The sequence below is a fragment of the Geomonas sp. RF6 genome, from assembly GCF_021044625.1.
Classification (GTDB): Bacteria; Desulfobacterota; Desulfuromonadia; order Geobacterales; family Geobacteraceae; genus RF6.
This window is the reverse complement of record NZ_CP087999.1, coordinates 3050344-3108014: the sequence shown is the minus strand read 5'-3', so window position 1 is coordinate 3108014 and position 57671 is coordinate 3050344. Positions and strand designations below refer to the sequence as shown.

Genomic DNA, 57671 nt, shown 5'->3' with positions numbered 1-57671 from the left:
TTCAACGTCGTTTCCAGCTTGAAGCGAGCACGGGTATCGGAGCATGTGCAGGCATAGAAAAAGGGCCGCCTCTTTCGAAAGAGGCGGCCCTTTTAAGTTGAAGCAGAGGAAAAACCTGGATTAAGCCTTGGCCACGGAAACCTTCAGGTTCGCGGAAACTTCCGGGTGGATCTTCACAACTGCGGTGAAGTCACCTACCTGCTTGATCGGCTCGTCGAGCACGATGCGCTTCCTGTCCACCTCGACGCCCTGAGCCTTCAGCTGCTCTGCGAGCTCGATGTTGGTCACCGCGCCGAAGAGCCTGCCATCCTCACCAGCCTGATGCGCCACGGAGATGGTGATCGCCTCGATCTTCGCTGCGAGCTGCTTCGCGCCTTCGAGAACGCGGTTCTTCTTGTACTCGAGGTGACGCTTCGCGTGAGCCAGTGCCTTCGCGTTCTTCTCGGTCGCCTCGATGGCGAAGCCCTTCGGAAGCAGGTAGTTCCTGGCGTACCCCGGAGCAACCTTCACGATGTCGCCGATGTGACCGAGATTCTCAACGTTTTCCTTCAGAATTACTTGCATGTCATGCCTCCTAGCCTGAGATTTACAGGTTTTCCTTGTTTTTGGGGGTCCTGAAGTCCCCCCAAAGGTCGAATACCCCCAGCGCCACTACGGCGAGGGCGAGAAATGGCTGCAGCACGATGATCAGGCATGCCATCAGCCTGATGAAGGTCGGTACTGCGAACCGGGTGAAATAATGGACGATGACCGCGAGCCCCTGCACCGCGTAAAGGGCGCAGAGTACGATCAGCACGTTCAGTGCGGCAAGATGTACCAGCGGCTGCGGGACCAGCGTTCCGAAGCCGGCGAGGATCAGGAGCCAGACCAGCGGCTCCGGATTACGGTACTTGCGAAACTCCCCCAGGTGCACCGGCCTCGGCAGACGCGTGACATACTTCGCTACCACCAGGAGATTCAGCGCAGCGAGTGCCCCGAGGGTGACGGTAAGGAGCGAGGGATAGATGTTCAGGATCACTCCCGCTGCCTGCTGAAGCGTCTGCTGCAGCGCGGTCAACTCTTCTCCCTTTATCCCCATCTGCTGGTACAGGAGAACGCTCTGCTTGATGCTCCCCTCGATCCCCTTCAGGACCTTCGCGTGCAGGTCCGTTCCGGTGAGCGCGCCGTACAGGAGCGCCGCCCCCAGGAGGGCGACGAGATCGATCGCCGCGGTGTACACTACGGAGCGGGCACCACCCTTGCCGCGGATCAGAAATTCCGGGAGTGCCAGGGTGATGATCCCGCCCTGCAGCAGGTAGATAGCCGCTGCGGCAACGTCGCCGGTGCCGGCCAAGAGCGCGGCGGTTATGGCCACCACGCTCGATCCCACGACTCTCCCGCTTTTCAGGGCAAAGTAGATGCCCGGGGCGGCGACAAAGATGCCGGGGATCATCCCCAAAAGCGGCACCGATACAAACACAAAAAAGAGCGCCACCGTAGCGGCGCTCCCTTTCATGACATCCAGTATCCGCCCTTGAGTCTGAGGGTTCAAGACTGAGCCCACGCTCTACGCGCTGGCGTGGCTCCCCGCGATGGGAAGCAGCGCGATGTTGCGCGCCCTCTTGATTGCCTCGGTGATCTCCCTCTGGTGCTTCGAGCAGTTGCCGGAGATGCGACGCGGAATGATCTTGCCGCGCTCGGAAACGAAGTAACGAAGCGTGCGGGGATCTTTGTAGTCGATGGAAACCTGCTTGTCTGCGCAGAAACGGCAGACTTTACGACGCTGGAACGGTCTTTTCTTCCTCGGGCCGCCGCTGCTAGTTCTCGGTGCTCTTTCTTCGCTCATCTTTACTATACCTCCGCCGTAGTAGTCGCTTCTGCCGGGGCCTCGGTAGCTGCTGCAGCCCCTTCCTCACCAGCCTCCTCGGCAGCCTTCACCGGGGCAGCCGCGGCAACAGCCGTGTCCTGCTCGAGCTTCACGCTCTGGTACCTGATGACCTTGTCATCGAGGCGCAGACGGCGCTCAAGCTCGGCGATGAGTGCGGAATCGCCGTCGAAGCGCAGGTAAAAGTAGCGACCGCGCGGGTTCTTGTTGATCGGGTAAGCCAGCTTCCTGGTGCCCCAGTCCTCAAGGCGCTTGAAATCGCCGTTCATGTTGGCGATTACGTCCTGAACCTTGGCGGAAAGAGCCTTGATCTCTTCTTCGCCTAAGTCCGGCTGGACGATGTAAATCGTCTCGTACATCCTCATAGTGTTGCCTCCTCACGGTTATTGAGCCCCGGTCCGACCCGGAGCAAGGAGATACGGCGCGCACGCCGCTCTTTGGAAACTGTACTCTTTACTATACTATCTTCTGCTTGGCAAGGAAAAACAGGATCCAGCGGCTGATTGACGTCCCCTGCCCCGCATTCCGTACCCTATACGTTGAATCTGAAGTGCATAACGTCGCCGTCGTTCACCACGTATTCTTTCCCCTCGAGACGCATGAGCCCTCTTTCCTTGGCGCCCGACTCACCGCCGGAGGCTATGAAGTCTTCGTAGGCGATGACTTCGGCACGGATGAACCCCTTCTCGAAATCGGAGTGGATGACACCGGCGGCGCCAGGAGCCTTCGTTCCCTTGGTGATGGTCCAGGCGCGCACTTCCTTCACACCGGCGGTGAAGTAGGTGATGAGGCCGAGAAGCTCGTAGCCGGAACGGATCAGCTGATCGAGACCGCTCTCGGGAAGCCCCATCTCCTCCAGAAATGCCTGCTTCTCCTCCCCTTCCAGCTCGGAGATTTCCGCCTCGATGCTGCCGCAGATCGTGACGACGCCATTTCCTTCCTTCGCGGCGAGCTGGCGCACTTCATCGACGTAGGGGTGTTTCCCCTCAAGATCATCCTCCGCCACGTTCGCCACGTACAGCACGGGCTTCGCGGTCATGAGGCACATCTCGCGGAGAGTCACGCGCTCATCCTCGTTCTCCGGGAGAGCCCGGGGAGAGAGGCCCTTTTCGAGGCTCGACTTCACCTTCAGGCAGAACTCGATATCTTCCTTCGCCTTCTTGTCGCCGCTGCGCGCCTGCTTCTCCATGCGCTGGATACGCTTTTCCACCGTCTCCAGATCGGCAAGGGAAAGCTCGGTCTGGATGACTTCAATGTCGCGCACCGGGGAGACGCTGCCGCTTACGTGCACCACGTTCTCGTTCTCGAAGCAGCGCACGACATGCAGGATGGCGTCCACGGAGCGGATGTGCCCGAGGAACTTGTTGCCGAGCCCCTCCCCCTGGCTCGCACCGGCAACGAGCCCCGCGATGTCGAGGAATTCCACCGTCGTCGGGAGAATCCGCTCCGGGTGCACGATCTCGGCGAGCTTGTCCAGGCGCGGGTCGGGCACGGAGACGATTCCCACGTTCGGGTCGATGGTGCAGAAGGGGTAGTTGGCAGACTCGGCGCCGGCGGAGGTAAGTGCGTTGAAGATGGTCGATTTCCCCACATTGGGGAGCCCTACGATACCGCAATTGAAGCCCATAAAGACTTTTCCTTTTTGTGCAGCAGATTTATGTTTTGTTCAGCAGAGCTCAGGCAGCAGCGGGAGCCGAGGACAGGCACCGACACCGACAAAGCCGGCACCCGCCCCTCCCCTTTCAAGGGGGAGGTCAGGAGGGGGATGGGGTTCGTCCCGACCCGCAGTGGAGGCAGACAAGGCTACCCCAGCTGTTTCCCGTTATAGAGGCTCATCGCCTTTTGCACCCCTTCGGTCACCAGGAGCTCCAGGGCGTCGATCGTGCCGTCGAGGACTGTGGTGAGCGAATCCATCTCGCTCTTCGCGAAGTTCTGGAGCACATAGCTCACCACCTCGCCGCGCTCCGGGCGGCCGATCCCCACACGCACCCTGAAGTACGCCGGGCTACCCAGCTCCTGCGCAAGGGAGCGCAGGCCGTTGTGGCCGCCATGGCCACCCCCTTCCTTCAGCTTGATGGTACCGAACGGGATATCGAGATCGTCGTGGATTACGATGAGATCGGAGAGGGAGAGCTTGTAGAAACGGAGCGCCTCCGCCACGGACCGGCCTGACAGATTCATGAAGGTCTGCGGCTTCAGGAGGTACACGCGGTTGCCGCGCCATTCCCCGTCCCCGACAAGCCCGGAGAAGGCTTTCCTGGTGATGGAGACGTTGATGAGGCGAGCCAGCCGGTCTAAAACCATGAAACCCGCGTTGTGGCGGGTCCATGTGTACTGGGGCCCGGGATTCCCGAGCCCCACGATGAGTTTTGCTGCCATGTATGATCCGTGTTATGCGGCAGGTGTCGCTTCCGGTGATTCAACTTCTTCCGCTGCTTTCCTGCCCAGAATGCTGACCACGGAGGCGCTGGGGTCATCAAGGATAACCACCCCCGACGGAGCGACCACATCCCCCACATGGAGGGAGTGCCCCAGGGCCACCTCAGTGATGTCGACGTCGATATGCTCGGGAATCTCGGCCGGCAGGCACTCGACCTCCAGCTCGTGCATGGAGAAGTCCACGAGCCCCCCTTCCTTTGCCCCGATTGCCGTGCCAACCAGGTTGACCGGCACCTTTACCTTCACCTTCTCCGCCATGTTGACCTTGTGCAGATCGACATGAAGGGGGATCCCCTTAAAGCGGTCACGAAGGATCTCACTTACGATGACCGGGGCGCCTTCCAGACCGGCCGCGCCTTTCAGGGAGAAGATGTGATTCGCTCCCCCCGCCTGGGCTATTGCCTGGGTCAACTCCTTCGTGTTCAGGGACACCGGTACCGACGTCATTCCCCTGCCAAACACAACTGCGGGAACCCTGCCGGCAGCCCTCAGCCGGCGACAGACACCCTTGCCCAATTCCTCCCTCAACTCCACTTGCAGTGCCAATTCACTCATACATCCTCCGATGTCCGACGAATTTGTACTTCTGCAGCATTGAAACGGGCAGGAGATCAGGAGGGGACTAACCCGGCTTCGTCTCTCCCGCCACGGCGGAAAACGAGGCTATGCGAAATCAGTATACAGTTTTTACACGAAAAGCGAGCTAACGGACTCGTCTTCGTGGATGCGGCGGATCGCCTCGGCAAGGAGATCGGCGACCGAGAGGACGCGCAGCTTCTCGGTGCTCGCCCCCTTCTCCCCGACGGGGACCGTGTCGGTGATTACCACCTTCTCGATAACGGAGGCGTTGATCCTGTCGATCGCCGGTCCGGAGAGGACGCCGTGGGTCGCGGCGGCGTAGATGTTGCTCGCACCGTGGTCCTTCAGCGCCTGGGCGGCCTGGGTCAGGGTACCTGCGGTGTCGATCATGTCGTCAAGGATGATGGCCGATTTCCCTTTCACGTCCCCGATGAGGTGCATGACTTCTGCGACATTAGGGCCGGTGCGGCGCTTGTCGATGACGGCGAGTGTGCAGCCGAGGCGCTTGGCGAAGGCCCTGGCGCGCTCGGTGCCCCCTGCATCCGGGGAAACCATGACAAGGTTCTCCAGCTCGTCGGCAAAGCGTGTCTTCAGGTGCGCGAGGAGAACCGGGGCGGCATAGAGGTTGTCCACCGGAATGTTGAAGAAGCCCTGGATCTGACCCGCATGGAGGTCGATGGTGACCACCCTGCTTGCACCGGCGGCGGTGAGGAGGTCGGCGACGAGCTTCGAGGTGATCGGGGTGCGCGGGGCGGCCTTTCTGTCCTGGCGGGCATAGCCGTAGTACGGGATGACCGCGGTGATGGTGGCGGCGGAGGCCCTCTTCAGGGCGTCCATCATGATGAGGAGCTCCATCAGGTGGTTGTTTGTGGGGGCGCAGGTCGACTGGACGATGTAGACGTCCCTGCCGCGCACATTCTCGCCGATCTCCACAGAGATCTCGCCGTCGGAGAAGGTCTTCACCTTTGCCTTGCCCAACGGTACCTTCAGACATTCACAGATCTTTTCCGCCAGAATAGGATTGGAGTTGCCGCTAAACACCCTGATCTTGTTTTCCATCACTTGCGCCGCCCTCTTAGCTTTTTGATGGGCTCCCCGGCTCAAGCCGGACCCTGGTAGACCATGTCTCAAAGGGGTAGTTAATACAATAGACACGCGGTGAAGTCAACGGAAAACAAGAGGATAGATCGCCGCTGCCCCCCCGTACGTCACGCAGTAAAGGGGATTTCTCCGGGGAACACGGCACGGACCGCCGCTGCAGAGAGTGTATGCACGGATACCTTCTCTCCTGCCTTTGGAGACGGAAGATCATGCATTGACAGAGCGGCAGCCGCATGCTCATTGGGGCGAGCAGCGTTTACGGTATCCAACGACGGTTTTAACGTTTACTTACTTCCTTATCCCTGCCTGTGTGGTAATAAAATTAACACTGTGTTAACTTTTCTTACTACTCCACTTCTTAATATCTTGTTATAACAATGCGGTCTTTATATTATTATTGACAATCACATTGACAACTCTATACTCGTGCTGTGTCATCCCAATACTTGGATATCCAGAAACTCAATGTCTCTTGAGCAGCTGAATGTACTGTACGACTCGCTGGAAGCTTATGCCGCTCCGGCATGAGCAAAGGCAATAGTGGCTCCCTTTCTTGTATTGATTCCACCCCGGAGGCCTCTCACCGTGCCTTGCCGTTGGATGCGGCTTCGCAAAGGAGTGCAGAACGATATGAGCATAAAGCTGCTGTTGGTTGACGATCACGCCGTGGTGCGGGAAGGGATCAAGTCCCTCGTCGAGGCCAGCGACGACATAGAGATCGTTGGAGAAGCAGGAAACGGCGAAGAAGCCATTTTGAAAGCCGCAGAGGCCAATCCCGACGTCGTCGTTATGGATGTGAACCTGCCGGAGATGAATGGCATAGCCGCCACGCAGCGCATACTCTCGCACTCCCCCTATACCAGCGTCCTCGTCCTTTCCACATCCCGCGACAAGGCGTGCGTCATGGCCGCGCTCAAAGCCGGAGCGATCGGCTTCCTCGGGAAGGACTGCCACCCGCGGGAACTCGTCGAGGGAATCCGCGCCGTCGCAGCGGGACGCTCCTATTTCTGCGGCCGCATCAAGGACCTTCTCCTCAAGGACTACACAAAAAGAATCTCCACCGACTCGCCCGACCCCGTACTCCCCCTTTCGGAGAGGGAGCAGGTAGTCCTGCAGCATATAGCCAGCGGCCGCAGCACGAAGGAAACCGCCTTCAGCCTCCATGTCTCGGTAAAGACGGTAGAGACCCACCGACGGCGCATCATGCAGAAACTCGGCGCCCACAACACTGCCGAACTCGTCCGCCACGCCATCCGCGAGGGGCTCGTCTCGACCTGGTGAAGCTGCAGTCCCCTGCCATCTTTCTCCCCCCGTACGTTTCCTGGGTTCATCCGGGAATTCCAGGGCACCTCGACTATCTCCACGAAGCGCTGGATGAGAAACTGGGGTTCCCCCTTTGCGAAGGTCCATCCGGGAGTTCCCGGGGAGCGTCGGTACATTGCCACGAAGCAATGCAGACGGCCTAACGTTCCCCCCTTTGCGAAGGGGGGGCAGGGGGGATTTGATCTTCAAGTCTCATCCAGAACCGCAGCCCGTTTAACAGTACATCTCGGTCCTCGAACCGCGCTGCTGCGGCACTCTAAAGATCAACGACATAGGCCCCACCAGATTTCTGGGAAAGTGGAATCAAGGAAAGTGCTTGAGATCACAGCAGTTGCGCACTTTGCAGGAGGGTCCCGGCCAAGTCAAATCCCCCCTGTCCCCAGCGTTGTCCGGTTAGGTTCTTGCTCTCTGAAATCTTTGATATTGCTGTACTTTTTGCTTGACATCTGTTGAAGGGTGGCGCGCGCCGCGTTCGTAACTACGTAATTCGGGAGTGGTTACGACATGCGTCCCTTCAGCAGACAAAAGCCTCAGAATCCTTATGAATTTAATAGACTTCTCGACCCAGTAAAGAGATCATGCACCCCTGTTTCTCCACTTACATCGAGAGGTTACCGACCGTTGCAACTGTCATTCGACGATCAGCTAAAGGCCCTTGTCTACTACCATCTCCAGGAATTCTCTTCTGGAAGAGAACTGATCCAGGCCCTGGAACAGGACAATTTCGCCAAGGAATGTGTTGCGCCACCTAAAGGCGTTAAAAAATCCGCCTTTTTTGAGGCTATCAACACACGTGGACTCGAACAACTCACTGAAATCTTTGGAGCACTGGCGAAAGAGGCTCGCAAAGTCATTCCCGCCCAACACGCAGAACTTGGCAACCTTGTTGGCATCGATGGATCTGTCATCGACGCTTTGATGTCCATGGATTGGGCGCAGTACTCAAGCACTCACAATAAAGCCAAAGCCCACGTAGGCCTTGATCTGAACCGTGGTGTGCCGACGAGTGTGGTCGTGACTGACGCTAACCAGGTGGAGCGGCAGTATGTAGACCGTATCCTCCAGCCTGGCGAAACTGCTGTCCTTGATCGAGGGTACCAATGCAACGCCGACTTCGATCAGTGGCAAGAAGACGGCAAACTCTTTATCTGCCGCATCCAGCAGAGAGCCAGAAAGAAGGTCGTCCGTCAAAATCCTCTTCCGCACAGTGACATCGTCTTTTATGACGCCATCGTTATTCTGGGCAAGAAGGGGCTCACTGAAGGGCAGAAAGAGCTCCGAGTAGTTGGCTATCGCGTTGACCGAAAGGAATACTGGGTTGCGACAAACCGCTATGACCTTACCGCTGAACAGGTGGCCGAAGCATACAAACTACGTTGGAACATAGAGACCTTCTTTGGCTGGTGGAAACGATACCTCAACGTCTACCACTTAATCGCCAGAAGCCAGTATGGCATGATGGTGCAGGTCCTCAGTGGACTTATCACTTACCTTCTCCTGGCCATTTACTGCCAAGAACAGCATAACGAGCGGGTGAGCATCAATCGTGTCAGAGAGCTAAGAAACAAAATCGCTAGTGAAGCTGCTGGAATGGCAGCTGAAGCCTCTAGACTGCGAAAAAATGAGGCCAAAAAAAACCGAAAAAAGCAGAAACGACGCAAAGCAAAAACCTAACCGGACAACGCTGCCCTGTCCCCCCTTGGCAAAGGGTCTTCCGGGAATTCTGGGGAACGCGCTACAAAGAATCCGGGTGACCCCACGCTGGAGCGTAGGCATCTTGCCTGCGATGGCGGCGCAGCCGCCACAGACCGCGCGGCTGGCGCGGCGGTACAGGCTGGGAAGCCTGTGCTCCAGCGCGGCGCCACTAGTATCCCCTCACGTCAACGGAAGCGCCCGGGCCGAATTCCCGGAATTCCCGGATGAACCTTCGCAAAGGGGGGGACGCGAGGCCTCGTGCGGCCCTTCATTGGAACATTCTGCGGCTTCCCCGCAATCCGCGATAAACCTTATCTTGTCACGCCACCGCAAAAAGAGAGGGCCCATCCTCTTTGGGACAGGCCCCCTCATGTGCTTGCGGTCGGATCCTGCTATACCGCTCTCAACCTTTTCGCCTTCACAAAATCGCCGCGCCGTATCTGATCGCGCAGTTCCATGTATTCACCGTGAATGGCCTCAGCTCGGTGCCGCCACTCAGCAGCCTCCTGCTGCGCCTTGTCTCGCTGTTCCGTAAGATCGCGTATCTGTTTCTGCTGACTCAGGACCAGTAGGTCTTCCATATCGACCTCCTGTACTCGCCCTCTTGCCGGGTCGGTCATGGTTGACGTTGCACCGAAAGTGATCCCTCCTGTGCTTAAAGATAAAGTTTACACCACTGCAAGCGACGTTAGCAGTGGGCAATCCAAACGGGATATGGTGCCCCCACACTCGAGCCAGCGGCTCCAATGTACTTCAATGTAGGCCGGGATAAGCCGCAGGCTTTCCCGGCAGCTCCGCCGGCCCCATGCATGCTGCAAACACACGATCCGCTCCCTTTGTCAGCCAATTCGGTGAAATAAAAACCACCTCAACTTTCCTCCAAAATTACGTTAATACAAAAAGTTATCAGGTGGGTGCCGATCAAAAATGAGGTACTATTTTAATGTAGAGGATGTAATTTTATCATCCGCCTGGCGGCGTCCGGATCCCTGACAGTGCCTCACCGGAGGACGTGAATGGCATGCAGCCTCTCATATCCCCGTGTCACACCCTCTGAAAGAAGGTGGTATTCACTCCACCGGCATGGGGACACCTCGTCCCGGCAAATCGATTCCCTTCCTACCCGCCCTCCTGAAGAAGCTCCCACAGCCGCGCGTTTCCGCACACCGAATACTCCGCCACTTCCCGCACGACCGGGAATTCTCCGATCAGCGTCACCATTCCGGAGGCGGTTCACCAGCCACTTTTGGCGACTGGGCTGACTCTCCCCCGGCGAGGGGGAGCGACATAGGCATAGGAGCACGCTATGGGTGGAATTTTTATAAGTTACCGGCGCGGCGACAGCGCTGGGTATGCCGGCCGACTCGCGGACCATCTGAGGGACCACTTCGGATGCGACCGGGTCTTCATGGACATCGACACGATAGAGATCGGCGAGGACTTCGTAGAGGCGCTCAATAAGGCGGTTAGTTCCTGCACGGTCCTCATCGCGGTCATCGGCCCGGCTTGGCTTGCGATGACCGATGCAGCGGGGCGGAGAAGGCTCGAAGAGCCGAACGATTACACGAGACTCGAAATCAGCGCGGCGCTCGAGCGGAAGATCAGGGTCGTTCCGGTCCTTGTGCAGGACGCAGTGATGCCGAAGGAAGATGATCTGCCAGACGGCCTGAAAACCCTCACCCGGCGCCAGGCCCTTCGGCTCAACAACGAAAGCTGGGACTACGATGTGAACAGGCTGTGCGAGGTGCTGGAAAGGGATCTGGGGATCGCCCCATCCCCCCTTGCCAGAAGACAGAGAAAGCCTGAACCGCGTCGGCCGCACCACGACGAGGGGACCAGGAGGGGGTATCTGATCGCCGGCACACTGCTCCTTGCGGCGATCGTCACCGCGGTCGTCCTGTACAGCGGGCAGATGGGGAGGAAAACTCAGCCGGAAGTAGCCACCGGCCCTACGAGTGCCGCTGGGGGGCCGACCGCGGAAGTGTCAGACAAGGTACCCGGGACAACGCCAGCGTCACAGAGTAAGAAAGAGGCGAAGAGGCCAAAGTCAGCGGCCAAAGGAAAGGAGGAGCCACAGCCGGCACCATCTGGGCAATCAGCCGCCGCAAAAGGGAGTGAGCCGGAAAAGGCTGCGACACCAGCAGCGGCTCCCGCTCCCGCACCGGCGGCACCGCAGCCGGCGGAGCAGAAGCCATCTGCCGGCGCCCCAGCGGCGAACGTCGCGCAAGCGCCCCCCACTCCGGCGAATCCCGAGCAGCCGACGGGCTCCACGAAACCCGCGGAAAAAGCAGACGAGAAGACAACGACGGCCATGGCTACGCCTCCAGCAAAGGCGCCCGAACCCGCGCCAGCAAAGCCGGCTTCTCCGCAGCTCTACACGATAAACACGACCCAGGACCGCAGCACCGTCATCCTCGTAGGCGCTGACGGAAAAGAGAAGGAGCACATCTCCCTCGACCCGGATCGCGTCCAGAAGGTGTACAAGGCCTCCGACGGCAAATGGGGAGTTGTCGTCTTCAAGGTGCGAAACGAGGACAAATACGGGGTGATCCCGATCGACCTGACGCACGGAAAGCGCCAGGAACCGGTGACCGTCCCATCCCTTCCAGAGGGAGTCACCTTCGGGAGCAACGAAGCCGTCATCAGCTTCGCCGCCGGAAAAAGTCAGCGGATCTCACTGCCATAGGTGGAGGGAACCACGCAACAGCGGAGGTGAAACATGAGCGCGAAAAGAGTTACAGGCACGGCTTTCAGGTCGCTAGCGGTGGTAGTCGGCATGGTGACACTCGTCGCCCTGGCCTATCCGGGGTCGGGCATGGCGTTTTCTTTTTCAAAAGCCGGTGACCAGGAAGAGTCCGCAGCATCGAAGCTCACAAAGCTGAAGATAAAACCGGGGCCTAAGATGACCGTCGCCATCTACGAGTTTCGCAGCGGCGTCCCCGACGTCTCCTCGCGTGCTGCGACAGACATGTTCGTCACCGCCCTTGTGAATTCCGGAGCTTTCGCGGTTGTGGAAAGGGAGCGGCTCGAAGCGGGAGTGGTGCGGGAAAAGGAACTGCAAAGTAGTGAAGAAGCCACCGGCAACGCCGGCACCAGCAAGCTGACGGGGGCGGATTACATCTGTGAAGGTGTCATTTCCGAATACAGCGGCAGTGAAGAACAGGGAGAAGTCGGCCTGTCGATGGGCGGAATGGAGACAAGTCGTTCCAAGGAAGCAAAGAGCATCGGCCTGGACGTGCGGATCATCAACGCGAGCACCGGAAAGATAATCGACTCCGTACCGGTGAGAAAGGAGATAAAGGCATCAGGAAGCAGCACATCGGGGATCGGCAACATGCTGAGGATGCTGACCGACAGCAACGTCGATGCCGACCTCACGTACAAGAAAGCCCAGAGTGAAGGCATAGACAGGGCCCTGCGGGAATGTATCGATGAGGCCGTGTACCAGCTGGTGAAACGGTACATGGCGGAGTGAAGGAGGGGGGCGTCAATGCCACAGGCTACCAGCAGTGAAAAATCACACAGTGATATTTAGCCTTGACAGAGACCACTACAGGAGTTAATTTACGGGCCATCCAGACACACATGATAAACCGACAATACTAAACCATCCGCAAGGATGGGACGGAAAGCCTAAGGGTCTCACTGAGACAGCCGGGTCGCCGAAATATCATACCTGATATTGGGCCCCGGCTTTTTTATTTTCCCGTGGCGCCGTGCACTGCTGATGTATTGTCGGAGAGTTATATGCCTGAATTCCAGTGGGACATGACCTATGTGCTGGGGATCGAAGAACTGGACGTACAGAACAAGCTGCTCAGAGACCTGGTGAAGAAGTATTTTGATGATTTCAAGAGAAGCGACATCACCGTGCCGTCACTCAAAAGCACCCTCCGTGTCCTCCTTGCTCATGTCGGATTCCAGTTTGACTTTGAAGAACTGTGCATGAAGCAGACTCAGTACGTCAACTCGGAGGAGCACAAGAAAGAGCACGAGCATTTCAGGACCATGGTGTATGAGTTACTGGGTCTCCCTGAGGAAAGAGTAAAGCAGGCTTTGGACCAAACGATGCGTCTGAACAACTGGGTTCAGTACCACATGCTGAAAAGTGATGCCAGGTTCGCCCAGTACATCCTTTCCTCCAACAGGCAATCCGACAGAATCTTCCAGTGCGACTCCACAGTACGGCAGCTGATCCAAAAGTATCTTCGGGAGTAAGCACTATTAATCATGGCGCAATCCCCAGTCTCCATGCGCGTAAATATTTTTACCGGGGGCACTACAGACCATTGCGTCTTCATGCCTGGCAATACCGGAGGGATGACCTCCCGGTAATGCTGCTGACCAGCTGTCATGAAATCATCGTTGACGTTGATATACAATCTATCTCCTTCGTTTCCGACGCACCGTTTTCAATCGAGCTCCAACAACACGCTCCTACAATATCATTCATCCTGTAACAAGCCCTGCCCTATCCGGAAGCTTCTTCTCTACCGGTTTCGACATCCGTTGCGATCGCTTTAACACCTGGTAACATCTCACGGATTTCCCACTCCTCGCCCTGCAACCCGGGAAGAAACCATGTCACAGTCACGTTACCCCTTCAATACGTTCTCCCTGCCGTGGGCCGTGCCTTCAACAACGCCAGGCCCTCTGGGAGTTAAGGTCATCTGCGGGGTCAGGCCTTGCATTTGGGGATTTGACAATGACGGAGAGGGGGCCGCCCTTTTGCATATCCCCTACTCTCATACCGTTGAGCTCCCATAGACACCCCCGGATACTCTTCCCACAATCATCTGCTGCGGCTCCACGACGTTACAGCCCCCCACCTCCGTCATCGCAAATCTTTGTCACTGCTCATTTTTGGACGAATTTTTTCTCCGATGGCACCAACCTCCAAGATGCCTCTTGCCAATATGCAGCGGCAACATGTATGCTGCCGCGCAACTGGTGTTTCGCACAATTAAACAGCGAATACCTGCAATGAATCTTTGAGAGGTTGGTCTGGGATGAAGAAATCGGAAAGTGTGAAACACCGGGACGTTTTTACATCGGGATTTGGCGTTCTCGCCGCGACACTCGGGTCGGCGGTGGGGCTTGGCAACATCTGGAAGTTCCCGGCGCTCGCCGGCCTGAACGGCGGCGCCGCCTTTCTCATCATCTATCTCGTTTCGACACTGATGACGGGGCTGCCGGTGATGATAGCAGAGCTCATGCTCGGCCGCCGCTCCCGCTCGGACGCACTTACCACCTTCCGGGTCCTGCACCCGCAGCGGGAGACATGGGGGCTCATCGGCGCCGTCGGCGTCCTCTCCGCCTTCCTGATCCTCGCCTTCTACACAGAAGTGGCCGGCTGGGTCTTTGCCTATGTCTTCAAGTCCGCCACCGGAGCGGTGCTCTCCAGCGACCCCAAGGTCACCTCCGCCGCCTTCCAGAGCCTCATCGCAGACCCGTTCCAGTCCGTCTTCTGGCAGTGCCTGGTGATCCTGTTCGTCGGCTTCATCATCGTACTCGGCGTGTCCAAGGGGATCGAGAAGACCACGAAGCGGCTCATGCCCGTCCTTTTCCTCATCCTCCTGATGATCGGGATCCGGAGCCTCACCCTTTCCGGCGCAACACAGGGCTTGAGCTTCCTCTTCACCCCCGATTTCTCCAAGGTCACCGGCTCCGTCGTCCTCACTGCAATGGGGCTCGCATTCTTCAAGCTCTCCGTCGGGATGGGGACGATGATCACCTACGGGAGTTACTTTACCCACGACCAGAACGTCCCGATGACGGCACTGCGCGTAATGCTCGCCGATCTCACCGTCTCCATCCTGGCAGGTATCGCCATCTTCCCCGCGGTCTTCACCTACGGCTTCAAGCCGGAAGCCGGGCCCGCGCTTCTTTTCATCACCATCCCCGCAGTCTTCTCGCAGATGCCCTTCGGCAACGTCTTCGTCGTTCTCTTTTTTGTCCTGGGAGCAATCGCCTCGACAGGAGCGATGCTCTCCATCATGGAAGTTCCGGTCGCCTACCTGCACCACCGCCTCGGCTGGTCGCGGTTGAAGTCGACCGCGGTGACCGCCACGCTCCTGGCGCTCATCGGTTCCACCGCAGCCCTCTCCAACAGCACGCTCGCTGGATTCAAGATCCTTGGCATGACGATGTTCGACCTCTACGACTTCCTGACATCGAATCTTCTCATGCCGCTCGGGGGACTCTTCCTGTGCCTCTTTGCCGGATGGGTCTGGGGGGAGAAACAGGTACGCAGTGCCCTCACGAACGACGGGACTCTCGCCAACCGCCGTGTGGTGAGCTTCTTCCTCTTCCAGGTCAAATACGTCGCGCCGGCCATCATCACGATCATTCTCCTGCGCGGGCTCAAGCTCATCTAAGTGAAAGAGGCTGGTCTGCTAAGAGCAGAAAAAGGCTTTTGCCTCACAGACGAAAAGAGGGTTAGCAGTGTGGTTGCTAACCCTCTTTGGCCGGACAATGAATTGAGAGGTAGGGGGTAAGTCCAAAATCAAGGGCGTCCCCCTCCCCAGCCTCCCCCCGCAGTTCTCCGACCTCGTCCGACCTCGATGGACATCCTCCTCGTCCTTTTCCCCTTCCCCATTCGGCGAATCCCCAAATGCAAAGCCTGACCCCGCTGAGTCTGACCCCGCCTCACGTGACCTACATCACGTTGACACAGGCGGCGTCGCCGGGGGGGCGTACCACTGCTCCTTCGGAACCGTTGCCGGGCAGGCAGGGTCGAGCATGTAGTGGGGGGACATGATCTGCACCCCAAACTCGTTGAAGAGGTCCTGGATGTTCTGGTGCAGGTGTGAATAAATCACCGGCATCTCCTCCGGGACATCGGTATAGGCATTGAGCTCGTAGCGGATGTAGAAATCATCCAGCCCCGTCTGCAGTACGAAAGGGAGAGGTTCCCTCAGCACCCCTGGAGTCCGCTCGGCCGCCTGCAGCAGCAAGGCATGTACCTGGCGCCAGGGCGTCGTGTACCCGATGGTGACGGAGGTGTGGAGGATCAGGCCATGCAGACGCGCCAGAGAGGTGTAATTTATCACGTGGCTGTTGAGGAGGACCGCGTTGGGAAAGACTACCTCCTCGTTCTTGAAGGTGCGCAGATGGGTGACCAAAAGCCGCGTCCTGGTGACCTCGCCGATCAGTTCCCCCACTTTGATCCAGTCTCCCTGCAGGTAGGCACGCCGGTAGGTCATGTCGAGACCCGCGACGACGTTTGAGACTGTCGAAGTGGAGCCGAGGGAGAGAAGCACCCCGATAAAGATTGAAATGCCCTTGAAGGCTGGGGATTGCGAGCCGGGGAAGTAGGGGAAGGCGACGACCGCCACGAAGGCGATGAAGAGAAATCTGGCGATCTTGTATGTCGGTTTCGCCCATTCACGATAGAAGCCGGCGAAGGTTATGTTTCCCCGCTCCACCTCTATCGCAATAACCTTCATGAACTTGAGAGCGTACTTGCTGACTACGGCGAGGACGATGAGAAAGATCAGGTTGGGGATATACTCCACAACTTTCAGCTGCATCGTCTTTACCGGGACGAGGACGTACTGGAGGATGCCATTGCTGAAGGGTCGGCTCCACGGAAGCGCGTCGAGGACGAAGGTGGTGTAAATATAGAGGAGTACCAGAACCAACACGAGCCGGATGGCACGCATCACGGTGCCAAAGAGCGCCCTCACCTCCTCCAGGTTGAGCAACTCGAACTTCTGGAGCCGGATAGGTCGGAACATTTGCGCTGCTGAAAGGGTCACAAGCCAGCGAAACAGCATACGGACCAACAAAAGTGCTACCAGCAGGGCGGCGGTGGCGATGCCGCACATGATGATGCCGTGCGCTATCGCCTTCGGTGCGCGTTCCTGCCGATAGCGGTCGATCGCGGCCCGGATCCTGGCGGCATGCTGGGAGGCGAGCTGCTGACGCGTTACCCCCGCGGTACGGGCATCCGTGTCGTAGACAGACATGATGAAACGCTGCCCCGCCACCACTTCCGTCGAGATATCGGTCTCCTCCGTGGTAATGGTATCGATGCGCAGGGAGTAATCTTGAGCGGCCTTTGCTATACGCTCGCTGATTTTCGCTGCCCGCTCGTCCGCGGAATACCTGTGGTAGGCCGGGATGGAAAAGATGGCAACCCTTTCCAGCATGACAGGAGCCGTCTTCACCGCGCCCTGCTCGGAGCCCTTTGCAGGGAGTGCCGCGCTCTCTGCAAAGAGGTGGCATGACAGGCTCAGCACCGCTATCAGAGTTGACATAAGGAGCAGCGTGCGTGTCATCCAATGCCTCCGCAACTTCGGCGATGGACTCAGTGATACTTTTTATCACCTATTTAACAGTGATTTTACTACAGCAGTGAATGACGCGCTCAAAAGCGCCTCTCTTTCTGTGTCGTGGGGCTCAGTCTGTGTCTGTGGAGTCAGGCTTTGCATTTGGGGATTTGGTGATGAGATCTTCGGGGAGAGAGAGGCCCGCCATAAAAAAGGCTTTTCTAAACGACCCATTTCCTCAATATCGATCAAGGTCGCATAGACGATTCTGGATGCCTTTTCTACATAACATTTACCGCGACCGCACAAAGGGTGAAGAGATTGCCAGGACAGTCGGATGGAGAGGTGAGGGATAGATCCCACAGATCAAAGGGGTCCCTCTCCGCAAAGGCAGCAGGTACCGCATTTCCCTTCAGTACGTCATGCTGGCAGCATTGAGGATCCCCGCGGCCATCGATGCGACGCCCAGGAGGACGGCGGGGGCGGGGTCGTTGGCGGCTATCCCCCTGCAGAGATCGGAAAAGCAAATACGCAGCGCCAGAAAGACCGCTATCTGGATTACCAGCGCGATCAGCGACCACACGACCATGTCGAGCAGTGAAACGCTGTGGGCTATGGCACTGGCGACAGGGATGACGAAACAAAGGAGCGCTCCGCTGAAGCTTAGCGCCGGTGCCACCTTCCCCTCGCGGATCAGTCGCAGCTCCGGGTATGGCGTGACTCTCAGGTACACCACTGAGAAGGCCAGCACCAGTATCACTGCGGAGAGGAAGTGCAGCAGGAAGTCGTTTGCTCCTCCCAACGATTCTGCCAAGGTTACCGAGTTCATATCGAATCCTCCACGAAATAGTGCGGAATGAACCTACTGCCGTTGGTGGTGATTTCGCTGCAGTCCTCACGAATCCCGATACCGGCGGGGTCGCCACCTATGACCCACGACCCGATCACCGGAAAGTTCCCGTCGAAGTCCGGAAGCGGCGCGTAGCGCTGAAAGATGTACCCTTCCCTGCCGTAGGTCCCGGACGTGCTCACCACGCCCCCTCCCCGGATTATCTCCACGTTTCCCCCCTCGCGCGACAGGAGCGGCTTGCGCACATGATCTCCCTGGAGGGGCGTCTCATCGAAGGTCGCCTCGAGGAGGTTTGGGTGCCCCTCGAAGAGCTGCCAGAGAATGGGGAGTATCCCCTTGTTGCTGAGTACCATCTTCCACGCCGGCTCGATCACGCGCAGATTGGCCTCAGCGAGACAGGGACCGAATTCCTCCCGAACCATCCACTCCCATGGGTACAGCTTGAAGAGGGTGCGGATCGGCTCCTCGTCCAGGCCGACGAACTGCCGCGTCACCTGGTTCCACCCGATCTCCTCCATGAAGAGGCGGTGGGTTTCAAAACCGCCCTGCACCGCGGTGTCGCGCAGGTACTCCACGTTTCCCAGGTCCTCCATGCTGCCAGCGGCGCAGGCGAAGTGGATGGGGTCGCGCAGCACGTACGGCCAGCTCCGCCAAAAGGAGATGAGCTTTTCATGGATGGAGTTGAACTGATCCGCCTGCGGGTGGGTGTCCTGGAGCCAGAACCACTGCACCACGCTTGCCTCCAACAGCGAGGTGGGGGTATCCGCGTTGTACTCGAGGAGTTTTGGGGGGCCGCTGCCATCCCAACTGAGATCGAAGCGTCCGTAGAGGGAGGGCTCGTCCATCTCCCATGAGGCGATGAGCTTCGGAACGAAGGCTTGCGGGATCGCCAGCCGGGAGAAGAGATTGCGACGGATGACCTCCTCCACCGCCTGGATGCAGAGGGACTGCAGCTCTGCCGTGGCCAGGTCCAGGGTGTCGATTTCGCTCCGGGTGAATTCGTAGCAGGCGGATTCGTCCCAGTAGATCTCATCGTCGATGGTGTGGTAGAGCATTCCCACCGACTCCACCCGCTCCCGCCACTCTGCACGTGGCTCGACCGCAAGCCGCCTCATCAGCCCCCCCCGAAGGATGCGTGGAATCGACCGAGTGACCCGAATCCGCCGCGGCTAATCGTTTGCACACCGACCGCACGTGTCGCTCTGCCGCCCCCACTCTGGTAGCGCGGCCGGTAGTAGCGCACGCCGCCGTGGCTGCCAGAAGTCGGGGCCTCCTCGCAGTTGTCTTCGCCCCAGTCATCCGTGCAGTCTTTGCGGGTGGCGTAGAGGAAGTGGCGGCTTTCCCCGTAGCTCATCACCGCCAGCGTCCCCATGAGAACGAGGGACACCTGAAGCGAGCGCCTCGGCAACACGGTACGCACAGGGCCACTGGCTGCGGCGGCCGGTTCTCCGCGCGCTACCTTATCCCACGTCGAAAGCCGCGGGTAAAAATCCCAGAAGTAGAGCACGCCGACCAACAGGAAGACGTAAAAGTCGAGCATGTTGGCGAACATGAGGAGGAGCACGAGGCCAAGCGCAGCGACCGCAGTTGAGGTGACTGCGCAGCGGAATGCCTTGTCACCAAGCTGTTTCAGCCGATTGGTGACAGTGTCCCTTCCGGCACTCTCAACGCCATTTGTGGGAGCCCAGGCGCGCAAAAGGAGGTATGCGAGTATCGCGAGGACGATGCATGCGAAGCGGGGGAGATCAGCTGAAAAGGTTGGTGCCAGGCCGGTAAAGGCGTTTTCAGAGATCCCGGCGGTAAAGATAGCGACGACACCGAAGAGAATGAAGAGCCCCGCCATCATCAGGTAGGACGAAGCCGCCTCTTCAAAGTAGGTGATGGCTAAAGCGTGGGGGGATTTAGCTCCGTGCTTTCGAAGATGAATGCTGGCCGCATAGCGCTCTATTTCAGAAGCTTCCACCTCGTGAATGAGGAAACCCCGCACCGTTACCGATTCGCGAAGGTTCTTCGCGGTCCCAGGACATAAACGGATCTTTTGCTCACTGGCGGTGGCTATCAAGGCATCAGCCGGGATTTCCTTTCGCCCTAAGAGACCCTTTTTGACAACGCGATCAGGAGCAAAGGTGAACTCACGGGTAAACAGGCAATCGCCGACATACCAGGCGCCGTAGGCGAGGAATATCACCCCTATAACTTCGAATGCTGCGAGATCCCCGACGAAAAAAGGAATAACGGACGAAAAGAGGACCAAGGAGAAAAGGACCACCAGCACCTTTTTCCACGGATCATACACCACCGTAAAAGACGCTCCCTCCGGCTCCACAGGCTCGTCTCTCTGCTCCAGTCTTATCTTTTCCGGCTCTTTTTTCTCAAAACCCATCAATAATCCTTTAGTGGAGCACCTGTCGCATCGGTTCAAGATGAAGGAGGATTTCAGCTATATTATTTTCGGATCGTTCACAGCAATCCATGGTGAATTCATAATTCCCAGCGAGAGATAGTCCCGGAGCTGAGTAGTCTCTCTGGCAGAGACATAAGCTCCGACGGTAACGTGATCAGCGGAGACCACCCAGAGGTCCAGCAACAACCCCATGGGGGGGGGCACTCGGCTGTCCACGTCATCCTGTGGGAGAGCCCCGGGGGGATAGTACCTTTCCTCTATACTGTATCTGGTTACGGATACAGTCTGGCCCGCATAGGGAGCCAAATCATAACCAGCCTCTTTACACAGTGCCTCTTTCACACTCCACTCCGCATCCGTAAAGTGCAGGGGCAACGTGAGGGAAGTGGTATCTGGTTGTCCTTCTACCATCAGGCTGTATTTCTGAATAACGTCCGTTCCCACGGGTTGAGAAGAAGGCGCACCTGAGCTGCCGCCGCAGCCACTGATCAAGGCAAAGAACAACAAGCATGTCAGCACATATATCGTGTTTTTCATCCAATCTCCCGTACACAACTTTATTTCGAACTGTCGTCGGACGTAGCACGCTAGCTGCAGCGGTATGTCAGTACATATGCCGCTGAAGAATGTTTAGAGAGAGGTCCACAAGGCTATGGACCAGGCGCAGAACTTTAAATTAAACCCACAATCTGCACAAGCGAAAACAGGCAGGGCGGATAGAGTAGAGAGCAGGTGTTACCCTGTCCTCCCTCATCAAACCGGAGGTGCAGTTTTCCCGCATCCGGCTTTCCGATGTTCTTCACCGCAAGGCATGCGCTTTCGTCCAACCAGCTGACTGGGCACTTTGATCAGGCCGTACTTCTCATTCCTGGGTGAATTCAAGTTGTAAATGCACCACCGAATGATGCACGCAGAACTTCCGCAGGAGTCCGGTAGCCGAGGCACTTTCGTGGTCGATCGTTGACCTGTTTCACGACCTGCTGAATTTCTTCCTCTGATAGGGTCCTGAAGTCGAACCCCTTCGGAAAGTAGTGCCGCAAGATGCCGTTTGTGTTCTCATTGGTGCCACGCTGCCAAGACGCATAAGGATCCGCGAAATACACGGTAAGCCCTGTCTTAGTTTCCAGATCTTTGAATTCCGCAAACTCACTACCGTTATCAACGGTTACTGTCTGGCAGAGGATCTCGGGCAGAGGGCTGAAGCACCTCGCGCTATGATCCGTCATGGTTGCGGCCCTTCTGTCTGCGAGTCTTGCGGCAAGTAAAAAGCGGCTCTTGCGCTCAACGTACGTGGCAAGGTTTCCTGCGCCTTTCGCACCGTGCAGCGTGTCGCCTTCCCAGTCCCCAAATCGTTCTCTGGTACCAACTACTGCCGGCCTCTCCTTAATTGAGACTCGACCCGGAATGAACCGCCGTCCTGCGCAGTAGCGCGTTTGCCTACGGCGATTCCGCCTCCGACGGCGAAGATGCTTGTGAAGCTCGCCACCTTCTCTGGCGTCTAGGTAAATCCAGCGGTAGATGGTTTCATGACTGATGCGCATCGCCCGGTCCATTGGGAAATCCATTTTGAGCCTGGCGGCAATGGCTTCAGGTGGCCAATCCAGCATCAATTTCTCTTCAACGTAAGCGACCAGATCGGCGTTGTCCTGCCGCCGGAAAGACCTGGGCTGGTGACGACGTTTAAGCGCAGTGCCATGCGTGAAGGTGTACCAGTAAACTCCATCGGGGTATGTCGGGCCGTTGCGCGCAATCTCGCGCATGATGCTTGTGTGATGGCGTCCAAGCCTACGGCCGATTTCGCGAAGGCTAAATTTCGCCACCTTCAAATGGCTGATGACATATCGCTCATTTTCTGTAAGATGCGTGTGGGACATGGCGGGCTCCTCCTGGGGTATGTGTTGGTCGCGCTTCACACACTACCAGATTTGCCTGTCATGTCCTGCTTTTACATCAACTGGTGCAATTAAGAATAGAATCCACCCTGCTACTGCAGGATCTGCGGGGTCAGGCTTTGTATTTGGGGATTTGGTGATGGGATCGCGCGTCCGGGACAGGCATTGACGTGCACCAAAACCTGCATCCGAAACGACAGGAGGGATAGCACCTCATGCTGCTAACACTCCAGGGGGAAGGTGGCTTGTTCGGGGACGAGGAGATCAGACTGCAGACGTTGAAGTCATTTCACACTCTATTCTGAATTCTGCACCGCCCGGGATGTTCCGCACCAGGAGCTTTCCACCCATATCGTTCTCAACGATGGACTTGCAGATGAACAGGCCGATCCCGGTGCCACGTTCAGGGCCCTTGGTCGTGAAGTAAGGCTCGAAGATCTTGTTCAGGATCTTTTCGGGAATGCCGCCGGCATTGTCGGAAATGGTGATGACGCCCCTGCCATTTTCTGTATCGGTGGTGATGATGATCTTCCCGGAGGTTGCCACCCGCTCGACGAATGCGTCTCGGGCGTTAAGCAGGATGTTCAGTAGCACCTGGCCGAACTGGTTGGGGTACCCCACAATGACCGGATCGACCCGAACCTGTACTTCGATGACGATATTAAAGCTTTTGAAATAATCCTCCGTCAGCTTCATCACCCTGGAGATAACGTCGCTGGTGCGAAATTTCACCTTCTCCTTGTCGGGCTTCAGGTAGTTCCGGAAGTCATCGATGGTTTCAGACATGTGCTTGATGATTTCCATCGACTTTTGCGTCGATTTGTTCAAAGCGTCGGCAGTCAGTTCGCCCGCATCATGCAGCATAGGCAAGGACTGAACGGTCAAGCCGAGGGCATTGAGAGGCTGACGCCACTGGTGGGCGATGTTGTTGATCATCTCGCCCATGGCCGCCTGCCGGCTCTGCTGCGCCAGCAACAACTCCTTTCTCCGCAACTCCTCCGTCCGTTCCTGAACCAGCCTCTCAAGTTCGTCGTGTGACCGCTGCAGGTCCTGTTTCTGTTTCTGTACCGTCCGGCGGTGACGGTGCATCCCCTCCGCAATCAGGCCGATGCCAAACCCGCTGAGCACAAAAAGGGCAAGTCGCGCGACCTCCTGCTCGACAACCACCGATTCGGCAGGAAGGATGACGAAACCAAAGGCAACCCCGAGGAAGGTGACGAGCAATGCTGGCCCCATGCCACCGAACGCTGCGGCAACGACGATCCCCAGGTAGAAGGTTATGTATGGGGGTTTGACCCCCAATAGAGGGATGAGTGCCACGCGCAAACCGATCGCGCCGGCTGCAGCAAGAAGCCCGATGCCATAGCGGCGGATAAAAGAGGTTTCCTCTTGCGGAATTTGCAGACTAACCACAACCCTTCCTCCTGTGGTCTGCAGCAGCAAATGCACTGGGCGGGAGGCGAAGCCGGCTCAATCAACTGATCAGCTTCTCCTGAGGCCACGGCTGACTCTGGTACGGTTGACGTAACCAGAAGCCCCCGGCGCCCGTGTTCGAGCAGTTCCAGCCTCGATGAAATTATACCTGATGGCTTCTCATGCAAGAAACTGTGGGGTCAGGCTTTGCATTTGGGGATTTGACGCAAGAACTGTGGGCTCAGGCTTCGCATTTGAGGGTTTGACGATAAGACCTGCGGATCTTCGATGCCGGAGGGGTTCAACCTGAGTCACGCTGCCGCGTCCGCACCCCCTGCTCCCGAAGCAGGTGCACTTACGGACATAACTTTCACAGGCGATGCAATGTTTTTGACATTCGCGGAAAAAAGATGGAGCATTAGGCCCCGCGCCCACCGTGGTGCGCCCGAATAAGAGCGGAAGGAAGCGCATGAAAGCCAAAACCCTCAAATCTGACCTCTTACTCCTCCTCATCGCAGCGATCTGGGGCGGCGGGTTCGTCGCACAGCGAAAGGGACTCGACTTCCTCGGCCCCTTTACCTACAACGGGGTACGCTTTGCACTGGGCAGCCTCTCCTTGCTACCCCTGGTGTACCTGAAACGTCGCCAGCAGGCTCCCTACCACGGCGCCCTGCCGCGGGGTGGCCCGCGCGCACACCTGTATGGCGGGCTCACGGCTGGGGCCGCGCTCTTCCTGGGGGCGTCACTGCAGCAGGTCGGCATCGCCTACACTACCGCCGGAAACGCTGGATTTATCACCGGCCTCTATGTCGTTTTGGTACCGCTGCTGGGCTGCCTCTGGGGACAGCGGCCGAGTACTGGCACCTGGCTAGGTGCTATCCTGGCGGCCGTCGGCCTCTTCTTTCTGAGTGTCACCGACCGGTTCACCATGGGATTTGGCGATCTGCTGGAATTGGCCGGCGCCTTTTTCTGGGCCGGGCACGTGCTCCTGATCGGCTGGCTCTCCCCGCGACTGGACGCCTTCAAGCTCTCTGCACTGCAATTTGCCGTCTGTTCGGTGCTGAGCCTGATCACGGCGTTCATCTTCGAGCCGGTAACCGTGACGGCCATCTGCGCCGCATGGCGTCCCATCCTCTACGGTGGTCTGATCTCCGTGGGCTTTGCCTACACCATGCAGGTGGTCGCGCAGCGAGACGCCCATCCCGCGCATACCGCCGTCATCCTGAGTGCCGAGGGAGTGTTCGCCGCCATCTGGGGGTGGTGCTTCCTCGGGGAGATACTGGGCCCCCGCGGCTTCCTCGGTTGCACCCTCATGCTCGCCGGCATGCTCTGCTCCGAGCTGTGGCCTCTGGTGCTCCAGGTGAAAAGCAGGGTCCGCACTGCGTGATGTCGCAAACCGGATCGGGAGCAGAAAGAGGACAGGCTACTTTCTGAAAAGTAGCCTGTCCTCTTCTCTTCCCCGCGAATCTAGTGTTCGTGTCCCGGGAGTCCCCTTGCGCCTGCAGTTGGACATTAGGCGATCCGGCCTCACGGAGTAACTGGAAAATCTGGCGTTAGGCCCGATCAAACTCATCACCCTAATGCACCAGAACAGGAGCGCCATGAACAAGCATCTAGTTTATGTAGACCAAAATATAGTGGGGTTACTTGTTGAGCGAAAACTTCACATGCCGAGATTCCCAGAGATTTGTTGGGTATATTCGAAGGAGCACTTTGCTGAGATTCGAAGATCTTCTGATCCCAAACAATACCTGTCTGCACTAGAAGACATGGATGCAAAGTTACTTGACCTCGAGCTGAATGCTCGATTGAAAATATCTGGGACTGCCAAATTAATGCAAGACGGAAGTCCTTTGCATCATTATAATTCTTATATTGAATCTACCAGTGGATTTGGAGACTACCAAAATCTCTTCGACCCATTCGTGGCATGGGTGAACGGCGGCAGCGACGAAGGTCCATTCAGAGAACTTCCTGCTACACTTGCCGCAGCGTTTTTTAATCTGACTAAAGATTTACCATCTCAGCAGGGGTTCATTGCTAGATTAGACTCTATCACTACAGGATTCGCTGCAATGATTGAAGAGATGTTGAAAACAGGCAACGACATCATAAAAACTAGGAAAGCATTCGGTGACGGCAAAGGGGCTATTGGTTCAATCAGTGGTCAAAATCAGCTACTGAAGATTTGGGAGATCGTTCGCCCATCATGCCCAGGGATGAGCCTCGATCAATTCTTTGGATTTGATCCTATTGAGAAGGAAGGATACGATGAGTGGCCAATTTATCTTGGCATAATAGGTTGTTGTTCTGTAATGGATATACTTGGATTTCAGGCAGAAAGGAAATGTCGAAAGCTACAAAAAGTCCCTAATGTCATGAGTGATGCGAAACATATCGCAAACGGCGCTTTTTGTACTGCTATCTTGTCGCAAGACAAAAGATTGATTTGTCGGGCAAGGGCAATCTATGAATATAAGGGGATAGCAAGTGTACCTCTGCTAATCGGCGACGGAGAAAATGTCGGCAGGTAAGGGTGGCAGAACGCACAAAATGTACAACAGGCCTGGGGGATGAAGAGGGACGCCCATAAGTTCATAAGCTTTCTAAAGGGGAAAGAGAAGGAAAGGGCGTATACGAGAAGTTGTATCGCTTTCCAGACGCAGAAGTGGGGGATAACTGGCGGCTACAGCGAGATCGAGGCAGTTGCCCCCGTAATGATCGCGCGTCAGAATCTGCATCATCTCACAAAAGCGAAGAGGGTTAGCACCGTTCAGTGCTAACCCTCTTTTATTACTGGCTGGGGCGCCAGGATTCGAACCTGGGAATGCCGGAATCAAAATTTTCATTGGGACAATTTTTGCCAGCAATTTGCGAGCATAACCACTTGATCACAGCACATCTCATTTTACCCCGGATGATCGTGCAAGGGCAAAAATGGTGGCTTTTTGGGTGGCACTGCTCCAAATTTGCTCCAAAAACGTGGGATACAGTATCTGCTTGGGCGATAAAAGCCCTGCTTCCGTTGAACGATCTGTGGCCATACCTTTCGTGTCGCATTGGCACCCGAGTAAAGCTTTTTGCGTCACGAAAGTTGCTTTTAGCGTCACGAAGGGCTATATAACGTCACAAATACCATTTTCGTGACGCAAAGGGCAGCCATCGTGCCGAAGCAACTTTCCGAGCAAGAATTACGGCAGATAGAGAATGTCGTCGCCGCAGCACCTCATGGGGTGACGATCTCCGACCTGGAGGCGGCCCTTGCTGCCGGGGGACTGAAGAGGGACGCCCAGGACTGAAGAGGGACGCCCATAAGTTCATAAGTTTTCTAAAGGGGAAAGAGAAGGAAAGCGCGTATATAAGAAGTTGTATCGCTTTCCAGAAGCAGAAGTGAGGGATAATTGGCGGCTACAGCGAGATCGAGGCAGTTGCCCCCGTAATGATCGCGCGTCAGAATCTGCATCATCTCACAAAAGCGAAGAGGGTTAGCACCTTGTGGTGCTAACCCTCTTTTATTACTGGCTGGGGCGCCAGGATTCGAACCTGGGAATGCCGGAATCAAAATCCGGTGCCTTACCGCTTGGCGACGCCCCAATAATATTCTTTTATAACGTTTCTACGGCTACTGACAACCAGCCATGACGCTTGCCTATTTCGGCGGCGGCGGCTTTGGCAGTTTTTTCTTCTTCAAAAAGGGCGAAGACTGTTGAGCCGCTGCCGGACATCAACGACCCTGCAGCACCTACCGTCAGGAGCTCTTCCTTCAGCGCCGGCAATGCCGGGTACCGCTCGAAACTCACCTGCTCCAGATCGTTCGACAGTATCGCGCAAACATCGCCTACTCCGCCGTACAGCCGGGGAATATTAGCAGCGACCTTCTCACCTGTCAATCTCAAACTTTGATAGACCCAGCCGGTGGAGATGTGTATCCCGGGATTGACGAGCACGACCCACAGCTTCGGCATCCCTTCGAGCGCGGTCAGCCGGTCGCCGATACCTTCGGCTATGGCGGTCTTCTTGAAGATGAAAAACGGCACGTCGGCGCCGAGCTTGACGCCGATCTCGCGTAGCCGCTCCTCGGAGAGGGAAAGATCCAGGAGCTCGTTTACTCCCATCAGCACGGTCGCGGCGTCGGAGCTGCCCCCTCCGAGGCCGGCGCCGATCGGGATCTTCTTGGTGATGGAGATGTCGATCCCGCCTTTCCAGGGGGAAAGCGCCAGCAGCGCGTTCGCGGCGCGCCACGCGATGTTCCCCTCTCCGTCCGGTGCGCCGGGGGTGTTGCAGACTACGCGGATTCCGGGCGTCTCGGTCAGCGCTATTTCCACGTCGTCGCAAAGGTTCACCCTCTGCATCACCATACGGAGGTCGTGGTAGCCGTCCTCACGGCGGCGCAGCACGTCGAGACGGTAGTTCACCTTTGCAGGCGCTTTCAGTTGGAGCTTCTTTTTTGCTTTCTGCGTCATCCTTCTTATCCTTTGGCTTTTTATCTGGCGGGTACTCCAGCCTTCAGAACTGCGGGAGTTTTGGGGCAACTCAGAGTGAAGCCCCGTTGGGTGAATGGCCTAGCAAAGGCAAATCCCCCCTGTCCCCCCTTCGCAAAGGGGGGAACGTAAGGCCACCCCCCACTCCGTCAAGGGGACACATACCCGGAATTTCCGGAAAACCATTCACGAACAGGGCCGCAGCGGCTACCCCACTTCTGCCTGCTCGGTGAGCGCGACTCGCAACACTTCGGCCGGCTTTCGCTTTTGCGTCGCCAGCACGCGTCGCGTGGCTTTTTGCAACCGCCGCACTGATTCGAGCCCCGCGCGCAGACGCTGCTGCTCGGCGGGCGTCAGCTCCGCCGGATCCACATACGGCGGCTGCAGTGCGATTTCCTTGCGGATCTTCAGAGTTCCGAAGAGATCGTGGGCATCGGAAAGGGCGCGGGCGAGATCCTCTTCCAGCGCCCCGATTGCCTCCAAGGCCTCGATCCGCCCTGCCGTCGGGGCGGCCTCGAGCCCGTGCTGGACCGCGAGGAAGCGCACGAGGGAGACCAGAGGGCGCATGGCGTGAGCTGTGAGATCGACGCACCCGGCATGGACGCCGCTCCGCTCCAGCCGCACGTTTCCGGCTATGGTGAGAGCGAGGTCGGCACCGATCGCCCGCTGCGCCATCGACTGATATGCTTCTGTTCCGCGCGCTCTCTCCAGCGTCGCCTGGGCCTGGCGCAGCGCCTGCTCCCCTACCCCATGGTCCCCCGCTATGAAGCGCAGATCCGCGAGAAGCTCCAGTCGCCGGGAGGGCTCGTCGGAAGCGATTCCATCGTCCCCCGCCACCCAGCATTCCCAATCCCCGTACGAGCCGCGCCACAGGACCTTCCCGAGGAAGTCGGCGGCGTTGCGCCCGATGAGGCTGCACTGCTGCAAAATGGCTAGGATGCGGTAGGCAAACTGGTTGAAATAGTCGGCGGGATCTCCGTTCCATATCAGGAAGTAGCGGGACGCGTCCTCGAGAGTCTGCTCGCGCCGTCCCGCCATGCCGGAGGCTAGGAGCGCGTAGGGCGCCGGGGGGCGGCCCAGGTCGTTCAGCTCCAGCCCCTCTTCCGCGAGAAGAAGGGTCCTGCGGATCAGCCTCTCGCGCCACACGTTGCAGAAACTGTAAAAGCCGGAGACGGAGCCGCGCCTGACGAAGTAGGCGGAAACGAGCCGCTCGAAGCTGTTCATGAGAGGGGGGAGCTGGTCGACGAACTGCGAGAAGCTGAGCTCGGAGAGGAGCCTCCCGAGAGAGGCCGCAGCCCCTTCCTCGAACGTCACCTCTTCGGCGACCCACTCCTTCAGATGCTGGATCAATTCCAGCGTCTGCGTCGGGTCGAGCCGGCGGGTGCGCTCGTAGAGACTCTTTTTCAGCACCGCCAGAAGCTCGGTTTCAGGGGGAACTCCCCCCGGGACGGCAGCCACAATAACACCCCGATTTCATTTCGCCAACGGGCACTCGCCCGTCAGCCGCTTTCACTCTCGGCTTACTCGACCTTCATGATCTCCCGAAGGAGGGAGGTGGCATAGGAGCCGCGCGGCAGGGCGAAGCTCAGCACGAGATTCTCCCCTTCCCCCTGCACCACGGTCTCCGAAACGGGCACCCTGAGCGCCCTCCGTTCGCCGTCCATCCGCAGCGCGCCGGGAAGCGCGAAGGATTCCCGCGTCACCCCGTGCGCCTCCAGCACCCCCTGTTCCAGCTCCAGCTGTTCTCCGGAGGGCTCCATCATGGTGCAGCCGAACATCGGTCCGGTGGGGGAAATTTCGAAGGAGTCGGCACGGGTCTGTTCCACTTCGGCGTCTTGCACGATGAAGCAGGCTCCATTTTCATGCTTGAAGGCAATGTCGCCGGGCAGGATGCGATCGAGCGTGTCGAGACGCCCATCGAGCACCTTGTCGAAGAGAAAGGACTGGAACGCGGAGAGGTAAAGCCTTTTCATGCGCGGCTGGACGGCGTTGAAGGCCTGCTGCCACGCATCGGGCCTCTTCAGGAGGCGGTCGATCAGGTCGCGCTCGACGCGGAAGTGCGGCGGAAAGAGAGAAAGCGCCTCGGCGAGCTCGCCCCGATGGTATGCCTCGATCGCCAGCCGCCACCTCTCGTCCGCCACCGCTTTTGGATCGCCGATGACGGTATCGACGGCGGCGCGATAGTCGCCGCGCAGCATGCAGGCGCCGATCAGGTGGGTGTTTCCCTGGACGCCGTAGCGCTGCACGCCGAAACGGTTGGGCAGGCCGCGCCTCCGGACGATCTCCAGCGTTTCCTCGGCAAGGGCGGGGGCGTTACCGGCAACGGACCGGACGCGGACCGTGAAGCGGTTCCCCTTCAGGTGGCCGAGCCTCAGCTTGTTTCCGTGCATGGCGGCGGAAAGGACAGCGACTCCGGGTATCTGCAGGGCGCGCACTGCGTCGGGAGAGACTCTCGGGATGGAGATGGTCTGCCGGGTCAGCCCCTGCGCGTCCTTCATTCCCGCGTACCCCATGTCACGCTCCTGGACTCCGAGAGCGCGCGAGATGCGCCGGAGCGCCTCGAGCGTGGCGATGCCGCGCTTCTCGATCACCGCGTAGCAGTGCTCACCTTGACCGCTCGGAAGATAGGCCGGGATCTCCTCGACGACGAAGTCCTCCGGTGTCTCCTTGATGACCCCGCCGGTGCCCGGTATTCCCGCCGTCAGATACTTCGATTCGTGTTGCACTCCCTACCCCCTTGGAAACCGGGGGCATAATAACCGCTCGTGGGGAGTCTTTCAACTGGAAAGAGGCGGTGTTTGTGCGGCCGAGGTGGCATCAAAGGCAAATCCCCCCTGTCCCCCCTTCGCAAAGGGGGGAACGTGAGGGTCTCGCCTGCGCCTTTGATAGGACACACATCATGGTTTCCAGAATCCATGAAGAGCCTTTCCTTTGCGGATTTTCCCTTTGCGCCCTTTGCGCCTTTGCGGTGGATGTAGCTTTTGCCTTTCATGATAAAAACTGATAGGAAGACGTAGAACCGCTGCTATACTGGCTTTGCAGGAAATGAGATGTCTCAGAGGGGTACCGCCATGGACCAGAACTTCACCGAAGAAAACGACCTCGCATGTGAAATGGCGCAAAACAGGAAGTGGCTGAGGGAGCAGATCACCCCGCACTTTTTCGTCGCTATGCAGGACGAGCCCCAGGCCTTGCTCCTTTTGGAACGGGAGCTTTGCTCCCTGCGCTACAACCGCCAGCTGATCCTCGCTGACCGCGAAAAGATGCTCATCCTCGCCCGGGTCAACGTGCCGGGCTCACTGTACGACACGCTGAGCCACTGGCACGACCGCGAGATTTCCTACGCCATGTTCACCCATTCCGAGGGGCCCATACCGGGGATGGCGCAGGAGCTGGAGATCCAGCGATTCGAATTCGACAGGAAGGGGAACGAAGAAGTCCTCAAATGGCGGGAGGCAAAGATACCGCGAGACCTCGCGGAACGGCATGCGAAACAGCTGAAGGAAACGTACCCGGACTTCGAAATGAAGGAGTTCGAACGGCTCCTCGCCATCCTTTGGGTGAACAACGAGCGATACGTGAGGTACTCCTCTCCTCTCAGGGTCGCGCAGGTGCTCCAGCTGCTGCAAAAAGTGGTTCGTAGCGGAGGGCTCTACGTCGACGTCGAGCCGGCGAAGAGCAGCAACGAATCGCGGATCCACTTCGCGGTGGCGAACCCGCCGCAGACGGACTTTCTCCTGCAGATCATGGAGGTCTTCCACCGGCTGGGGATCGGGGTGAACCGGGCCTACTGTCTTACGGTCTCAAACGGCTTCCACCCCTATTTCCTCGGCACCTTCTACGTGGCGCGGCATTCGGCGGAACCGCTGGACCGCGGCTCCGACATGTTCAGCAGACTGCAGGAGGAGCTCTACAACACGCAGATCATCTCCACCAGGGGGCAGGGCTACCACAGCTTTTTGACCACAGGGATCATGAGCGGCGGGGAAGCATCCCTCATCGACACCTTCATCGCCTTTTGCCACACGAACCTCGCCCACACAGACCCGGACCGCTTCGGGCTCGACCACGTGCAGAGCGCCTTCTTCTCCCACCCGGAGATCGCGCTCGAACTGGTGAAGCTCTTCAAGGCCCGCTTCGATCCGCAACTGGTGGACCGCGACGGCGTCTATCGCGCCACATTGGAGGAGACGCGGCTGGCGGTGGAGGGGTACAACACGGGGCATCGCTACCTCGACGAGGTGCGGCGCACCATCTACCGCTGCTGCCTCATCTTTATCAAGCACACCCTGAAGACGAACTTCTTCGTCCTCAACAAGCAGGCGCTCGCCTTCCGGCTCGACCCGGGTTATCTCGTGGAACTCGGCGACGAATTCACCGCGGACCTCCCCCAGGCGATCCCCTTCCGGGTAACCTTCTTCTTCAGCCGCTACGGCTTTGGCTATCACATCGGCTTCTCCGACATCGCCCGCGGCGGCTGGCGCACGGTCATCGCGCGCAACGCCGACGACTTCACCACCAACGCCAATACCATCTTCCGGGAAAATTTCGTGCTCGCGCACACCCAGCACCTGAAGAACAAGGACATCTACGAGGGGGGCTCGAAACTCGTCCTCATCCTCGATGCCTCCGACCTGAAGCGCAGCGGTGAGCGGGAGATGGAGTACCCGCGACTGTACAAATTGCAGTACGGCGTCGCCAACGCCTTCCTCGATGTCTTCATCACCAAAAACGGCGTGGCGCGCGACCCGGCAGTCGTCGACTACTACCGGCAGGACGAGCCGATCGAGCTCGGTCCCGACGAGAACCTGCACGACACCATGATCGAGAATATCGCGCAGCTCTCCCGCAAGCGCGGCTACATCCTGGGGATCGGCATCATCTCCAGCAAGCAGGTGGGGATCAACCACAAGGAGTACGGCGTCACCTCGACAGGGGTGGTAAAGTTCGCCGAGATCACCATGGCGGAGGTGGGGATCGACATCTATCGCGACCCCTTCACGGTGAAGTTCACCGGGGGGACAAACGGCGACGTGGCGGGAAACGCAATCCGGATCCTTCTCGACAGAGCGCCCGAGGTGAAGATACGCCTCATACTCGACGGCACCGCCGCAGTCTACGACCCGTTCGGCGCGGATCGGGAGGAGCTCTCACGCATCGTGCTGAAGCAGGACCTGGACGGCTTCAATCCGCAGGCGCTGCACCTTGGCGGCTTCATGATCTTCCGCTCCGGGAGCCGCCGGGAAGGAGTGCGCGATCTCTTTCGCAAGGTCACCCGCACCCCGGCCGGGCTGGAAGAGGAATGGATGTCCACCGACGAATTCTCCCGCGCCTATGAGGAGCTCCCCTTCACCGTGGAGGCCGATCTTTTCATTCCCGCCGGGGGGCGGCCGGAGACGATCGACAAGGACAACTGGGAGCGCTACTTCCTCTCGGAGGGGATCCCGTCCGCCCGTGTCATTGTGGAGGGAGCGAACTCGTTCATCACGCCGGAGGCCCGCCTGCAGCTGCAGAAGCGAGGCGTCATCATCATGCGCGACGCCTCCGCCAACAAGTGCGGCGTTATTTCCTCCTCCTACGAGATCATCGCGAACCTGCTGCTGAGCGAGAAGGAATTTTTGGCGGAGAAGGAGCGCTATGTGCGCGACGTGCTGGAGATTTTGGAGAAGCGGGCGGCGGAGGAGGCGCGGCTCATCCTGCGCAGGCGGCGGGAACAGCCCGGCGGGACGTGCTGTACCGAGTTCTCCGACGAGCTCAGCACGGAGATGAACGAGCTGTACGCCATGATCTTCCACTTTTTCCAGGACCACCCGGAGCTCTGCCTGCAGCCCCTCTACCGCCGGGCAATCCTGTCGCACCTCCCGAGGATGCTGCGCGAGGAGCGCAAGTACCGGCAGAGGCTCACGCGTTTGCCGCAGAAGTACCTCTTCGCCATCCTTGCCGCGGAAATAGGTTCGTCGATGGTGTACCGCGGCGACCGCGAGGAAGACTTCGGCGCCACCATCAAGGGGCACTTGGTGAACTACTTCCCGGCGGAGATGTGAAGGGATGCATGGGGCGGTGCGGGCGCAGGTGCCGGAGTTTTCGAAACAAATCCCCCCTGTCCCCCCTTCGCAAAGGGGGGGACGTGATGCCTCGCCTACTCCTGTGAGGGGACGTAAACCGTGGGTTCGCTGGAATGGATGTGGACATGCCGGGAACGCCTTTGGCTTATCCCGGCCTACATTTATGCGACGTCAATGTAGGCCGGAATAAGCGCAGCGTTTCCGGCATAAAAGCCGGCCTTAACCTTTTCCGGTGAACCTGCATACGCCGTTGAAAAGATGGAGCCCCTGTGAAATCAGCAGCTCGACATGGCGTCCCGGTCGCCGTCATCTGCCTCATGATCCTCGTCATCATCTGCACCACCGGAGGGTGCATGACCATCATGCCCGGCCGCTCCCATAAAGGCCCTCTACCCCCGCTGACAGAGGAGGAGACGGAACTGGCAAAGCGGCTGCGACAGCATGTCACGGTGCTGGCGAAGGATATCGGCGAGCGCAACACCACGCACTACAAGGAGTTGCAGCATGCCGCGGCCTATATCGAAAAGGAACTGGGGGCTCAAGGGTACGCTGTCAGAAAAGAGCCGTACCGTATCGGCGAGCGGGAGATGGTGAACATCGAGGCCGAGTTGAAGGGAACATCCCACGCCGAGGAAATCGTCGTCGTCGGAGCTCACTACGATTCGGTCGCGGGAGCTCCGGGGGCCAACGACAACGCCTCAGGCGTAGCCGCGGTTCTCGAACTGGCGAGGCTCCTGCGCGACCAGAAACCTGCACGCACCGTCCGGCTGGTGGCGTTTGTGAACGAGGAGCCGCCGTGGTTTCTGAGCGAAGAGATGGGGAGCCGCGTGTACACCCGAGGCGCCCGAAAGCGCGGGGACAAGATCGCGGGGATGCTCTCCCTGGAGACGATCGGCTACTACTCCGACGCGCATGGCAGCCAGCAGTATCCTGCCCCCTTCAGCAGCTTTTATCCCGATACCGGAAATTTCATCGGGATGGTGAGTAACCTTCCGTCCTGCAACCTGCTGCGCCGGGTCATCCGCACCTTCCGGAAAACGACGCCCTTTCCCTCCGAAGGTCTAGCGGCCCCTGATGTCGTTCCGGGTATCGGCTGGTCCGATCACTGGTCCTTCTGGCAGGAAGGGTATCCTGCAGTGATGATCACCGACACGGCTCCCTTCCGATACCCCTACTACCACGACGCGCAGGATACGCCGGACAAGCTCGACTACGAGAGGATGGCGCGGGTAACCGCCGGTGTCCACCGCGTGGTACAGGAGCTCTCCGGAGAGTAGCGTCCGGAAGTGATCCAATCCCTCTGCTCAACCTCCTTATTCAAACCCCGCAATAACTTCTTTCTCCCGTCTCCTTTCATGAAATAACGGCTGTACAAAGATCCTTCCAAACAGCTGCCGTGCACAAAAACGCGCACCCTTATCCCCGCCTACAGAGAGCAGCACCTGCCTTTTTACTCAGTATTTCCAGCACCTTACCTTGAGCGAAAGTAATATGGCATGATCCCCGCACTGCAGGTATGCAAAGGTCCTGTTTCAATCACAGAAGTAGAGGGATTGCTATCTCGATCAGATTAAGAGCCGGGAGGAGACGACCATGAAAGGGAAAAGAGTTGCAACCTATCTCGCCTGCCTGGCGGTGCTATCAGTTGGGTCGGCCGCGCTCGGGTCCGTGCAGGAGCCCCAGCAGCCTCTCAATCCAAAGAGCATCCCGAAGTATGTGGACCAGCTACCTGCGCCGGGAAAACTGTTCGGGCCCGCCCAGAGCATCACCATGTCGGAGTTCACCCAGCAGGTCCTGCCGGCGGGTTTCCCTGCTACCATGGTGTGGGGGTATAACGGCAGCTATCCGGGCCCGACCATCGAGGCGGTGCGCGGCGTGCCGACGACGGTGACCTACTACAACAACCTGGTCGATCCCGTCCTGCAGAGGCACATGACCATCGACCAGACGCTGCACTGGGCCGACCCGCTCGGCCTCCAGTGCATGATGAGCGCCGACCGGGATGACTGCTTCAGCCCGTACGCGGGACCGGTCCCGACCGTCGTGCACCTGCATGGCGGCGAGGTCCCCTCCCGCTTCGACGGCGGCCCGCAGGGGTGGTTCACCCCAAATCTCGCCCAGGTCGGCGCAACCTTTCCCGGCACGGTCTATACCTACCCGAACGGCCAGGAGGCCACCACCCTCTGGTACCATGACCACGCGCTCGGCACCACCCGCACCAACGTCTACGGCGGGCTCGCCGCATTCTACCTGCTGCGCGACCCGGTCAACGAGCCGGCGAACCTTCCGAGCGGCCCGTACGAGCGCGAGATCGCCATACAGGATCGCCAGTTCGACACCGCGGGGCAGCTCCTCTTCCCGGACGGCTCCCCCGCCGGCCTCAACGGCCCCCCGACCAATCCCGAGGATCATCCGTACTGGAACCCTGAGTTCTTCGGGGACGTCATCGTCGTGAACGGGAAGACCTGGCCCTTCCTGAACGTGGAGCCGCGCCGCTACCGCCTGCGCCTGCTGAACGGCTCCAATGCCCGCTTCTACACCCTTTCGTGGTCCGCGCAGAAAGGGAAAGCACCGGTCTTCTGGCAGATCGGCACCGACGGCGGGCTGCTGGACACCCCGGTGAAGCTCGCGGCATTGACCCTCGCGCCGGGGGAGAGGGCCGACGTCATCGTCGACTTCAGCGGGATGGCAGCAGGGAGCGAGCTCATCCTGCAAAACAGCGCGAAGGCCCCCTTCCCGGCCGGCACAGTGCCCGATCCGGCAACACTCGGGCAGATCATGAAGGTCGTGGTGGCACTCCCGCTGAGCGGTATGGATACCAGTCTCGATCCCTCGGCTGTAACGGCTCTGCGTCCCACGCCGATCGTGCGGCTGGCGCCAACGGTGACGGCTTCGACTCCGGTGCGGCGCCTCACGCTGAACGAGGTGATGGGGATGGGCGGGCCGATGGAGGTGCTCCTCAACAACAGCCACTTCATGGATCCGGTGTCTGAAAAGCCGAGGGTGGGGTCGACAGAGGTTTGGGAGATCATCAACACCACCGGCGACACGCACCCGATCCACCTGCACCTGGTCCAGTACCAGCTGCTGAGCCGCCAGAAGTACCAGGCTGGGAAATACCTGAAGGATTACGAGCGGGCATTCCCTGGCGGAGCGTTCATCCCTGCGGCCGGCCCCCCTCCCGGTGGCAACCCTGACCCCGCACCGTACCTGGTCGGGAAACCTTCTCCGCCTGATCTGAATGAAGCAGGGTGGAAAGACACGGTACGGATGAACCCGGGCGAGGTGACCCGCATCGCGGTGCGCTTTGCACCGACCGACACACCGGCGGGGGCGGCGGGACCGGGGTACCCCTTCGACGCCACGGAGGGACCGGGATATGTATGGCACTGCCACATCCTGGACCACGAGGACAACGACATGATGCGGCCTTTCCAGGTAGTGCCGTAGTTTAGGTAAGAAGCGCATATAAAAAAAGCCGGCGGCACCAAAGTGCCGCCGGCCTCACCGAGAACAGTAGATCCTCCATGGGGGGTGCGGAAACGCATCCCCATTTTTTTGTTCAGCCCGCTCACTCAACTGCTAGGGCGCACGGCAGAACCAAGGCAAATCCCCCCTGTCCCCAGCGTTGTCCGGTTAGGTTTTTGCTTTGCGTCGTTTCTGCTTTTTTCGGTTTTTTTTGGCCTCATTTTTTCGCAGTCTAGAGGCTTCAGCTGCCATTCCAGCAGCTTCACTAGCGATTTTGTTTCTTAGCTCTCTGACACGATTGATGCTCACCCGCTCGTTATGCTGTTCTTGGCAGTAAATGGCCAGGAGAAGGTAAGTGATAAGTCCACTGAGGACCTGCACCATCATGCCATACTGGCTTCTGGCGATTAAGTGGTAGACGTTGAGGTATCGTTTCCACCAGCCAAAGAAGGTCTCTATGTTCCAACGTAGTTTGTATGCTTCGGCCACCTGTTCAGCGGTAAGGTCATAGCGGTTTGTCGCAACCCAGTATTCCTTTCGGTCAACGCGATAGCCAACTACTCGGAGCTCTTTCTGCCCTTCAGTGAGCCCCTTCTTGCCCAGAATAACGATGGCGTCATAAAAGACGATGTCACTGTGCGGAAGAGGATTTTGACGGACGACCTTCTTTCTGGCTCTCTGCTGGATGCGGCAAATAAAGAGTTTGCCGTCTTCTTGCCACTGATCGAAGTCGGCGTTGCATTGGTACCCTCGATCAAGGACAGCAGTCTCGCCAGGCTGGAGGATACGGTCTACATACTGCCGCTCCACCTGGTTAGCGTCAGTCACGACCACACTCGTCGGCACACCACGGTTCAGATCAAGGCCTACGTGGGCTTTGGCTTTATTGTGAGTGCTTGAGTACTGCGCCCAATCCATCGACATCAAAGCGTCGATGACAGATCCATCGATGCCAACAAGGTTGCCAAGTTCTGCGTGTTGGGCGGGAATGACTTTGCGAGCCTCTTTCGCCAGTGCTCCAAAGATTTCAGTGAGTTGTTCGAGTCCACGTGTGTTGATAGCCTCAAAAAACGCGGATTTTTTAACGCCTTTAGGTGGCGCAACACATTCCTTGGCGAAATTGTCCTGTTCCAGGGCCTGGATCAGTTCTCTTCCAGAAGAGAATTCCTGGAGATGGTAGTAGACAAGGGCCTTTAGCTGATCGTCGAATGACAGTTGCAACGGTCGGTAACCTCTCGATGTAAGTGGAGAAACAGGGGTGCATGATCTCTTTACTGGGTCGAGAAGTCTATTAAATTCATAAGGATTCTGAGGCTTTTGTCTGCTGAAGGGACGCATGTCGTAACCACTCCCGAATTACGTAGTTACGAACGCGGCGCGCGCCACCCTTCAACAGATGTCAAGCAAAAAGTACAGCAATATCAAAGATTTCAGAGAGCAAGAACCTAACCGGACAACGCTGCCCTGTCCCCCCTTCGCAAAGGGGGGAACGCGAGGGCCTCGTCAGCGCTTCGTGGAAATGTACTGAGGCTCCGCTGAATTTCCGGAAAAACCGTTTGTGCCCTTACTCGAACTTCCGATTGTCGAAAATCCTCTTCGTCTTCCTTTCCGAGCGGGGCAGCGTGCCGTTTTCCACCAGCTCTACCGAGCAGGAGATCATCAGGGTGTGCTTGATGCCGGAGACGATCTGCTTCATGATCTTGTCGTCCGGGAGCGCGTCGCCGTTTTTCGCCCGCTCGACGCGCACCAGCATGTAGTCCCTGCCATCTTCATGGTGGTCAAAGAAGACCTGGTACTCGCTGCCGATCCCCTGCACGGCATTCAAGACTTCGTCGACCTGTCCCGGGTACACGTTCACGCCGCGGAAGATCACCACGTCGTCGGAGCGCCCGAGAATCCTGTCGTGGCGCGGCAGCCAGCACCCGCAGGGGCAGTCCCCTTCCAGGAGACGGGTGAGGTCCCGGGAACGGTAGCGGATGAGGGGTGCCCCTTCCTTCCCAAGGGTGGTGTACACCATCTCCCCCACCTCTCCCGGCGCCACCGGCTCCAGGGTCGTGGGGTCGAGGATCTCGAGGATGTAGTGATCGGCCCAGTAGTGGATGCCGGTGCCGTAGCGGCAGGAGAGCCCGGTGCCGGGGCCGTAGAGTTCCGTGAGGCCGGTGATGTCGTAGATCTCCTTCACCCCGAGGTACTCTTTCATCGTCTCCAGTGCCGCATTGCTGCTGCGCTCGGCCCCGAGGATGATCTTTTTCAGGTTGAGCTGGTTCTTGAGCCCCTTCGCGTTCACCGCTTCGGCGAGCAGAAGCCCCATGGAGGCGGTGCAGCAGAATACGGTCGCCTGCAGGTCGATCAGAAGGCTCGTCTGCAACTCCAGGTTCCCGGGCCCGACAGGAATCGCGAGGGCGCCGAACTTCTCGCATGCCTGCTGGAATCCCACCCCTGCAGTCCACAGCCCGTAGCCGACCGCAATCTGCACCCGGTCCTCCCGGGTCAGCCCGGCGAGCTCGTAGCAGCGGGCGAACATGTACTGCCAGTCGTCCAGGTCCTTCTGGGTGTAGCAGAGCACCTTGCGCTTTCCGGTGGTGCCTGATGAGGCGTGGATGCGGACAAGATCGCTGAAAGGGGCGCTGCGCAGTGCAAAGGGGTAGCCGTCGGCGAGGTCCTGCGCAGCGAGGAAGGGAAGGCGCTTCAGGTCGTCGAGGCTCTTGATGGAGGCGGGGGTCACCCCGGCGGCCGTAAGCTTTTCCCTGTAGAAGGGGTTGTTCTCAAAGGCGTGCTCGACGCTCCATTTCAGCCCCTCGAGTTGGAACGCCTCCAGTTCGGCGGCGGAAGAGACTTTCGCAGGAAACCTTTTCAGCATTACGTTTGTTACTCCTTTCGAATCCTGAACGTGCAGGGATGACGCGGCGCCCCTTACGCTTCGAGTCCGGCACGAAACGCCGCCAACGCGCGGGCGAGCGCGGCTTCCTTCCCCTTCATCCTCTCTCTCAGGGCATCCTCGATATCCTCGGCAGTGCAAAAAAGCTTTCCCGGCTGCGCCACGGTCCGCCCCAGCACGATCAGGTTGACCGCCTGCGGGTCCTTTAGCTGCAGCGCGAGGCTGTCGGCATCGACAAGTACTCCGTTTATACCTTCGGCAACGGCCGGGACCGATTTCGCGTTGGTTGAGAAGAATCCGCCATCCTTCAGAAAATGCAGGTGCAGGGGGAGCGTCTCCCCCTTGAGGGAGAGGAGCGCGTCGGCCTGCCCCGGGCGCACCAGCGGGCTGGCGAAGTCCCCCACCTTCAGATGTGAGATCACCACGCCGCCGCGCTGCGCCATGCCGTGCGTCTCCGAGGTCAGAACCGGGTACCCCTTGGCGATCGCCGTCTCCGCAAGGAGCCGCGTGACAAAGAGAATCCCCTGGCCGCCGAGGCCGCTCAGGACGAGTTGCTGCTTCATCATCCCTCCTCCCTGCTGACGATGGCACCGACGGGGCAGACGTCGAGGCACACCCCGCAGCCGCTGCAGATCATCGAATCGACCGCTACCTTCCCCGTCGATTCGTCAAATACCAGAGCCGGGCATTCGAAGCGCTTCGTGCACACCTGGCAGCCGGTGCACTTTTCGGCGACGACCGGCTGCGGCCTCTTCTTGCGGGGCTGGCTGCGGTCGACAAGGCAGGGGCTCTTGGCGATCAGCACCGCTACCCCCTCCGAATGGGAAAAGGCGACCGCTTCCTTTACCAGAGCGGTGAAACCGGGAAGATCGAGGGGGTCGCCCGTCTTGCAGAATCGGACGCCGCAGCCTTTCACAATCTGCTCTATCTCCACCGGTTGGCCCGACGGCGTCCCCTGTGCGGGTGTCGGCTGGTTGCCGGTCATCGCGGTCGTGGTGTTGTCGAGTATGACGAGGACAAAGCGCGCACCCTGCGCCAGCGCGTCGATCAGTGGCGGGATCCCGGCATGGAAGAAGGTGGAATCGCCGATGGTGGCGACGATGTCCGGATACTGGTTCCCGATGCGGTAGGAATGGTAGAAGCCGGCGGCCTGGCTGACCGCGGCCCCCATGCAGATGAAGGTGTCCACCGCGCCGAGATTGACCCCGAGGGTGTAGCAGCCGATGTCGCTCGGGTAGATCCCCTTCGGCGCCGCCTTCTTGATGGCGTAGAAGCTCGCCCGGTGCGGGCATCCGGGACAGAGCGTCGGGCGCCTGCCACCCTGCTGCGCCACCTGGGGGACGGGGGACGCAGGCACCCCGGCAAACCCGGCAACAATCCGCTCCACCGTCTCGGGGAGAAGCTCGCCCGCCTCCGGCACCGCGCCGCTCAGCTTGCCGCGCACCTTGTTGCGCTCCCTGAACTGCATCTCGATGACGCCGGTCGTCTCTTCGAGAACGAGGATCTCGTCGTGCTTCTCCAGGACCTGCGCGCTGAATTCTGTGTGCAGCGGATAGGGCTGGACGACCTGGTAGAAGGAAAGGGAGTCCCACAGGCCAAGATCGTCGAGGGTCTCCTTCACATAGCTCGCGACGGGGCCGGAGGCGACGACTGCCTTTCGGCTGGTGACGTGGGGGTTATGGCAGATCGGGGCGGTGGGGGGGTATGCGGCAATGTCCGCGAGCTTCTGATTGAGCTGGAGGTGCAGCTGGTAGCGGAACTTTGGTGTGGCGGTCCAGCGGGCGGGATCTTTCTGAAAATCGGCGACGCGCGCCAGATCCTGCACCGGCTTCAGCTCCAGGTCCTGGCAGGCGTGGCAGACTCGCGTCGTGGGGCGCAGCATGACCGGGACGCGGAATGCTTCGGAGAGTTCGAATGCGACAGCGGCCAGCTCGCGGGCGTGGGCAGGGGACGCCGGATCAAGGACCGGAATCTTCGCCAGCATCGCCATGAGGCGGCTGTCCTGCTCCGTCTGGGAAGAATGGGGGCCGGGATCGTCAGCGCTGACGACGACGAAGCCGCCGACGACGCCGAGGTAGGCGGCGCTCATGAGGGGGTCGGAGGCGACGTTCAGGCCGACCTGCTTCATCGCGGTCATGGCGCGCAGCCCGGTCTGGCTGGCGGTGTAGGCGATCTCCAGCGCAACCTTCTCGTTTACCGCCCACTCCACGTGCATCGGCACCTTTTCGGCCGCCTGCCATTTCTGTATCGCGGAGAGGATCTCGGAAGCGGGGGTACCGGGGTACGAGGCGGCGACCACGCAGCCGTTCTCCACCAGTCCTCGCGCCAGTGCCTCGTTGCCCTGCAGCAGCATCCTTTTCTGCTCGCTCAATGCCATCGACTCACCTCGCACTCTTGCAAAACGACCTTGCTTGTACACGCCGTTTAACAGGAATGTCAACCACAAAGGGGCGATTGGGTGAGCAAACGCAGTAGCGCGTATCACGCGGATCGACGAGGGCAAAAATCAGTTCCGACGTACTAAATATAGGGCGATGATGAGGGGGCGAGAAAGAGAAGAAGGAAGTGAAAGGGCCCTCTGAATCGAGGGCCCTCTTGAGTGGATCAGAGTGAGCCGGGGGCGAGCTTGTAGTGCACGAAGAAGATGTTCTTTCCTTCGGCGAGGAACTTCTGCATGTACTTCGACTTGTGGTAGCCGGGGAAGTCGTGCCGGTAGAGGTCGGGCGCGAAGGCGTTGCGGAACCCTGAAACCTGCGGCATGAACTCCGCTACGTCGATGCCGTAGTCGTCGAAGTCGGTGGCGAAGTAGAAGTTGGCGCCGGGGGCGAGGTATTCGCGCAGGAACTCCAGGAAGTGGCTGCTTACCAGGCGCCGCTTCCGGTGCCGCTTCTTCGGCCACGGGTCGGGGCAGTTGATGTACACCGCCGACAGGCTCCCCTTGGGGATGCGGTCGGTAATAAATAGACGCGCCTCGTCGCGCAGCACCCGCACGTTCGTTATGCCGTGACGGTCCAGGCGCCGGCAGGTTTTCCAGCACCCCTTGTTGTAGAAGTCGATGGCGATGAAGTTGACGTTGGGGTGATCGATGGCGGTCTTGAGGATGAAGTCGCCGATGCCGCAGCCGATCTCCAGCGCGATGGGGTTGTTGTTGCCAAAGATGGCGCTCCAGTCCGGCGGCGATGCGAGCGCTTCAAGTTTGAGATAGTTCGGGGATTCGATCTGAATAAACGATTGCATGGGCTTCCTTTGCAGAGATTTCTCGGAAGAAAATAGCACAGGGGGGGCCGGGGATAAAAGAGGAAAAACGGGTCGGCGCCGCATCCCCGACCGACGCTTTTACTTATGGACGTGCAGAAACTGTTCAATATAACCTCAGCCGCCGGCGCTACGTCCCTCCCCTTTCAAGGGGGAGGACAGGAGGGGGATGGGGTGCGCTCGACTCAGGCAACGACGGTTTAACGCCATCCCCACCCTGACCCTCCCCTTGGAAGGGAGGGGACGCCTACTCCTGCTCTACTACAACCATTCCCACCTGGGCGGCTGCGTCTGTTGTGGACTGCCGGGAACGCCTGGCGGCTTATCCCGGCCTACATGGACGTGGCGGCTCCCCCGGCGACATGGACGGGTGGCGGCTCCCCCGGCTACGCAATGTCCCACTTCGGTCACCGAAGCGATGCCGCATTAAATCCCGCCTCGCACCCTTTCGCATTGCCATTTACGGCACTTTATGTTAATGATATCCTCTTGAAATCAGGTAAAAAAAGGAAAAAGCCATCATGAAATTCGCAGAATTGCCCCTCCCCCCACTGGTACAGAAGGGGATCGAGGAAACGGGCTTTACCGACTGCACCCCCATCCAGGAAAAATCCCTGCCTCTTGCACTCTCCGGCAAAGACGTAGCCGGCCAGGCCCAAACGGGCACCGGCAAGACCGCAGCTTTCCTCATCGCCCTCTTTACCAGGCTCCTCAGCCAGGAAAGGTCCGGCACGCCTCAAAACCCGCGGGCGCTCATCCTTGCCCCGACGCGCGAGCTGGTGGTGCAGATCGAGAAGGACGCCCAGACGCTCGGCAAGCACACCGGCTTCACCATCCAGGCGATCTACGGCGGCGTCGACTACATGAAGCAGCGCGACGCGCTGAAGGCCGGCGCCGATGTGGTCATCGGAACCCCTGGTCGCCTCATCGACTACCTGAAGCAAAAGGTCTACTCCCTGAGAGAAGTGGAGGCGCTCGTCATCGACGAGGCGGACCGCATGTTCGACATGGGTTTCATCGCCGACCTGCGCTACATCCTCCGGAAACTCCCCAACTACGACAAGCGGCAAAACATGCTCTTCTCGGCGACCCTCAACACGCGCGTCATGGAGCTCGCCTACGAGTTCATGAACATGCCGGAAAAGGTCTCGGTGACCCCGGAGCAGATGACCGCGGAGCGCGTGGAGCAGGTCCTTTACCACGTGTCGCGCAAGGAGAAGTTCCCCCTCCTCCTCGGGCTCCTGCGCAAGGAAGGGATGGCGCGCACGATGGTTTTCGTGAACACGAAGAGGGAGGCGGAGTTCCTCCAGGACCGCCTGCGCGCCAACGACTTCCCCTGCCGGGTCATCTCCGGTGACGTGGAGCAGAGAAAGCGCCTGAAGATCCTCGAGGATTTCAAGGACGGCACGCTCCCGATCATGATCGCCACCGACGTCGCATCCCGCGGCCTCCATATCGACGGCGTCTCCCACGTCATCAACTATGACCTGCCGCAGGACTGCGAGGACTACGTGCACCGCATCGGCAGGACTGCGCGCGCCGGCGCGGAGGGGAAAGCGATCTCACTGGCCGACGAGGACGGCGCCTTCTACCTGGAAGCGATCGAGGATTATATAAAGCAGAAGATCCCGACCGAGTGGGCGGAAGACGAGATGTTCGTGCACGACTACAAGAGGAGCAAGCCCCGCCCGCACCCGGAGCCGAAGCATCCGAAGAAGGGGGGCCGCGGCGAGAAGCCGCGATCGGGCGAGAAGCCTCGCTCCAGCGGGAAGCGGCGCCCGGCGGAAGGAGAAAAGCCGGCGGCAGCAGAGCAGGCAGCGGCGCCGGCACCGTCGACCGAAGGGGGGCAGCCGGCCGAAAACGGCGAGGCAGCGGCAAAGAAGAAGCGCCGCCGGCGTCCCCGCAAGAAACCAGCAGCAGATGCCCCGCAAGGGTAGGCCCTCGAAGAAATACTCGCAGGCGGCACGGGTGCACGACATCATCCGCCTGATCGAGGCACGCCACGGCGTCTCCCTCACCGAGCTCGAAGAAGAGACCGGTGTGGGGAGGCGCACCATCCAGCGCGACCTCATCGCGATCCAGGAAGCCGGGTACCCCCTCACTTTCGACTGGGAGGAAGGGGAAAAGCTTTTCCGCTTCATCACCGGCTTCAAGGACGTCCCCCCCATCAGCTTCTCGCTCCAGGAGCTGATGACCCTCTCGCTGATCCGCTCCCAGATCGATTTCCTGGAAGGGACCCCCTTCGCCGAGGATGTCGCCACCGTTTTCCGGAAGGTGAACTCGGTCCTCCCCCCACGTTTCGCCGCCCACATGGAGCGGATCGCCAAGGTCGCGCACCCGCTTCTGCAGGGGCGGCGCGACTACAGCAAGTGCCACGACGCGCTGGAGTCGATCCGCCAGGCGCTCCTTTTCCAGCAGAGCATCGTCATCTCCTACCTCCCCGCCGGACGCGGGGAAGCGGCAAACTACCGCGTCGACCCCTACACGGTGCTCTTCCAGAAGGGAGGACTGTACCTGCTGGGCTTCGCCCACAACCGCCAGGCGCTGCGCACCTTTGCGCTGGAGCGGATCTGCGGCGTGGAGGTCCTGAAGGAGCGCTTCGAGATTCCGGAGGACTTCACGCCGGAGCAGGCCCTGCAGACGGCGTTTGGGCTCGTGGCGGAGCCGATCATGGAGGTGAAGGTGCGCTTCTCTCCCGGCATCGCGCACGCGGTGCGGGACCGGGTGTGGCACCCCTCGCAGGAGGTGGCCGCGCAGGAAGACGGCTCCGTCGTCCTCACCTTCCGCGCCGGCGGCAGGATGGAGATCCTCTCCTGGATCCTCTCCTACGGCGCCCATGCGGAACTCCTCGCACCGCACGACCTGCGACAGGAACTGGCGGCGATGGCGCGTCAGACCTGCGCCCTCTACGACGGTGCATGAAAAAAGGCTCTCCGGGAATTCCGGGGCGCCGGCGTCAGGAAGATCCCCCCTCCCTTGACGGGAGGGGGACAGGGGGTGGGCGAAGCTGCTATGTGGCTGAAATGGTGGCACCTTCCCCCCCACCCTGTCCCTCCCCCGCAAGGGGGGAGGGGAAGTCCGACCGGCTGTCCCCCGAGTTCTCGGATGACCCTGAAAAAAGGACTGGATCAATGAGGCTGCTTCTGTTAATGGCTCCGGAGCGGCATCAACCTTTGGACTTCTTTTCTGATGATCGCTCCGGATTGAGCAAGATAAAGGCATCTCCTGCAACTGAATCTAGAGTGAATCCGCGTCCTGTGACAGTGAGTTGAGTCAGATCACACAGAAGTATTTACCTCTCCTTTCTCAATGATGCGCCTCTCATTGACAAAGAAGTGACCATGCCTTATAACCTGTGTGCAGCACGAGGGACCACACCTTCAAAGGGCAAACGCTATGACACCTGCATCACCCTCTCATAGCCGCATCAAGGCGCTGATCTTCGACCTCGACGGCACCCTGTACCAGAACGAGGAGATCGGCCAGCAGGTAAGTGACAGCGCCTTGCGCTACATCGCGCGGCTGAAGGATGTCGACGAAGCCGAGGCCGCAGAGATCCTAGAGCGGGAACGTTGCCGGCAGGCGGAGCATGGTGGCACCTTGAGCCATTCCGTCATCGCCATGGGGGGTGACCTCCGTTCGCTCCACGCCTCATTCGCGGCAGGAGTGAACCCCGAACGGCACCTTTCGGTCGATCCCCGCGTCACCCAGCTCCTCAAGAAACTCTCCCGCAGATTCGACCTATTCCTCTACACCAACAACAACAGAAAACTCTCCGGCCGCATAATGGCGCAGATCGGCGTCGCCGGGTTTTTCAAGAAGGTCTTCACCATCGAGGACTTCTGGAGCCCGAAGCCGGACGAGTCGGTGATCCGCAAGATCCTACAGGAGATCGGCTACCCGCCGGAGGAAACCCTCTTTGTCGGCGACCGCTACGACGTCGACCTGAAGGTCCCGGCGGCGCTCGGGTGTGCCGTTTTGGAGGCCCGGACGATCGAGGAATTGCTGCAGCTCAACCAGATGACCGCGCAGCGGACGACAGAAGAGGATTGACCGGCCGTCCCGGCACCTGGAGCCGCACCGCGCACCGCGGGATGAAAGGAGATATCATTTAACTTTAGGGGTCTTAGCTGACGGAAGGGAAAGGAGCAGCCATGGATGCCAACAAAGAGGTGATGGACGCCCTGATGCGCGGAATGGAGATCGAGAAGGAGACTTTCGATTTCTACACCGAAGCCGAGCAGAAAACCTTCAGTGCAGAGGGGAAGAGGATCTTTCGCTGGCTCGCCAAGACGGAAGAGGTCCACTATCTGAAGCTCTCCGAACTGTACAACGCCCTGGACCGCGGGGGAGAGCGGGTCTTCTATGCCGGCGCCACCGTCCCCCTTGAGCCGACCGGGGTCGGTTTCCACACCAACGACCTGGAGGCGCTGCGCCTCGCCATGGAGGTGGAGAGGAAGGGTATCGCCTTCTACGACGAGCTGCTGCAGAAAAGCAGCGACCCGGAAGGGAAAGGGATGATCGAGACGCTGCGTCGGGAAGAGGAAGAGCACCTGCGGGTCATCTCGGAGCGGTACGACGCGCTGCGGCAATGAGGATCAAAAGGAGCAGCCATGGCGACTCGCCAAGAGAAGGACACCCTCGGGGTCGTTGAACTCCCTGCGAAAGCGTACTACGGCGCCCAGACCCAGAGGGCGATCGAGAACTTCCCCATTTCCGGTCTCAAGCCGCACCGCGCGCTCGTGCGTGCGACGCTCCTGATAAAGAAGTGTGCAGCCGAGGCAAACATGGGGACGGGGCGGCTGGAGCCCGAGATCGGCAAGGCCATAATGCAGGCGGCCGATGAAGCGCTCGCGGGGCGGTACGCGGACGAGTTCGTGGTCGACCCCTTCCAGGCGGGCGCCGGGACCTCCCACAACATGAACGTCAATGAGGTGCTTGCCAACCGCGCGGAGGAGATCCTCGGGGGGGAGCTCGGGGCGTACCAGGCGGTGAACCCGAACGATGACGTCAACATGGCGCAGAGCACGAACGACGTCTTCCCCACCGCCATGCGCCTCGCAGCCCTCGGAATGGCGAGGGAGCTGCTGGTGGAGCTCGAAGGGCTCGCCCGGGCCCTGCGGCAGAAGGGGGTCGAGTTCGACCCCATCCTCAAGTCGGGGCGCACCCACCTGCAGGATGCGGTGCCGATCCGCCTCGGGCAGGAGTTTGCCGCCTATGCCGGCGCGATAGAGAAGAGCCTCGCCGGTATAGAGCGGACGCTGCCCGAGCTGTGTGAAGTGGGGATCGGCGGGACCGCGGTCGGGACGGGGCTGAACGCCGAGGAGAGCTACATCGCCCTCGTCGTGCAGGCGCTGGCACGGGAGACGGGATTTCCCCTGGTGCGCGGCGCGGACCTGGCGGAGCGGATGGAGAACATGGACCCCTTCGTCGCGCTCAGCTCGAGCCTGAAGGGGGTGGCGGTGAACCTGGTGCGCATTGCCAACGACCTGAGGCTTCTTTCCTCCGGCCCGCGGACCGGTTTCAACGAGATAAACCTCCCCCCGGTGCAGCCAGGCTCCTCCATCATGCCGGGGAAGGTGAACCCGGTCATGGCGGAGGTGACCGACATGGTCGGCTTCCAGGTCATCGGCGCGGACGTCACCGTCACCATGGCGGCGCAGGCGGGGCAGATGGAACTGAACGTCATGATGCCGGTCATCGCCCACAACCTCCTCTTTTCACTGGAGATCCTGAAAAACTGCGTGCACCAGTTCACCACCCGGTGCATCGAGGGGATCACCGCAAACGAGGAGCGCTGCCGCAACTATCTCGACCAGTCGGTCGGGCTGGCGACGGTGCTCGCCCCTGCCATCGGCTACGCGGCCGCGGCCGAGGTCGCGAAGGAATCGGCGAAGAGCGGGAAGAGCATCAGGGAGGTCGTACTGGAACGGGGGCTCCTCTCCGCGGAGGAAGTCGACGAGGTGCTCGCGCCGCTCCCCCTCACCTCTCCCGGGGTGCACGGCGGGCGCCGTTAGTTCTTTGAATATGGTGAACTTTCACTTACTATAGAGAAGGACAACTACAAGGGAGGACGACATGGTAGAAGACGTAAAGAAGGTACTGGAGACCATCAGGCCGGCGCTGCAGGCGGACGGCGGTGACGTGGAACTCGTCGACGTCAGCAACGACGGTGTGGTCAAGGTGCGCCTGGTTGGCGCCTGCGGCCACTGCCCGATGTCCACCATGACCCTGAAGATGGGGATAGAAAGGACTCTGAAGGACCGGGTTCCAGGGGTGAAGGAAGTCATCGCCGCTTAACCCCGCCTTGCGATGACGGAGGGCCCGCGGCACCCCGCGGCGCCCTCCGCCCCCTCATCGAGAGTTACTGCCGCTCCCGCCACCGATGTAAAAGAAACGGCCTATGTCGACCCTGCGCCGCAAAAGAAAAAAGTGGCTCTTTCGTACCCCGAGGTTCTTCGACTTCTTTCGGAGAAACACGGAAGCTGTCGCCTTTCACGGCAACAAGGTCACCCTCTTTCGTCACGGGTCCGACTTTTTCCCCGCACTGCTCCATGCCATAGGGGAGGCGAAGAACTTCATCTGCATGGAGTTCTACACCATCTGCGACGACTCCACAGGGACCGCCGTCGCCGATGCCCTCATAGCAGCGGTGCGCCGCGGGGTCGACGTCTTCCTCATCTACGACCACATCGGCAGCTTCGACACCCCCGCCTCCTTCTTCAGGAGGCTCCAGAGAGGGGGGGTGCACTGCACCGCCTTCAACCCCCTCTTCAGCAGGGGGGTGGCCTGGTTCGACAAGAGGAACCACCGCAAGGTCGCCATCATCGACGGCACCTGCGCCTTCACCGGCGGGCTGAACATCGCGGACAGCTACGCCGGGTGCGGCGAGCTCCTGCAGAGGTGGCGCGATGTGGGGATCATGATCGAGGGGAAAGCGGTGCGGGAACTGTTGCGCCTCTTCTGCGAGACGTGGCAGCACGAGCGCGGCTTCGTGCCGGAGGGGTGCGTCGGCGCACCGGTCGTGGAGCCGCCGGGGGACGCCCGGGTGATGGTGATCAGCGGCGGGCCGCACCAGAAGCGCTCCTTCATCAGGAGCGCCTTCAGGGTCGCCATTGCCGGTGCCAGCGAGAGCATTACCCTCGCGACGCCGTACTTCATTCCCGGCCCCATCGTCATCCGCTCCCTCCTGCGCGCCGCCGCGCGCGGTGTGCGGGTAAGGCTCCTCCTCCCCTACAAGATCGATGTCCCCCTGGTCCGACTCGTCAGCCGGACGTATTACGCCCAGCTACTGAAGGGGGGGATAGAGATATTCGAGCTCTCGGCAGCGGTGCTCCATGCGAAGGTCCTCCTGATCGACGACTGCTGGGCCATGGTCGGCTCGGCGAACCTGGACCAGCGAAGCTTCCACAGGAACTACGAGCTGAACGTGGTGGTGGACAGCCTCGACTTCGGCAGCCAGGTGGCCGAGATGCTGGGAAACGACCTGCGCACGGCGAAGCGAATAGCTCTCCACGAACATGAAAAGAGAGGGTACCTGGTGCGGACCCTCGAGCGGCTCTTCACCCCGGTGAGCTGGTTTCTCTGAGTGAAAATGTACATGTAGGCTGGGATAAGCCGGCAGCCGTTCCCGGCATTTGCCGGCGACTTCACCGACAGGTTCCACTCCGCCAAAATCCCCCCTGTCCCCCCTTCGCAAAGGGGGGAACGTGAGATCCCCTGGCGGTGCTTCCTTGGAAGACACTACGGCTCCACCGGAAGTATGAGACTAGATCTTTGCAGCAGCACCTATCTGAAAAGAGAGATTGGAAGTTTTGATGATTACAGAAGAAACGCTGAAGCGGCTGGAATTTGACAGAGTACTTGAAAAAGCGGCGGTATTTGCTCACTGCGACGCCTCACATGATGGAGTCCTGAGGATCAGGCCGATGAGGGCCCGGGAGGAGATGGAACGCTCCTATGGCCTCGTGCAGGAGATCCGCACCCTCTCAAGACTCGGCATCTCGCTCAAACTCTCGGCATTCGCCGACCTCTCCCGGCAGCTGCGCAACGTGCGCCCGGCTGGGGCGGTTCTCTCCCCCCTGGAACTGCAGCTTTTCATCCCCACCCTGCGCGTCATGGGCGCGATCTCCTCGCAGCTCGCCTTCAGGACGGACATCCCGCTTCTCAAAGAAGCCGCCGGCTCCATCACGGGATTCCCGGACATCCTGAACCCGCTGGAGCACACGGTGAATTCGGAGGGTGAGATCCTGGACACTGCGTCGCGCCTCCTCGCGGAGCTGCGCGCGAAGAAGAAGGGGCTGACCCAGCGGATCCAGAAGCGCCTGGAGGAGATCGTGCGGGAGCGTCACACCGCGATCTTCCTGCAGGACGACTTCATCACCCAGAGGTCCGGCCGCTGGGTAATTCCCGTGCGCATGGACTCGAAGGGGATGGTGCCCGGGGTGGTGCACGCCGTCTCCAACTCGGGGGAGACCGCGTTCATGGAGCCGCTGGAGATCATCGGGCTGGCCAACGAGCTGGAGAACCTCGCCGCCGACGAGCGTGCGGAGGAGATCCGCATCATCCGGCAACTCTGCAACTGGATCAGGGAAGACGCGGAGGCGATACAGGAACAGCTGAATGCCCTCATCCAGCTCGACATCCTGAACTGCATCGCGGCGCTCAGCGATCTCTTGAAATGCGAGACGCCGCTCCTCGACTCGAACACCAAGGTCCTCCTCCGGGGGGCGCGCCACCCGATCCTCACCCTTATGGGGAAAGAGGTGGTTCCCCTCGACCTCGAGCTCGATCCGGAGCGCCGCGTCATGGTCATCACCGGCCCCAACACCGGCGGGAAGACGATCGCGCTGAAGACCGCCGGGCTCCTTTGCCTGATGGCGCTTTGCGGCATGCCGGTCCCGGCCCACGACGGCTCCATCCTCCCCCATATCGACGACATCCTGGTGGACATCGGCGATGAGCAGTCGATCGAGGAGAGCCTGTCGACCTTCTCCGCACACATCTCCAAGATCTCATCCATCCTCACCGGCGCCAACGCCCGCAGTCTGGTTCTTTTGGACGAGCTCGGGACCGGCACCGAGCCCGGGCAGGGGGCGGCCATTGCCTGCGCGGTCCTCTCCGAGCTGAAGGGGAAGGGTGCGCTGGTGATCGCCACCACCCACCTCACCCAGATCATCGGCTTCGTGCAGCGCGACTCCGGAATGGTGAACGCGGCAATGGCCTTCGACCGCGAGCGGCTCACTCCCCTTTTCCGCCTCAAGCTCGGCGAGCCGGGGGAATCACACGCACTGGAGATCGCCCGGCGCTACGGCCTGCCGGAGCGGGTCGTCAATCACGCCCGCGAGATGCTCGGCACCATGGAAGCGGATTTCCACGCCCTTCTCGCCGAGCTAAAGAAAAAGAGCTATGAGGTCGATGAAACACTCAACGACCTCGCACAACGCGAAGAGGAGCTCAAAAGAAGGGAAGAGCGGGCACAGGCACGCCTCGAAGAGGCGCAGGCGCAGCTCAAGGGGGCACGCGAGCAGGGGCTTCAGGAGGCAAAGGAAGTCATCCAGCGCGCCCGGCGTGAGGTGGCGGCCATCCTTGAGGAGGCGCGCCGGGAGAAGGGGCGCCAGGCCAGGGAACTCCTGGAACAGAAAGAGGCGGAGGTGGAGCAAAAGCTCGCCGAGCTCCGTCCTCCCGAGGAGCGGCCGGCTCAGATCGAGCCGGGAAAAGTCGTCTTCGTGAAGCCCTTGAATCTCGACGCCCGCATCGTCTCCGTCAATCCCGGTCAGGAAAAAGCCCGGGTACGGGCCGGCAGCATGGAGCTCGAGGTGGCCTTCTCGGCGCTCTTGCAGCCGAAGGGGAAGGAGCCGAAACCGCGCCAGAAGAGGGTGCAGGAAGAGGAGCGACCCGAGCCGGCGGCGGAGATCAACCTGATCGGCCTCCGGGTCGAGGAGGCGCTGGCGCGGCTGGAGCCTTTTCTCGACCGGGCGGCGCGCGACCGGGTTCCGGAGATCAGGATCGTGCACGGCAAGGGGACCGGCGCCCTGATGAACGGGGTGCGGGGCTACCTCGACGGCCACCCCCTCGTGGCAGCCTTCAGGACCGGAGAGCGCTTCGAAGGGGGAGACGGGGTCACCATGGTCACGTTGCGCTAAAGAAGATGTGAAGGAGCAGGTGATGATCGTCTCGATGATAGCGGCAGTTGCGGAAAACGGCGTAATAGGCGGGCACGGGGAGCTGCCCTGGCACATCCCCGCTGAGCTGGCGCGCTTTCGGGAGATCACCCTAGGGCACACGGTCGTTATGGGGAGAAAGACCTTCGAGTCGATCGGCCGCCCCCTCCCCGGCCGCCGCACCATAGTCCTCTCCAGAAGCGCCCCTCCCCCGCCGGAGGGGTACCACCTGGCGCGTACGCTGAAGGAAGCGCTCGAGCTCGCCCAGGGGGAAGAAGAGCTTTTCATCTGCGGCGGCGAGGAGGTCTTTCGCGAGGCGATGCAGATCGCGCAGAGGATCTACCTGACGCGTGTACACGGCAGCTTTGAAGGGGACGTGCGCTTTCCGGAAATACCGGAAAGTTTCGTGGAGGTCGCGCGGGAGGAGATTCCCGGCGCCTCACCCTCCTGCACCCTGATCCACTATGAAAAGGTTGAGCCTGCGGAGCCGAGCGTGGCTGCGAAGGAGTTCCAGCAAAAGGGAGTGGTTGCCCTGCAGCGCGGCCTCTTCCACCTCGCCCGGCGCTGCCTCGAGCAGGCGATGTCGCTGAACGAGACGGCGGAGACCGCTTCTCACCTGGCGCTGAGTATCGCGAAGAGCTGCCGCGACTTTCCGAGGGCGTTGCGCCTTGCCGAGGAGGCCGTCTCCCGGGAGCCGGAAAACCTGGAGCACTACCTGAACCTCGGACGGGTGCAGATCCTCGCCGGCGCGAAGGAGCAGGGGCTGAGCACGCTGCGCAGCGGCGTCCAGCATGGCGGAGGCCCCGAATTCTTCGCGGAGCTGGAGCAGTACGGCAAGAGGCGCGTGCCGCCGATCCGTTCGCTGCCGCGCAGCCACCCCCTCAACAAGTTCCTCGGCAGGATCCTCGCCCGGATGGGGCTGCGCTAAGGACGCAGCCCCCCGTCGCACCCGTCAATGTGTAATGTAGGCCGGGATAAGCCGCAGGCGTTCCCGGCATTTCTGTCGCCAAGTCAGGATAGCAGATGGAACTGCCGGCAAAGAATAAACACGGTTCTTCCGCAATTCCGGGGACAAGATTAAGCTGAGCTGTCGGCAGCGCGTCCCTCCCCTTTCAAGGGGGAGGACAGGAGGGGGATGGGGGTCGGTGGTCGCCAAACCTACCCCATCCCCACCCTGTCCCTCCCCTTGAAAGGGAGGGGACGCCTAGGCTCCTGTCCTACTAAAGGCACCGGTTGAGCCCACGCAAAGGGGGTGAGTAAGGCCCCTATCAATCAGCCGCACCTTTCTACCCATTGACTGCACCGCTTCGCGGATGCTACTTTCTCCCATGCGAAAAACCGCCTGCGAAGCGATCGTACTGCGAATCACCGACTACGGCGAGGCCGACCGGATCGTCTCCTTCTTCACCCGCGAAGAAGGACGCCTCTCCGGCATCGCCCGCGGCGCCAAACGCAGCCGCCGCCGCTTCGGCGGCGCACTGGAGCCCTTCGCCCACCTCGGACTGCAGCTAAAGATCCCCTACTCCGGCCTCACCTCCATCGAAAGCGCGGACGTGGTCACCATCCACCCCGGCATCAGGGTCGACCTCTCCCAGATCGGCTGCGCGGCCTACGCCTGCGAACTGGTGGAGCGCTTCACCCCCGAGGGGGAGGCGAATCCGCGCCTCTTCCGGCTCCTCTCCAGCTACCTGGAACGCCTCGACAGCGCCCCCCCCTCCCCTTCCGACCGCCGCCTCTTTACCGTCAACTTCCTGAAGATCCTCGGCTATCAGCCTCCGCTGGAGAATGCCCCGATCTCGCCTGAGACCGCAACGATCCTCGCACGCGCCATGAGGGCGGGGTCGTTCGGCTCGATCCACTTTCCCGATGCGGCGCTTCACGAGGCGGACCGGCTCCTCGACCCCGCCGTCGCCGCCCACCTCGATCGTCCCCTGAAGTCCCTCGCCTTCCTCAGGGAATGCAGCACGCTTTAAAGTCGCAAAAGAATTGACCTGCACCGCTTTGAACGGTAGAATCCCGCCTTTGACCACGGCGGACCGCGGAGGTCTAAAAGAGGTAGTCCATGCAGCAGTCTGACCTGAGAAAATTGCCCCCCCAGAGCATCGAGGCGGAGATGTCCATCCTCGGCGGTATTCTCGTCGACAACGAGGCGATCAACCGCGCGCTGGAGATCCTCACCCCCGAAGACCTGTACCGCGAGTCGCACAGAAAGATCATGCGGGCCATGATCGACCTGAACGAGCGGGGGGAGCCGTGCGACCTCATTACCCTCACCACGATCCTGAAGAAGAAGGGTGAGCTGGAGGAGGTCGGCGGGGGAGCATACCTGGCGACGCTGGTCGACTTCGTCCCCATGGCGTCGAACATCCAGTACTACTGCAAGATCGTGAAGGAAAAGTGCGTCACGAGGAAGCTCATCACCGCCGCCACCGACATCGTCACCAAGGGGTTCGAGGACCAGGTGGACGTGGAGGAGCTCCTCGACGGCGCGCAGAAGGTCATCTTCGAGATCTCGGAAAACAAGATCCGCCCGGCGTACTTCCAGGTGCGCGACGTCCTCAAAGACGCCATGAGGAACATCGAGCTCCTCTACGAAAAGAAGGAGGCGGTCACCGGCGTTCCGACCGGCTACCACGACCTCGACAAGATGACCGCGGGGTTCCATGCCGGCGACCTCGTCATCATCGCCGGGCGCCCCGCCATGGGGAAGACGACCTTTGCCCTCAATGTCGCACAGTACGCGGCGGTCGAGGCGCAGCAGCGCCACCCGGCGGCGATCTGGTCGCTGGAGATGAGCAAGGAGCAGCTCGTGGAGAGGCTTCTCTGTTCCCAGGCCCGCGTCGATCTCAGCCGGCTCAAGACCGGAAACCTGCAGGAAAACGACTGGCCCAAGCTGGCGAAGGCGGCGGGATCCTTGCACGACTCGAAGATCTTCATCGACGACACCGCATCCATTTCCATCCTGGAGCTCCGCTCCAAGGCTCGGCGACTGAAGGCGGAGCACGACATCGGCCTCATCGTCATCGACTACCTGCAGCTCATGCGCGGCGGAGCGAACCCCGAATCGCGCCAGCAGGAGATCTCGGAAATCTCGCGCTCCCTGAAAGGGCTTGCCAAAGAGCTGGAGATCCCGGTTATCGCACTCTCCCAGCTGAACCGCGGACTGGAGCAGCGCTCCGACAAGCGCCCGATGATGAGCGACCTCAGGGAGTCCGGCGCCATCGAGCAGGACGCGGACATCATCATGTTCGTGTACCGCGGCGAGGTGTACGACAAGGAAAACGAGGAGCTGAAGGGGAAGGCGGAAGTCATCATCGGCAAGCACAGGAGCGGCCCGATCGGCACCGTCGACCTCGCCTTCCGTGGCGAGTGGACCCGATTCGAAAACCTGGCGCGCGAGGACTACTGATCCCGCCACCATTCTGAGGAAGCATCGGGGGAGTTCTTCCCCCCTCCCTTGACGGGAGGGGGCCAGGGGGTGGGTGAAGCTGCCATCTCCTGAACTGGTCGCACCTTCCCCCCCACCCT

General features: G+C 59.9%; 47 protein-coding genes, 1 tRNA gene and 1 riboswitch. Of the genes, 23 read left to right on the top strand and 25 right to left on the bottom strand.

Going from position 1 to position 57671, the window contains the following annotated elements; all coding sequences use genetic code 11:
* Window positions 1-120: 120 nt before the first annotated feature.
* From rplI to LPW11_RS13355, 8 genes are all read right to left on the bottom strand, one after another.
* Complete coding sequence (gene rplI, locus LPW11_RS13390; RefSeq protein ID WP_230994376.1) at window positions 121-564, bottom strand: 50S ribosomal protein L9; 444 nt, start codon at window positions 562-564, stop codon at window positions 121-123.
* Between the two features lie 22 nt (window positions 565-586).
* Window positions 587-1495: a YybS family protein gene (locus tag LPW11_RS13385; protein WP_230994375.1), complete on the bottom strand. Its 909-nt coding sequence runs from the start codon at window positions 1493-1495 to the stop codon at window positions 587-589.
* 51 nt (window positions 1496-1546) lie between these two features.
* Window positions 1547-1825, bottom strand: a complete 279-nt coding sequence (gene rpsR, locus LPW11_RS13380; protein WP_230994374.1) for a 30S ribosomal protein S18 — start codon at window positions 1823-1825, stop codon at window positions 1547-1549.
* A 5-nt stretch (window positions 1826-1830) separates the two neighbouring features.
* Complete coding sequence (gene rpsF / locus LPW11_RS13375; RefSeq protein ID WP_230994373.1) at window positions 1831-2229, bottom strand: 30S ribosomal protein S6; 399 nt, start codon at window positions 2227-2229, stop codon at window positions 1831-1833.
* 167 nt (window positions 2230-2396) lie between these two features.
* Window positions 2397-3491, bottom strand: a complete 1095-nt coding sequence (gene ychF / locus LPW11_RS13370; protein ID WP_230994372.1) for a redox-regulated ATPase YchF — start codon at window positions 3489-3491, stop codon at window positions 2397-2399.
* A 176-nt stretch (window positions 3492-3667) separates the two neighbouring features.
* Complete coding sequence (gene pth / locus LPW11_RS13365) at window positions 3668-4243, bottom strand: aminoacyl-tRNA hydrolase (RefSeq protein WP_230994371.1); 576 nt, start codon at window positions 4241-4243, stop codon at window positions 3668-3670.
* A 12-nt stretch (window positions 4244-4255) separates the two neighbouring features.
* Entirely contained in the window at window positions 4256-4858 is a 603-nt protein-coding gene (locus LPW11_RS13360; protein WP_230994370.1) for a 50S ribosomal protein L25, read from the bottom strand.
* Between the two features lie 132 nt (window positions 4859-4990).
* Entirely contained in the window at window positions 4991-5941 is a 951-nt protein-coding gene (locus LPW11_RS13355) for a ribose-phosphate pyrophosphokinase (protein WP_230994369.1), read from the bottom strand.
* 672 nt (window positions 5942-6613) lie between these two features.
* Here LPW11_RS13355 and LPW11_RS13350 point away from each other — a divergent pair.
* Together LPW11_RS13350 and LPW11_RS13345 are read left to right on the top strand one after the other, a co-directional pair.
* Window positions 6614-7264 carry a response regulator transcription factor gene (locus tag LPW11_RS13350; RefSeq protein WP_230994368.1) on the top strand — a complete coding sequence of 217 codons (651 nt, stop codon included), beginning with the start codon at window positions 6614-6616 and terminating at the stop codon, window positions 7262-7264.
* 546 nt (window positions 7265-7810) lie between these two features.
* Window positions 7811-8980 carry an IS4 family transposase gene (locus LPW11_RS13345; protein WP_230994165.1) on the top strand — a complete coding sequence of 390 codons (1170 nt, stop codon included), beginning with the start codon at window positions 7811-7813 and terminating at the stop codon, window positions 8978-8980.
* A gap of 413 nt (window positions 8981-9393) precedes the next feature.
* Here the strand turns inward: LPW11_RS13345 and LPW11_RS13340 are convergent, their stop codons facing one another.
* The gene (locus LPW11_RS13340; protein ID WP_230994367.1) at window positions 9394-9582 is read right to left on the bottom strand and encodes a hypothetical protein; all 189 of its coding nucleotides are present in this window, start codon (window positions 9580-9582) and stop codon (window positions 9394-9396) included.
* 725 nt (window positions 9583-10307) lie between these two features.
* Here LPW11_RS13340 and LPW11_RS13335 point away from each other — a divergent pair.
* The 4 genes from LPW11_RS13335 (at window position 10308) to LPW11_RS13320 (ending at window position 15378) form a co-directional block, all read left to right on the top strand.
* Window positions 10308-11687 (top strand): toll/interleukin-1 receptor domain-containing protein, encoded by a 1380-nt coding sequence (locus tag LPW11_RS13335; protein WP_230994366.1) that lies wholly within the window; start codon window positions 10308-10310, stop codon window positions 11685-11687.
* 33 nt (window positions 11688-11720) lie between these two features.
* Window positions 11721-12476, top strand: coding sequence for a CsgG/HfaB family protein (locus tag LPW11_RS13330; protein ID WP_230994365.1), 756 nt, complete (start codon window positions 11721-11723; stop codon window positions 12474-12476).
* A gap of 116 nt (window positions 12477-12592) precedes the next feature.
* A riboswitch (cyclic di-GMP riboswitch) is annotated at window positions 12593-12668 on the top strand.
* An 80-nt stretch (window positions 12669-12748) separates the two neighbouring features.
* Window positions 12749-13219: a bacteriohemerythrin gene (locus LPW11_RS13325; protein ID WP_230994364.1), complete on the top strand. Its 471-nt coding sequence runs from the start codon at window positions 12749-12751 to the stop codon at window positions 13217-13219.
* A gap of 791 nt (window positions 13220-14010) precedes the next feature.
* Complete coding sequence (locus tag LPW11_RS13320) at window positions 14011-15378, top strand: sodium-dependent transporter (RefSeq protein ID WP_230994363.1); 1368 nt, start codon at window positions 14011-14013, stop codon at window positions 15376-15378.
* Between the two features lie 285 nt (window positions 15379-15663).
* On the opposite strand, the gene LPW11_RS13315 is transcribed toward LPW11_RS13320, so the two are convergent.
* The 7 genes from LPW11_RS13315 to LPW11_RS13285 form a co-directional block, all read right to left on the bottom strand.
* Entirely contained in the window at window positions 15664-17283 is a 1620-nt protein-coding gene (locus LPW11_RS13315; RefSeq protein ID WP_230994362.1) for a mechanosensitive ion channel family protein, read from the bottom strand.
* A gap of 403 nt (window positions 17284-17686) precedes the next feature.
* Window positions 17687-18103, bottom strand: a complete 417-nt coding sequence (locus tag LPW11_RS13310) for a DUF350 domain-containing protein (protein ID WP_230994361.1) — start codon at window positions 18101-18103, stop codon at window positions 17687-17689.
* A complete protein-coding gene (locus tag LPW11_RS13305) occupies window positions 18100-19239 on the bottom strand; it encodes a glutathionylspermidine synthase family protein (RefSeq protein WP_230994360.1) in 1140 nt (379 codons plus the stop codon). Before LPW11_RS13305 ends, LPW11_RS13310 begins: the two co-directional genes overlap by 4 nt.
* Complete coding sequence (locus tag LPW11_RS13300; RefSeq protein WP_230994359.1) at window positions 19239-20507, bottom strand: hypothetical protein; 1269 nt, start codon at window positions 20505-20507, stop codon at window positions 19239-19241. The genes LPW11_RS13305 and LPW11_RS13300 overlap by 1 nt, the downstream gene beginning before the upstream one ends.
* A 57-nt stretch (window positions 20508-20564) precedes the next feature.
* Complete coding sequence (locus tag LPW11_RS13295; protein ID WP_230994358.1) at window positions 20565-21065, bottom strand: DUF4830 domain-containing protein; 501 nt, start codon at window positions 21063-21065, stop codon at window positions 20565-20567.
* 341 nt (window positions 21066-21406) lie between these two features.
* The gene (locus LPW11_RS13290; RefSeq protein ID WP_230994357.1) at window positions 21407-22402 is read right to left on the bottom strand and encodes an IS30 family transposase; all 996 of its coding nucleotides are present in this window, start codon (window positions 22400-22402) and stop codon (window positions 21407-21409) included.
* A gap of 282 nt (window positions 22403-22684) precedes the next feature.
* Window positions 22685-23833 (bottom strand): sensor histidine kinase, encoded by a 1149-nt coding sequence (locus LPW11_RS13285; protein WP_230994356.1) that lies wholly within the window; start codon window positions 23831-23833, stop codon window positions 22685-22687.
* 469 nt (window positions 23834-24302) lie between these two features.
* On the opposite strand from LPW11_RS13285, the gene LPW11_RS13280 reads away from it, so the two are divergent.
* From LPW11_RS13280 to LPW11_RS22365, 3 genes are all read left to right on the top strand, one after another.
* Window positions 24303-25220, top strand: a complete 918-nt coding sequence (locus LPW11_RS13280) for a DMT family transporter (protein WP_230994355.1) — start codon at window positions 24303-24305, stop codon at window positions 25218-25220.
* A gap of 214 nt (window positions 25221-25434) precedes the next feature.
* On the top strand, window positions 25435-26367 hold the full coding sequence (locus LPW11_RS13275; RefSeq protein WP_230994354.1) for a hypothetical protein: 933 nt from the start codon (window positions 25435-25437) through the stop codon (window positions 26365-26367).
* Between the two features lie 630 nt (window positions 26368-26997).
* Window positions 26998-27132 carry a hypothetical protein gene (locus tag LPW11_RS22365; RefSeq protein WP_269145341.1) on the top strand — a complete coding sequence of 45 codons (135 nt, stop codon included), beginning with the start codon at window positions 26998-27000 and terminating at the stop codon, window positions 27130-27132.
* Between the two features lie 220 nt (window positions 27133-27352).
* Here LPW11_RS22365 and LPW11_RS13270 read toward each other — a convergent pair.
* The 4 genes from LPW11_RS13270 to truD form a co-directional block, all read right to left on the bottom strand.
* Window positions 27353-27427, bottom strand: a tRNA-Gln gene (locus LPW11_RS13270).
* Between the two features lie 11 nt (window positions 27428-27438).
* Entirely contained in the window at window positions 27439-28296 is an 858-nt protein-coding gene (gene ispE / locus LPW11_RS13265) for a 4-(cytidine 5'-diphospho)-2-C-methyl-D-erythritol kinase (protein WP_230994353.1), read from the bottom strand.
* 225 nt (window positions 28297-28521) lie between these two features.
* Entirely contained in the window at window positions 28522-29772 is a 1251-nt protein-coding gene (locus LPW11_RS13260; protein WP_230994352.1) for a putative nucleotidyltransferase substrate binding domain-containing protein, read from the bottom strand.
* A 62-nt stretch (window positions 29773-29834) separates the two neighbouring features.
* Window positions 29835-31040 (bottom strand): tRNA pseudouridine(13) synthase TruD, encoded by a 1206-nt coding sequence (gene truD, locus LPW11_RS13255; RefSeq protein ID WP_230994351.1) that lies wholly within the window; start codon window positions 31038-31040, stop codon window positions 29835-29837.
* A 345-nt stretch (window positions 31041-31385) separates the two neighbouring features.
* Between truD and LPW11_RS13250 the strand changes: the two genes are divergently transcribed.
* The 3 genes from LPW11_RS13250 to LPW11_RS13240 all read left to right on the top strand — a co-directional run bounded on the left by LPW11_RS13250 (window position 31386) and on the right by LPW11_RS13240 (window position 37829).
* Window positions 31386-34358 (top strand): NAD-glutamate dehydrogenase domain-containing protein, encoded by a 2973-nt coding sequence (locus LPW11_RS13250; RefSeq protein ID WP_230998291.1) that lies wholly within the window; start codon window positions 31386-31388, stop codon window positions 34356-34358.
* A gap of 290 nt (window positions 34359-34648) precedes the next feature.
* Entirely contained in the window at window positions 34649-35656 is a 1008-nt protein-coding gene (locus LPW11_RS13245) for a M20/M25/M40 family metallo-hydrolase (RefSeq protein ID WP_331001568.1), read from the top strand.
* A gap of 316 nt (window positions 35657-35972) precedes the next feature.
* Window positions 35973-37829: a multicopper oxidase family protein gene (locus tag LPW11_RS13240; RefSeq protein ID WP_230994350.1), complete on the top strand. Its 1857-nt coding sequence runs from the start codon at window positions 35973-35975 to the stop codon at window positions 37827-37829.
* 186 nt (window positions 37830-38015) lie between these two features.
* On the opposite strand, the gene LPW11_RS13235 is transcribed toward LPW11_RS13240, so the two are convergent.
* The 5 genes from LPW11_RS13235 to trmB form a co-directional block, all read right to left on the bottom strand.
* Entirely contained in the window at window positions 38016-39185 is a 1170-nt protein-coding gene (locus tag LPW11_RS13235) for an IS4 family transposase (protein ID WP_230994165.1), read from the bottom strand.
* A 226-nt stretch (window positions 39186-39411) separates the two neighbouring features.
* Window positions 39412-40707 (bottom strand): phenylacetate--CoA ligase, encoded by a 1296-nt coding sequence (locus tag LPW11_RS13230; RefSeq protein ID WP_230994349.1) that lies wholly within the window; start codon window positions 40705-40707, stop codon window positions 39412-39414.
* Window positions 40708-40760: 53 nt separating this feature from the next.
* The gene (locus LPW11_RS13225; protein WP_230994348.1) at window positions 40761-41288 is read right to left on the bottom strand and encodes an indolepyruvate oxidoreductase subunit beta; all 528 of its coding nucleotides are present in this window, start codon (window positions 41286-41288) and stop codon (window positions 40761-40763) included.
* Complete coding sequence (locus tag LPW11_RS13220; protein WP_230994347.1) at window positions 41288-43102, bottom strand: thiamine pyrophosphate-dependent enzyme; 1815 nt, start codon at window positions 43100-43102, stop codon at window positions 41288-41290. Before LPW11_RS13220 ends, LPW11_RS13225 begins: the two co-directional genes overlap by 1 nt.
* A 227-nt stretch (window positions 43103-43329) precedes the next feature.
* A complete protein-coding gene (gene trmB, locus LPW11_RS13215) occupies window positions 43330-43962 on the bottom strand; it encodes a tRNA (guanosine(46)-N7)-methyltransferase TrmB (protein WP_230994346.1) in 633 nt (210 codons plus the stop codon).
* Between the two features lie 539 nt (window positions 43963-44501).
* Between trmB and LPW11_RS13210 the strand changes: the two genes are divergently transcribed.
* The 11 genes from LPW11_RS13210 (at window position 44502) to dnaB (ending at window position 57552) form a co-directional block, all read left to right on the top strand.
* On the top strand, window positions 44502-45917 hold the full coding sequence (locus LPW11_RS13210) for a DEAD/DEAH box helicase (RefSeq protein WP_230994345.1): 1416 nt from the start codon (window positions 44502-44504) through the stop codon (window positions 45915-45917).
* Window positions 45901-46902, top strand: a complete 1002-nt coding sequence (locus LPW11_RS13205; protein ID WP_230994344.1) for a helix-turn-helix transcriptional regulator — start codon at window positions 45901-45903, stop codon at window positions 46900-46902. The genes LPW11_RS13210 and LPW11_RS13205 overlap by 17 nt, the downstream gene beginning before the upstream one ends.
* A gap of 474 nt (window positions 46903-47376) precedes the next feature.
* The gene (locus LPW11_RS13200) at window positions 47377-48033 is read left to right on the top strand and encodes an HAD family hydrolase (RefSeq protein WP_230994343.1); all 657 of its coding nucleotides are present in this window, start codon (window positions 47377-47379) and stop codon (window positions 48031-48033) included.
* 101 nt (window positions 48034-48134) lie between these two features.
* The gene (locus LPW11_RS13195; RefSeq protein WP_230994342.1) at window positions 48135-48575 is read left to right on the top strand and encodes a ferritin family protein; all 441 of its coding nucleotides are present in this window, start codon (window positions 48135-48137) and stop codon (window positions 48573-48575) included.
* Window positions 48576-48593: 18 nt separating this feature from the next.
* Entirely contained in the window at window positions 48594-49997 is a 1404-nt protein-coding gene (locus LPW11_RS13190) for an aspartate ammonia-lyase (protein ID WP_230994341.1), read from the top strand.
* Window positions 49998-50058: 61 nt separating this feature from the next.
* Window positions 50059-50280 (top strand): NifU family protein, encoded by a 222-nt coding sequence (locus tag LPW11_RS13185; RefSeq protein WP_230994340.1) that lies wholly within the window; start codon window positions 50059-50061, stop codon window positions 50278-50280.
* 103 nt (window positions 50281-50383) lie between these two features.
* Window positions 50384-51568 carry a phospholipase D-like domain-containing protein gene (locus tag LPW11_RS13180; protein WP_230994339.1) on the top strand — a complete coding sequence of 395 codons (1185 nt, stop codon included), beginning with the start codon at window positions 50384-50386 and terminating at the stop codon, window positions 51566-51568.
* Window positions 51569-51797: 229 nt separating this feature from the next.
* A complete protein-coding gene (locus LPW11_RS13175; RefSeq protein ID WP_230994338.1) occupies window positions 51798-54125 on the top strand; it encodes an endonuclease MutS2 in 2328 nt (775 codons plus the stop codon).
* A gap of 22 nt (window positions 54126-54147) precedes the next feature.
* Window positions 54148-55071 carry a dihydrofolate reductase gene (locus LPW11_RS13170; protein WP_230994337.1) on the top strand — a complete coding sequence of 308 codons (924 nt, stop codon included), beginning with the start codon at window positions 54148-54150 and terminating at the stop codon, window positions 55069-55071.
* Between the two features lie 400 nt (window positions 55072-55471).
* Window positions 55472-56116: a DNA repair protein RecO gene (recO, locus tag LPW11_RS13165; RefSeq protein WP_230994336.1), complete on the top strand. Its 645-nt coding sequence runs from the start codon at window positions 55472-55474 to the stop codon at window positions 56114-56116.
* An 89-nt stretch (window positions 56117-56205) separates the two neighbouring features.
* Window positions 56206-57552: a replicative DNA helicase gene (gene dnaB / locus LPW11_RS13160; RefSeq protein WP_230994335.1), complete on the top strand. Its 1347-nt coding sequence runs from the start codon at window positions 56206-56208 to the stop codon at window positions 57550-57552.
* The last annotated feature ends 119 nt before the right edge of the window (window positions 57553-57671 follow it).

Coding starts and splice junctions, on each gene's coding strand:
- ispE (WP_230994353.1), bottom strand. CDS start 28,296: ATGACGCAGAAAGCAAAAAAGAAGCTCCAACTGAAAGCGCCTGCAAAG.
- LPW11_RS13205 (WP_230994344.1), top strand. CDS start 45,901: ATGCCCCGCAAGGGTAGGCCCTCGAAGAAATACTCGCAGGCGGCACGG.
- LPW11_RS13180 (WP_230994339.1), top strand. CDS start 50,384: ATGTCGACCCTGCGCCGCAAAAGAAAAAAGTGGCTCTTTCGTACCCCG.
- LPW11_RS13290 (WP_230994357.1), bottom strand. CDS start 22,402: ATGTCCCACACGCATCTTACAGAAAATGAGCGATATGTCATCAGCCAT.
- LPW11_RS13315 (WP_230994362.1), bottom strand. CDS start 17,283: ATGACACGCACGCTGCTCCTTATGTCAACTCTGATAGCGGTGCTGAGC.
- LPW11_RS13175 (WP_230994338.1), top strand. CDS start 51,798: ATGATTACAGAAGAAACGCTGAAGCGGCTGGAATTTGACAGAGTACTT.
- LPW11_RS13230 (WP_230994349.1), bottom strand. CDS start 40,707: ATGCTGAAAAGGTTTCCTGCGAAAGTCTCTTCCGCCGCCGAACTGGAG.
- LPW11_RS13330 (WP_230994365.1), top strand. CDS start 11,721: ATGAGCGCGAAAAGAGTTACAGGCACGGCTTTCAGGTCGCTAGCGGTG.
- LPW11_RS13225 (WP_230994348.1), bottom strand. CDS start 41,288: ATGAAGCAGCAACTCGTCCTGAGCGGCCTCGGCGGCCAGGGGATTCTC.
- rpsR (WP_230994374.1), bottom strand. CDS start 1,825: ATGAGCGAAGAAAGAGCACCGAGAACTAGCAGCGGCGGCCCGAGGAAG.
- LPW11_RS13295 (WP_230994358.1), bottom strand. CDS start 21,065: ATGAAAAACACGATATATGTGCTGACATGCTTGTTGTTCTTTGCCTTG.
- LPW11_RS13200 (WP_230994343.1), top strand. CDS start 47,377: ATGACACCTGCATCACCCTCTCATAGCCGCATCAAGGCGCTGATCTTC.
- LPW11_RS13250 (WP_230998291.1), top strand. CDS start 31,386: ATGGACCAGAACTTCACCGAAGAAAACGACCTCGCATGTGAAATGGCG.
- LPW11_RS13275 (WP_230994354.1), top strand. CDS start 25,435: ATGAACAAGCATCTAGTTTATGTAGACCAAAATATAGTGGGGTTACTT.
- LPW11_RS13385 (WP_230994375.1), bottom strand. CDS start 1,495: ATGAAAGGGAGCGCCGCTACGGTGGCGCTCTTTTTTGTGTTTGTATCG.
- LPW11_RS13305 (WP_230994360.1), bottom strand. CDS start 19,239: ATGAGGCGGCTTGCGGTCGAGCCACGTGCAGAGTGGCGGGAGCGGGTG.
- LPW11_RS13350 (WP_230994368.1), top strand. CDS start 6,614: ATGAGCATAAAGCTGCTGTTGGTTGACGATCACGCCGTGGTGCGGGAA.
- LPW11_RS13325 (WP_230994364.1), top strand. CDS start 12,749: ATGCCTGAATTCCAGTGGGACATGACCTATGTGCTGGGGATCGAAGAA.
- LPW11_RS13360 (WP_230994370.1), bottom strand. CDS start 4,858: ATGAGTGAATTGGCACTGCAAGTGGAGTTGAGGGAGGAATTGGGCAAG.
- LPW11_RS13210 (WP_230994345.1), top strand. CDS start 44,502: ATGAAATTCGCAGAATTGCCCCTCCCCCCACTGGTACAGAAGGGGATC.
- dnaB (WP_230994335.1), top strand. CDS start 56,206: ATGCAGCAGTCTGACCTGAGAAAATTGCCCCCCCAGAGCATCGAGGCG.
- ychF (WP_230994372.1), bottom strand. CDS start 3,491: ATGGGCTTCAATTGCGGTATCGTAGGGCTCCCCAATGTGGGGAAATCG.
- LPW11_RS13220 (WP_230994347.1), bottom strand. CDS start 43,102: ATGGCATTGAGCGAGCAGAAAAGGATGCTGCTGCAGGGCAACGAGGCA.
- LPW11_RS13235 (WP_230994165.1), bottom strand. CDS start 39,185: ATGCGTCCCTTCAGCAGACAAAAGCCTCAGAATCCTTATGAATTTAAT.
- LPW11_RS13320 (WP_230994363.1), top strand. CDS start 14,011: ATGAAGAAATCGGAAAGTGTGAAACACCGGGACGTTTTTACATCGGGA.
- LPW11_RS13190 (WP_230994341.1), top strand. CDS start 48,594: ATGGCGACTCGCCAAGAGAAGGACACCCTCGGGGTCGTTGAACTCCCT.
- rpsF (WP_230994373.1), bottom strand. CDS start 2,229: ATGAGGATGTACGAGACGATTTACATCGTCCAGCCGGACTTAGGCGAA.
- LPW11_RS13195 (WP_230994342.1), top strand. CDS start 48,135: ATGGATGCCAACAAAGAGGTGATGGACGCCCTGATGCGCGGAATGGAG.
- rplI (WP_230994376.1), bottom strand. CDS start 564: ATGCAAGTAATTCTGAAGGAAAACGTTGAGAATCTCGGTCACATCGGC.
- LPW11_RS13340 (WP_230994367.1), bottom strand. CDS start 9,582: ATGGAAGACCTACTGGTCCTGAGTCAGCAGAAACAGATACGCGATCTT.
- LPW11_RS13185 (WP_230994340.1), top strand. CDS start 50,059: ATGGTAGAAGACGTAAAGAAGGTACTGGAGACCATCAGGCCGGCGCTG.
- trmB (WP_230994346.1), bottom strand. CDS start 43,962: ATGCAATCGTTTATTCAGATCGAATCCCCGAACTATCTCAAACTTGAA.
- LPW11_RS13170 (WP_230994337.1), top strand. CDS start 54,148: ATGATCGTCTCGATGATAGCGGCAGTTGCGGAAAACGGCGTAATAGGC.
- LPW11_RS13300 (WP_230994359.1), bottom strand. CDS start 20,507: ATGGGTTTTGAGAAAAAAGAGCCGGAAAAGATAAGACTGGAGCAGAGA.
- LPW11_RS13310 (WP_230994361.1), bottom strand. CDS start 18,103: ATGAACTCGGTAACCTTGGCAGAATCGTTGGGAGGAGCAAACGACTTC.
- LPW11_RS13240 (WP_230994350.1), top strand. CDS start 35,973: ATGAAAGGGAAAAGAGTTGCAACCTATCTCGCCTGCCTGGCGGTGCTA.
- LPW11_RS13345 (WP_230994165.1), top strand. CDS start 7,811: ATGCGTCCCTTCAGCAGACAAAAGCCTCAGAATCCTTATGAATTTAAT.
- LPW11_RS13280 (WP_230994355.1), top strand. CDS start 24,303: ATGAAAGCCAAAACCCTCAAATCTGACCTCTTACTCCTCCTCATCGCA.
- pth (WP_230994371.1), bottom strand. CDS start 4,243: ATGGCAGCAAAACTCATCGTGGGGCTCGGGAATCCCGGGCCCCAGTAC.
- recO (WP_230994336.1), top strand. CDS start 55,472: ATGCGAAAAACCGCCTGCGAAGCGATCGTACTGCGAATCACCGACTAC.
- LPW11_RS13335 (WP_230994366.1), top strand. CDS start 10,308: ATGGGTGGAATTTTTATAAGTTACCGGCGCGGCGACAGCGCTGGGTAT.
- LPW11_RS13355 (WP_230994369.1), bottom strand. CDS start 5,941: ATGGAAAACAAGATCAGGGTGTTTAGCGGCAACTCCAATCCTATTCTG.